This window comes from Pseudomonas sp. JDS08PS003 (assembly GCF_045013505.1).
Taxonomy (GTDB): Bacteria; Pseudomonadota; Gammaproteobacteria; order Pseudomonadales; family Pseudomonadaceae; genus Aquipseudomonas; species Aquipseudomonas protegens_B.
Window position 1 is genome coordinate 2,224,558 of record NZ_CP120724.1, and the last position, 57,072, is coordinate 2,281,629.

Sequence of the window (57,072 nt, forward strand, 5' to 3'; positions counted from 1 at the left end):
CATCTTCATCAACAGGCCCTTGGCCAGCTCGATGCGCTTGCGTTCGGCCAGTTGCTGGTCCCGGGCCTGGAGTTGCGCGCGCAGGGCCTGGTCGCTTTCAAAACGTGCCATGGCCACGTCGAGAATCGGTTGCAGGCGCTGGACCTGGATGCCCTCGACGATGTAGGCGCTGACCCCGGACTTGATCGCCTGGCGCATCACCCCCGGATCGTGTTCATCGGTGAACATCACGATGGGTCGTGGTTGATCGCGGCTGACCAGCACCACTTGCTCCATGACATCGCGGCTGGGTGACTCGGTATCGATCAGGATCACGTCCGGACGCACCGTTTCGACGCGGCCCGGCAGGTCGATGGTCAGGCCGGATTCGTCAATCACCTCGAAACCGGCTTCGCTGAGGGCGGCCTTGAGCCTTCCGACTTTTTTCGCGGTGTCGTTGATCAGCAGGATACGCAGCATGTTCGCGGGCTCCGGTCAGCGCTGGGCAACAAGGGGAGGGGTGTCGTTCAGCGCATGCAGGCGGAAGCTGCGGGCATAGGCGGCAGGCTGAGAACCGTCCCACACCTTGCCATCGATCAACTGGCTGCTGCGCATGTCCTGGCCCCAGGCGGCGATGCCCAGCGCGGTGGCGGCTTCGCGGTACAGCTCAAGCTGCTGCACCTGGCGAGCGACGCCCAGGTAATCCGGGTCCTCACGCAGCAGGCCCCAGCGCCGGAACTGGGTCATGAACCACATGCCGTCGGACAGGTAGGGCAGGTTGACGGCGCCATGGTGGTGAAAGCGCAGGGCGTGGGGGTCCTGCCAGCGATTGCCCAGGCCGTCGGCGTAATCCCCCAGCAGCCGCGGCTCGATGCAGTCCAGCGGTGCATTCAGGTAATCGGCGGCGCTCAGCAACTGGGCAGTGCTGCGGCGGTTTTCCGGGCTTTGCTCGATAAAGCGGCTGGCTTCGAGAATCGCCATCACCAGGACCCGGGCGGTGTTGGGGTATTGCTCGACGAAGGCACGGGTGCAGCCAAGGACTTTTTCCGGGTGATCCGGCCAAATCGCCTGGCTGGTGGCCAGGGTGAAGCCCTGATCCTGCTGCACTGCACTGGCGCTCCAGGGTTCGCCGACGCAGAACCCGTCGATGCGCCCGGCCTGCAGATGAGCCACCATCTGCGGCGGCGGCACCACCACGCTGTCGACATCCTGCAGCGGGTGGATACCCTGGCTGGCCAGCCAGTAGTACAGCCACATGGCGTGGGTACCGGTGGGGAAGGTCTGGGCGAAGGTCAGTCGTGCCCGGCTTTGGTGCACATGGCGGTCCAATGCATCAGGGCTGGTCACCTTGAGGGCCTGCAGTTCCCGGGACAGGTTGATGCTCTGGCCGTTCTGGTTCAGGCCCATGAGCACGGCCATGTCGCAGGCATGGGTCCCGCCGATGCCCAGGTGCACGGCGTAGATCAGGCCGTACAGACTGTGGGCTGCGTCCAGTTCGCCGCTCACCAGCTTGTCCCGCAGCCCGGCCCAGGAGCTCTGGCGCTTGAGGTTCAGGGTCAGCCCGTAGGGCTGGGCAAAGCCCTGGGTGGCGGCGACCACCACTGAGGCGCAATCGGTCAGGGCCATGAAGCCCAGGTTGATGGCGGACTTTTCCGGGGCGTCGCTGCCGTTGACCCAGGCCAGCGCGGAGTTGGGGTGTTCAGTCATGGCTTGGCACCTTGCATAAAAAAGCGTCGTACCCACTGGTCAGGCAAAGCCCGTGCGGGTGACGACGCCGTTGTCCTTGAACCTGGACCGCCATTGGCGCAGGTCTGATGAAGCAAGTGGGTGCAAGGCATATGCCATTGCCGGGGATTTCATTCTGCGCCTCGCCTGCAAGCCCCGGGCGCGGCTATAATCGGCGCCTTATTCGCCGCCAACCGAGTTCATCCCGCCCATGTATACCCTGGCCCGCCAGCTGTTGTTCAAACTCTCCCCGGAAACCTCCCACGATCTGTCCCTGGACCTGATCGGTGCGGGCGGGCGTTTGGGCCTTAACGGTCTGTTGTGCAAGGCGCCGGCGCAGTTGCCGGTGCAGGTCATGGGCCTGGAGTTTCCGAATCCGGTGGGTCTGGCTGCCGGTCTGGACAAGAACGGCGCCGCCATCGACGGCTTCGCTCAACTGGGCTTTGGCTTCGTCGAAATCGGCACCGTCACCCCGCGTCCGCAGCCGGGCAACCCCAAGCCGCGGATCTTCCGTCTGCCTCAGGCCGAAGCCATCATCAACCGCATGGGCTTCAACAATCTTGGGGTCGATAATCTGCTGGCGCGGGTCGCTGCCTCCCAATACAAGGGCGTGCTGGGGATCAATATCGGCAAGAACTTCGACACGCCGGTAGAGCGAGCGGTGGATGACTACCTGATCTGCCTGGACAAGGTCTATGCCCATGCCAGCTATGTCACGGTCAATGTCAGCTCGCCCAACACCCCGGGCTTGCGCAGCCTGCAGTTCGGCGAGTCCCTCAAGCAGCTGCTGGCGGCTTTGAGCCAGCGCCAGCAGGAGTTGGCCGCAATCCACGGCAAGCGTGTGCCGCTGGCCATCAAGATTGCCCCGGACATGAGCGACGAGGAAACCTTGGAAGTGGCCCGCGCCCTGCTGGAAACCGGCATGGACGCAGTGATCGCCACCAACACTACCCTGAGCCGTGAAGGCGTCGAAGGCATGGAGTATGGCGACGAGGCGGGCGGTCTATCCGGCGCGCCGATGCGAGACAAGAGCACCCATACGGTCAAGGTACTGGCGACTGAGCTGGCCGGCCGTTTACCGATCATTGCCGTGGGCGGCATCACTGAAGGCAAGCACGCGGCTGAGAAGATCGCCGCGGGCGCCAGCCTGGTGCAGCTGTATTCGGGCTTCATCTATAAGGGGCCGGCGTTGATTCGCGAGTCGGTGGATGCTATCGCGGCCATGGGCCGATAAGAACGGGCGCAAGCGCGGGCATAAAAAAGGGCTCCTCGAAGGAGCCCCTGGGCCGAAGCCCGCCGCCCGGATGGGGCGTGCGTGGTTAAGTCGTCATCTATTCAAGTTTTAGGTGTCGGAATGTGCCCTGATCAGCCGACAGCGCGAAGTTCGTTGAGTCTGTGGATGCCCGCAGTGCCTGTCATACCGTCCCAGTTGTCGCCGCGTCCTTCTCGCCAGCCGTTAATCCAGGCTTGGCGTACCGACGGTAGAGTAAATGGGCAAAGCTCACGGGACTTGCCATTAACGCCATACTGATATCCGCGTAAAAATGCTCTTTCCAACGGATCACGCTTTAGTCTTCTCATAGGGTGTTTCCCTCACTTGTTGACTGTCTTATGTCCCGTCGACCTTCTTCTGAGGTCGGGCAGATTGTCTCTGCCGTTGGTGCTCGCTGCCGGCGTCGCGAGCCTTGATGTTGACGCCATTGCGGCGCCAACCTGTGTTGAGTTCTAACCAATAGGTCACAGCAAGTGAATGATCGTTTTGTCATAAGGACGTAACGAAAATGCTGTCCAGGCCATAAGCCGGGGCGGGTTTTTTAGCCTGTTTGTCAGGCAAAGCCCGCTGTAATCAGCCTCTCACTAGATGATGAGGTTAATGCTTTAGTGAGAATGTCGAACGGTTGCACTCAACTACTATTCGACGAAGGGTCGACTTATGTCATTTTGTTGCCCTGACTTTTTATCTGTCCCGGCCTCTAAGCTCTTTTGCCCTGCAAGAAAGCCTGCCTGCCGGGGTGGGACGGCACAGTTTCGTGCCACACGAGCGCTCTTGAAGAAAAGCGCTTGATTGAAAACCGAACGGGCGATGCGTTGTCCGTTCACTTATTGCTAAAGGCCCTGGTACTCCCATGTCGGATCGTTACGAACTCTTCCTCACCTGTCCCAAAGGCCTTGAAGGCCTGCTGATCGAGGAAGCCGTCGGGCTTGGCCTTGAGCAAGCGCGTGAGCACACTTCTGCCGTGCGCGGCATGGCTGACATGGAGACGGCCTATCGGTTGTGTCTGTGGTCGCGCCTGGCCAACCGGGTGCTGCTGGTCCTCAAGCGCTTTCCAATGAAGGACGCCGAGGACCTCTACCACGGTGTGCTGGATGTCGACTGGCAAGACCATATGCTGGCCGATGGCACCCTGGCGGTGGAGTTCAGCGGTCACGGTTCAGGCATCGACAACACCCACTTCGGCGCCCTTAAGGTCAAGGACGCCATTGTCGACAAGCTGCGCACACCTACGGGTGAGCGTCCTTCGGTGGACAAGCTCAATCCGGACTTGCGCATCCACCTGCGCTTGGATCGCGGTGAAGCCATCCTGTCCCTGGATCTTTCCGGCCACAGCCTGCACCAGCGCGGCTACCGCCTGCAGCAAGGCGCCGCGCCGCTCAAGGAAAACCTGGCGGCGGCGATCCTGATCCGCTCCGGCTGGCCACGTATCGCCGCGCAAGGCGGAGCACTGGCTGACCCGATGTGCGGTGTCGGCACCTTCCTGGTGGAAGCGGCGATGATTGCCGCGGACATTGCCCCCAACCTCAAGCGCGAGCAGTGGGGCTTTACCGCCTGGCTCGGCCATGTGCCGGCGCTGTGGCGCAAACTGCACGATGAAGCACTGGCTCGGGCCCAGGCCGGCTTGGCCAAGCCACCGCTGTGGATTCGCGGCTACGAGGCCGATCCACGATTGATCCAGCCGGGTCGCAACAACGTCGAGCGCGCCGGTCTCAGCGACTGGATCAAGATCTACCAGGGCGAAGTGGGCACGTTCGAGCCGCGCCCGGACCAGAACCAGAAAGGCCTGGTGATCTGCAACCCGCCCTACGGCGAGCGCCTGGGTGATGAAGCCAGCCTGCTTTACCTCTACCAGAACCTCGGCGAGCGCCTGCGTCAGGCCTGCCTGAACTGGGAAGCGGCGGTGTTCACCGGCGCCCCGGACCTGGGCAAGCGCATGGGCATTCGCAGCCACAAGCAGTACTCGTTCTGGAACGGCGCCTTGCCGTGCAAGCTGCTGCTGATCAAGGTGCTGCCGGATCAGTTCGTCACCGGCGAGCGTCGCACTGCCGAGCAGCGTCAGGTGGAACGCGAGCAGGCCCAGGCCGCTGCTGACGAAGCGCCAGTGCGCCAGTACAACAAGAACGGCAACCCGATCAAGCCGGCTCCGACCCCGGCTCCGGTGGTCGAGCAGGCCCGCCTGAGCGAGGGCGGGCAGATGTTTGCCAACCGTCTGCAAAAGAACCTCAAGCTGCTGGGCAAGTGGGCCAAGCGCGAAGGTGTCGAGTGCTACCGGGTCTATGACGCCGACATGCCGGAATACTCCCTGGCCATCGACCTGTATCAGGACTGGGTGCACGTTCAGGAGTACGCGGCGCCCAAGTCGGTGGACCCGGAGAAGGCCCAGGCGCGTCTGTTCGATGCCCTGGCGGCGATTCCCCAGGCATTGAACGTGGACAAGAGCCGGGTGGTGATCAAGCGTCGCGAGCGTCAGAGCGGCACCAAGCAATACGAGCGCCAGAGCGCCCAGGGCCAGTTCACCGAAGTCCGCGAAGGCGGGGTCAAGCTGCTGGTGAACCTGACCGACTACCTGGATACCGGGCTGTTCCTCGATCATCGGCCGATGCGCATGCGCATTCAGAAAGAGGCTGCCGGCAAGCGTTTCCTCAACCTGTTCTGCTACACCGCCACCGCCAGTGTGCACGCGGCCAAGGGCGGAGCCCGCAGCACCACCAGTGTCGACCTGTCGAAAACCTACCTGGACTGGGCGCGACGCAACTTCTCCCTCAACGGCTTCTCCGACAAGAACCGTCTGGAGCAGGGCGATGTGATGGCCTGGCTGGACAGCTGCCGTGACGAGTTCGACCTGATCTTCATCGATCCGCCGACCTTCTCCAACTCCAAGCGCATGGAAGGGGTGTTCGACGTCCAGCGTGACCAGGTGCAGTTGCTGGACCTGGCCATGGCCCGCCTGGCCCCGGGTGGCGTGCTGTACTTCTCCAACAACTTCCGCAAGTTCCAGTTGGATGAGAACCTCGCCGCGCGCTATCAGGTCGAGGAGATCACGGCGAAAACCATCGACCCGGATTTTGCCCGTAACAGCAAAATTCACCGCGCCTGGAAAATCAGCGCCCGCTGATGGCCGGATAAGTCCCCAAAGCCCGTTTTTTCGGGCTTTGGGGGCTGTTTAACGCTGGTCAAATTAATGGCTAATAGCTATAACTCACACCAAGTCCGGATGACACCCAAACTCGCTGGCGTGATGAGTTCTACTTATGCCGTTGCATGTGGTACGCCCGAAAATCCTGGGTTTCATTAGTGAAGAAGTATCTGCCTGGCTAGTGGCCGTGCTGGTGTTGCTTGCGGGCAGCATTCTCACCGGGCTGCTGGCCTGGTCCACTTACAACCTGAACAAACAGCAGCTGCGCCAACGCTTTCAATTGCTGGCCAGCGAACGCTACAGCCGTATCGAAGAGCGCTTTCAAGACCAGGAGCAACGCCTGGACGGTTTGCGGCGTTTCTTTGTTAATTCCGATCTGGTAACCCGCCAGGACTTCGATGGTTACGCCAAGCCCTTGCTGCGGCGCACCCAGGCCTATGCCTGGGCGCCTCTGGTGAGTCGTGCCCAGCGGCCGGCGTTCGAACAGGCGGTGCGGGATCAGGGCGTTCCGGGGTTTACCATTCTGCAATTGAACGCCAGCGGCCAGATGGAGCCGGCGGGTGAGCAGGAAGACTTTGCCCCGGTTCTGTATAGCCAGACCCAAAGCCCTCTGGGCTCGCCTCTGGGGTATGACTTGCTGGCCCAGCCTCAGCGCCGGGCTACTCTGGAGCGGGCCAGGGAGCTCAACGGCCTGGCGGTTTCGCCGCCTTTGCATCTGGTTGCCGTGGACCCTGCCTATGCCCGGGGTGTGCTGCTGGCGGCGCCGGTCAGGCGACCCCAGGACAGCCCCTTGCCCCAGGCCAGGCCCTACGGTTATGTGCTGGCGGTGATCAGCCTGCGGCAACTGGTGGCGGACGGCTTGCCGGTGCCGGCCAGCGACAACCTGTCGGTGCGGATTCTCGATCTGTCCACCGAGGGTCAGCACGAGGTGCTCTATGAATCGAACAATCCACCGATCACCAGTCACCTGACGGCCAGCCGCCTGCTACGCCTGGCGGACCGGGATTATCAGGTAGATATTCGCCCCAGCGCGGCGTTCCTGCATGCCAACCACTCTTCCCTGAGCAGTCTGGTGATTCTCGGTGGCATGCTCAGTCTGCTGCTCAGCGCCTTGCTCTATGTGCTGGTGAGCCAGCGGCAACGGGCTTTGGCCCTGGTGGAGCAACGCACTGGGGAGCTGCGCAGTCGCGAACAGGAATTGCGCGGCACTCACAGTCAGTTGCGTTGCGTCCTCAATGCCGCTACCCAGGTGGCGATCATCGCCACGGACCTGCGTGGGGTCATCAGTACCTTCAATGCCGGGGCCGAGCAGATGCTCGGCTACAGCAGCAGTGAAGCGGTGGGCCACCTGACCCTGGAAAGCCTGCACCTGCCCCAGGAGCTGGAAAGCTGGGCCCAGAGTCTTACCCAGCGCTATGGCAAGGCGATTCCGGTGTCCCAGGCCATGCTGGTGGAAGAAGGCCTGGCCGGTGGCCATGAGGCGCGGGAGTGGACGCTGGTCAGGCGTGACGGCAGCCACCTGCAAGTGAATATGCTGGCGACTCCGGTGCTGGATGACCAGGGGCTGTGGATCGGTCACCTGGCCATCTGCATTGACATCACCGAGCGCAAGCGGGTGCACGAAGCCCTGGCGGCAAGGGATCGCCTGTTGAAAAGGCTCAGTGCCCATGTTCCCGGAGGGATCTACCAGTTCAAGCTGGATGCCGCCGGACACGCGAGCTTCACCTATGCCAGCGATGGCATTCGCGAAATCTACGAGATCGAGCCGCAGTTGCTGCAGGAGAATGCCGAGGCGGTGTTCGAGCGTATCCATCCCGAGGATGTGCAGCGGGTACGCAAGTCGATCCAGGTTTCCGCTCAGCAGCTCAGTCCGTGGCGCGAGGAGTACCGGGTCTGCCTGCCGCAACGGGGGCTGCGCTGGATGCGTGGCGCGGCGACCCCGGAAAGCCTGAAGGGCGGCGGGGTGCTCTGGCACGGCTATATCTCGGACATTTCAGACCTCAAGCGGGTCGAGGAGGAGTTGCGCGCGTTGTCGGTGACCGACTCCCTGACGGGCATTCACAACCGGCGCTATTTCCAGGAACAGTTGCAGAATGAAATGCAGCGTCTGGAACGTGTCGGAGGCGATATGGCGGTGATCATGCTGGACATCGATCATTTCAAGCGGATCAACGACCAGTACGGGCACGGGGTGGGGGATCAAGTGTTGCGGGGGTTGTGTGCTCGCATTGGCGGGCGTCTGCGGCGTACCGATGTGTTCTGCCGCCTCGGCGGTGAGGAGTTCATGGTGCTGTGTCCGGGCACCAGTGCCCAGCAGGCGCTGATCCTGGCTCAGGAACTGTGGCAGGGACTGCGCAGCTCGCCGATCGAGCCGGTGGGCAGTGTCACCGCCAGCTTTGGCATTGCCAGCTGGCGCGAAGGCGAGGGGGCGGATGGCTTGCTGTTGCGGGCCGACTCCGGGGTCTATGCCGCCAAGCAGGCCGGACGCGATCGAGTCCAGCCAGAGCTGCCCTGATCGCTGACAGTGGCGGAGCGGGGCCGCCACTGTCGGAACAGCGAGTTACAGAACTGATGCGCTGGTGGCCAGTTTTGGCTGGCGATACAGATCCAGCAGCACCTGATCCAGCACCGAAGAGGCGCCGAAGGGGCGTGGATCGTTGAGGATCGCCACCACCGCCCAGGTGTTGCCGTTGTCGTCGCGGCTATAGCCGGCGATGGCGCGCACGGTGTTCAGGGTGCCGGTCTTGATGTGGGCCTCACCGGACATGGCGGTACGCTTCAGGCGCTTGCGCATGGTGCCGTCCATGCCGGCAATGGGCATGGAGCTGATGAACTCGGCGGCGTAGGGGCTCTTCCATGCCGCTTGCAGCAGGCCGGCCATTTCTCGGGCGCTGACCCGTTCGGCACGAGACAGGCCGGAGCCGTTCTCCATCACCAGATGCGGCGCGGTGATGCCTTTTTTCGCCAGCCACTGGCGCACCACGCGCTGGGCCGCCTTGGCGTCATCGCCGTCGGCTTCGTTGCGGTACTTGGCCCCCAGGCTCAGGAACAGCTGCTGGGCCATGGTGTTGTTACTGTATTTGTTGATGTCGCGGATGATCTCCGCGAGGTCCGGAGAGAAGGCACGGGCCAGGACCTTGGCATCCTTGGGGACTACCGCGAGGCGGTCCTTGCCCTGGATGCTGCCGCCCAGCTCGCTCCAGATCGCCCGCACCGCGCCGGCGGTATAGGTGGCATGGTCCAGCAGCGACAGGTAGGTCTGGGAGCTGCAGCCATCACCGAGCTGGCCGCCAACGGTGACGATCACGCTGCCATCGGCCTGGGTCACCGGGTTGTAGCGAACATCGCCAGTGCACTGCTTGGTGTTGACGGCCTTGACCTGGTTGTCGATGCGGATCTTGGCGATCGGCGGCTCCACCGACACCAGCACCCGGCCGGAATCATTGCGGGCGACGAAGCGCAGGGCCTTGAGGTTGACCATCAGCGCGTCGGGCTTGACCAGGAACGGCTTGTTCTCGTCGTTGCCGTCGTCATTGAACTCCGGCAATTGCGGTTGCACGAAGTAGTTGCGGTCCAGCACCAGGTCGCCGGTGACTTGCTGCACGCCATTGGCCCGCAGGTCACGCATCAGCAGCCAGAGCTTCTCCATGTTCAGCTTGGGATCGCCGCCGCCCTTGAGATAGAGATTACCGTTGAGAATCCCACCGCTGAGGGTGCCGTCGGTGTAGAACTCGGTCTTCCACTGATGGGTCGGGCCGAGCATTTCCAGGGCCGCGTAGGTGGTCACCAGCTTCATGGTGGAGGCCGGGTTGACCGAGACATCGGCGTTGAAAATCGTCGGCGTGCCAGGGCCGTTAAGGGGAATCATCACCAGCGACAGGGCGTTGTCCGGGAGTTTGCTGGCTTTGAGGGCTTGTTGGACCTTGGGGGTCAGGGTGGTGTTGACCGGAGCCGCGGAGACAGGGAATGCCAGGGGAAGAAAAACACTGGCAAGCAACAGAGGACGCAACGATTTGATCATATGAAGTGGAACCCTGCAGTCGAGGGGAAAAAAGGCGAGGGCATGCAGATAAAATCCCTCAGTGGTCATGAAAGTGTCGGCATTATGCCCCAAGGTATAGCGGCTTGTGCCGTGCCACGGGCCGCCAGGGCGGTATTTTTTTTACCAATGGCGGTCCTGCATCCTCATAGAGTCAGGCAATCGCCCGCCTAAACTGGTAAAGTGCCGCCCGTTATTACTTATGAGGATTGTTCCATGGCCACTAACCGTTCCCGCCGTCTGCGCAAAAAACTCTGCGTAGATGAATTTCAGGAGCTGGGTTTTGAGCTGAACCTGGATTTCAAAGAAGATCTGGCTGAAGAAGCTATTGACGCTTTCCTCGACGCGTTCCTCAAAGAAGCGATGGAAGCCAACGGTCTGGGCTATGTCGGCGGCGATGACTTCGGTCTGGTTTGCCTGAGCAAGCGCGGTTCCGTCAGCGAAGCACAGCGTGCAGCTGTTGAAGCCTGGCTCAAAGGCCGTACCGAGCTGACCAGCGTTGAAGTCAGCCCGCTGCTGGACGTCTGGTACCCGGACAACGTGATCAACCCAGTCGCGTGATGTCATGCATGAGCGGCCCGTCCGGGTCGCTCATGCGTTGTTGCCCCAGGGCAACCTGTCGATTTTCCCCTTTGTATCCTTGCCTCTGCCACGGGCCAGCCCCGGGTTTTGTCGTGGGCGCTATTCGCCGGCAGGCCGGCTCCTGCAGCGGGCGCCGGTCTGTGTAGGAGCTGGCTTGCCAGCGAAGCCCATCAGGCGCTGCGCCAATTCAGAATCATCAAGGTCACCACCCCCGCGACAATTCCCCAGAATGCCGAGCCAATGGAAAACAGCGTCAACCCCGAGGCCGTCACCATAAAGGTGATCAGCGCCGCTTCTCGCTCCTTCACTTCACTCATGGCGATGCTCAAGCCGTTGATGATCGAGCCGAACAGCGCCAGGGCGGCGATGGACAGCACCAGTTCCTTGGGCAAGGCCGCGAACAGTGCGGCCAGGGTGGCGCCGAAGACCCCGGCGATGCCATAGAAAATTCCGCACCACACTGCGGCGGTGTAACGCTTGCTGTGATCTTCATGGGCGTGGGGGCCGGTGCAGATCGCAGCGCTGATGGCCGCCAGGTTGATGCCGTGGGAACCGAACGGCGCCAGCAGCAACGAAGCCAGGCCGGTGGCGGTGATCAGTGGCGAGGCCGGGACGTTGTAGCCGTCGGCGCGCAGCACCGCGATCCCGGGCATGTTTTGCGAGGTCATGGCTACCACGAACAGCGGAATACCGATGCTGATGGTGGCCGCCAGGGAGAAGTGCGGCGTGGTCCAGACCGGGGTCGCCACTTCCAGGTGGAAGCCACTGAAGTCCAGCAAGCCCATCAGCCCGGAAAGTGCAGTGCCGATCAGCAGGGCCGCGAGAACGGCATAACGTGGCGACAGGCGCTTGACCACCAGGTAGGTGAAGAACATGCCCAGTACCAGACCAGTGCGGTGCTGGGCCGCCACAAAGATTTCACTGCCGATCTTGAACAGGATTCCGGCCAGCAGGGCGGCGGCCAGGGACGCGGGGATCTTTTTCACCAGGCGCTCGAAGCTGCCGGTGAGTCCGCAAATGGTCACCAGGACCGCGCAAGTGATGTAGGCGCCAATGGCTTCGCCGTAAGTCACCCCCGACAGGCTGGTGATCAGCAGGGCGGCGCCGGGTGTGGACCAGGCGATGGTGATGGGGGTGCGATAGCGCAGGGACAGGCCGATGCTGCACACCGCCATGCCAATGGAGATGGCCCAGATCCAGGAGGAGATCTGACCACTGGTCAGGCCGGCGGCTTGCCCAGCCTGGAACATCAGCACCAGGGAGCTGGTGTAGCCGGTCATCATGGCGATGAAACCGGCGACTATGGCGGAGGGCGAAGTGTCCGCTAGGGGGCGTAATTGCGCGTGGGTGGCATCGGACATTACTGCTATTCCTTGTTCTTGAAAGACGCAAACCCCACACCCAGCTAACGCTGCTTGCAGCCTGCGCAAGCAACGAGCCGGTAATAGGGTTCAAGGTTCAAGCCTAAACTTAAAAGCAACTTTGCATTGCAATACAGCCGTGACTACAAATAGCCGTACAGTCGTTGAATAAGTGGTGGGGCCGGTAACACTTTTTGCTAATGATCCCCAGCGGTTGTGTACAATGTGCCCCTGTTTTAACGCGATACTTGCCAGCGACCCACCGTGGCGTATTAAAGTCACGCCGAAATCGCCGCAGTCCTCCCGACCCGAGTGCCCATGAACGAACAGTTGCAACCTCTCAAGAAACAACCGCGAGCAGGCAAAGCCGGTCGCAGCGGAACCCAGGACGATATTGTCTACGCGCACATCTTTGAGGCCATCCTCGAGCAGCGCCTGGCGCCCGGCACCAAGTTGAGTGAAGAGGCGCTTGGGGAAATATTCGGAGTCAGTCGGACTATCATCCGCCGTGCATTGTCGCGGCTGGCCCATGAAGGCGTGGTCCTGTTGCGGCCCAATCGGGGGGCGGTGGTTGCCAGCCCGAGCGTCGAGGAAGCCCGTCAGGTATTTCTCGCCCGGCGTCTGGTGGAGCGAGCCATTACCGAGCTGGCGGTCCAGCACGCCACCGCCGAGCAGTTGCTGGAGTTGCGGCAGATGGTCAACGAGGAGCGCGACAGCTTTTCCCGAGGTGATCGTGGTGCCGGTATCCGCCTGTCCGGGGAGTTCCACCTGAAGCTGGCGGAAGCGGCGAAGAATGCGCCGCTGATCAGCTTTCAGCGCAGCCTGGTGTCCCAGACGTCGCTGATCATCGCTCAGTACGAAAGCGGCAACCGCTCCCACTGCTCCTACGATGAGCACACTCAGCTGATCGACGCCATCGAGGCCCGAGACGGCGAGCTGGCGGTGAACTTGATGATGCATCACATGGATCACATCGACAGCAAGCTCAACCTGGACGAGGAAAGCGCCTCGGACGACCTGCATGCCGTGTTCTCGCACCTGCTGCAAACCAAGAAGCCGGGGCGGCCGACCGCCAAGCTGTAAGCCTCGATCAGACTGAAAATCCCTCGCTGCGTAACCCTATGCAGCGGGGGATTTTTGTTTGGCGGCGGGTCTGCATGCTGAGCAGGAAGATTGTTTTATATTCTTGTGAGGATTGTATACAGTGCCTGCTTCGAGGCTCACGGCCGGCAATCGGTGCGCCTCTGGTCCTGCGAAAGGAGCCGCGGCATGATCGGTAGAACGCTACGCATTCATTCTTCCGCCATCCATTACTTCGATATGGTTCGCCGCTGTCACTCGATCCGCGAGGCCGCTCGGCGCCTGAATGTCGCGTCTTCGGCGGTAAACCGGCAGATCCTGAAGATCGAGGATGAAATTGGCGCGCCACTGTTCGAACGCCTGCCGGGCGGCTTGCGCCTGACACTGGCGGGAGAGGTCATGAGCCGTCATGTCAATCTGGTGCTGCAGGACCTGGAGCGGGTGCGCCTGGAGTTCGATGCCTTGCGTGGCCTCAAGAGCGGGCATGTGGAGATCGCCGCTGTGGAAGGCGCGACGGTGGACCTGCTGCCCTCGGTGCTCAAGCGCATGCGCGATCTCTATCCACAGGTGACCATCGGCGTCACGGTACAGGGCTCGCAATCCATTCCCCAGGCGTTGATCAACAGTCGTGCGGACCTGGGCCTGGCGTTCGCTTTGCCCAGGGCGCCGGAGATCCGCCCGTTGAGCGTCGGTCATTTTCGCCTGGGGGCCCTGGTCAGCCCCGATCATCCCCTGGCCGAGCGGGGCAGCGTCAATTTCGCCACTTGCGCCGAGCACGGGCTGATCCTGGCCAAGAGCGAGCTGTCGATCCATCACTTGCTGGCGCCGTTGCACAAGCGCCTGGGCCTGTTGGACAAGCCGCCCTTGCAGAGCAACTCCATGGAGCTGGCGCGGCAGATGGCCCGGCACAACATGGGGGTGGCCTTCCAGACCCGGGTCGGGGTCGAGGGCGACTTGAGCAAGGGAGAGCTGGTGCATATCCCGCTGAGCGACCAGGGTGGTATCTACAGCGACCTGGGGCTCTATGCCCGCAGCGGTCGGGATCTGCCCAGCGCGGTGGAGGCGCTGGCGCATCTGCTCGGCGAGGAGATCGCCATTCGCGAGCGGGCCGAGCGCGCCTTCGGCCAGCCAGTGCTCTGAGTCCATGGCTGTGGGCGGCTGTTGCCGTTTTGGCAGCGCGCTGATCGATATTCTGTTCTTTGGGCCCTGTGGTGCTTGTGCCGATACTGCGTGCGGACGGCAGCCAGCGAAGCTGCCTTACGCCACACCGCCACAGGACATAATAAAAATGAAAAAGGCATTACAAGGCGCAACCCTGCTGATGACATTGATCGGAGCAGGGGAAGCAGCCGCCCTGGAGTGGATGAACAACAGCGTCGGCTTTCGGTACGGCAAGGAGTTCACCAACCCGAACAATCCGCACTACATCAGCAAGCGCATCTACAGTTTCACCCACGCCAGTGGCTACCAGTACGGCAGCAACTACCTGCACCTGGACGTACTGCTCTCCGACAACGACGATCCGCGCAAGGGCACCAACAAGGGCAGTAGCGAAGTCTACGGCGTCTATCGTCACCAGCTCTTCGCGTCCCGGATGTTCGATACGCCCCTGGGCACTGGCCTCGTCAAGGACTACGCGCTGACCCTGGGCTTCGATGCCAGCCGCAACAACAACCTGGGCTCGGCCAAGAAACGCGCCCTGGTCTTCGGTCCGACCCTGAAGTTCAATACCGTCGGCGTGCTGGACCTGAGCTTGCTGTACTACAAGGAAAACAACCATTCCGGCATCCCCGGGGCCAAGGACCCGGATCACACCTTCGACGATACCTACCTGCTCAACCTGGCCTGGATGCGCCCCTTCGAAGTTGGCAGTCACGCCGCCAAGTTCCAGGGCTTCGTCAACTACATCGGGGAAAAGGGCCACGACTACAACTACCGAGACACTGCGCCGGAAACCCTGGTGCGGACGTCGCTGATGTTTGCGGTGCTGCCGGGCAAGAACGTCAAGCCCAACCTGTACCTGGGCGTCGGCTACGAGTACTGGCACAACAAGTTCGGGGTGGACGGTGGACGGGGTACGCGGACCACGGCGCCGACCTTGAACATGGAAGTGACGTTCTAGTCTTCACCTGATCGCCTGGGACTCAGGCATGAAAAATCCCCCGTTCGATGTTCGGCGAGCGGGGGATTTTTCGTTTGCGGGGTTAGCGCTGGTGGACTGGCCGGCCGGCGGCGTAGGTTTGCAGCACGGTGCGATCATCTCCCAGGGTCATCAGCACAAACAGGGTTTCAGCGATGCTGTTGGCCTGCTTCAGGCGATAGCTGAGCAAGGGCGTGGCGTGGTAGTCGAGGACCACGAAGTCGGCGTCGGTACCAGGGTGCAGGGTGCCGATCCGCTCTTCCAGGCGCAGGGCGCGGGCGCCGCCCAGGGTTGCCAGGTACAGGGACTTGAACGGGCTCAGGCGTGCGCCTTGCAACTGCATGACTTTGTAGGCTTCGTTCAGGGTCTGCAGCAGCGAGAAGCTGGTGCCGCCACCGACGTCGGTGCCCAGGCCGACATTGAGTTTGTGTTTTTCCGCCATGGGCAGGTTGAACAGGCCGCTGCCGAGGAAGAAGTTCGAGGTTGGGCAGAAGGCCACGGCCGAACCGGTTTCTGCCAGACGCACGCATTCGTCGTCGCACAGGTGCACGCCGTGGGCGAATACCGAGCGCTCCCCCAGCAGTTGGTAGTGGTCGTATACGTCCAGGTAACCCTTGCGCTCCGGGAACAGTTCCTTGACCCATTCGATCTCCTGCAGGTTTTCACTGATGTGAGTCTGCATGTAGAGATCGGGGTACTCGGTCAGCAGTTTGCCGGCCAGGGTCAGTTGTTCCGGGGTGCTGGTCGGGGCGAAACGCGGGGTCACCGCGTAGTGCAGGCGGCCCTTGCCGTGCCAGCGCTCGATCAGTGCCTTGCTTTCCAGGTAGCCGGACTCTGCGGTGTCGGTCAGGTAGTCCGGGGCGTTGCGGTCCATCATCACCTTGCCGGCGATCATCCGCAGGTCGAGTTTCTCGGCGGCGGCGAAGAAGGCATTGACCGACTGTGGGTGCACGCTGCCGAACACCAGCGCGGTGGTGGTGCCGTTGCGCAGCAGTTCCTTGATGAAGATGTCCGCCACTTCATCGGCGTGGGCCTGATCGGCGAACTGGCTCTCACAGGGGAAGGTGTAGGTGTTCAGCCAGTCCAGCAACTGTTCACCATAGGCACCGACCATGCCGGTCTGGGGCAGATGGATGTGGGTGTCGATGAAGCCCGGGGTGATCAGGGCGTCGGGGTAATGATTGATCTGCACATCGGCGGGCAGGCCGGCAAGCAGTTCACTGGCGTGGCCGAGGGCACTGATCCGGCCGTCCTCGACCACCAGCAGGCCGTCTTCGAAATACTCATAGGAGGCTTCGATTCCGACTTCGGCCGGGTCGGCGATGCTGTGCAGGATGGCGGCACGGTAGGCTTTGCGAGTCAAAGGCATGGTCGTTCTCAGTGTGTGGCTTGTCAGTTCGAAGTCTGGCTGCGGCGCGAGACCGGCAGCAGTTTGGCAATGGGTTCGGCGCTGGCGCTGGACTGGCCGAAATGGGCGTTGTAGGTAGCAATGATCTCACCGGCAATGGAGATGGCGATTTCCACGGGCAACTTGCCTTTGACTTCAGCGAGCCCCATCGGGCAACGCATGCGCTGCAAGGTGGCCGCGTCGAAACCGCGATCGCGCAAGCGGTGCTCGAACTTCACCCGCTTGGTCTTCGAGCCGATCAGGCCGAAATAGGCGAAATCGTTGCGCTTGAGCAGGGCGGCGGTCAGCTCCAGGTCCAGTTGGTGATTATGGGTCATGACGATGCAATAGCTGCCAGGCGGCAGGTTATCGATTTCCTCCACCGGCTCGTCGCTGACGATCTTGCGCACGCCCTGGGGAATCTGTTCGGGGAATTCCTGTTCCCGGGAATCGATCCAGCGTACCCGGCACGGCAGGCTGGCCAGGAGCGGCACCAGGGCGCGGCCGACATGGCCGGCACCGAATACGGCGATCTGCGCTTGCACCTGGCCCATGGGTTCGAACAGCAGCACCGTGGCGCCGCCGCAGCACTGGCCAAGGCTGGCGCCGAGGCTGAAGCGCTCCAGATGGGTGGCCTGCTGGCCGCTGGCGAGCATGTCTCGGGCGATCTGCATGGCCTTGTATTCCAGGTGCCCGCCGCCGATGGTGTCGAAGGCCTGGGTGGCGCTGACGACCATTTTCGAACCGGCGTTACGCGGCGTCGAGCCGAGCTCCTCGATGATGGTCACCAGCACACAGGGTTCACCCTGGGTCTGCAGGTCGGCGAGGGCGCTGATCCAGTTGTACATGTTTACCTCGACATCTTGGTGGTCTGTTCAGGCTTCTGCGCCGGCAAGCCGGCTCCTACGGGCGTGAGGCAGGAGCGGGTTTGCCGGCGAAGGCCGTTACAGCGGCGCCAGCTCGACTTGCTGATCCGCGGCCCTGGTCACCTGCAAGCGACGCATCTGCTCGCAGCCCCACAACACTCGCTCCGGTGTCGCCGGGGCATCGATCTGCGGTTGATGGCGGTAGTCGCCAAGGCTGGCCACTGCGTCCTTGATCGCGCACCAGGCGGCGATGCCAAGCATGAACGGCGGCTCGCCCACGGCCTTGGAGTGGAACACTGTGTCTTCCGGGTTCTTGCGGTTCTCCACCAGCTTGACCCGCAGGTCCAGGGGCATGTCGGCCACCGCCGGGATCTTGTAGCTGGCGGGACCATTGGTCACCAGTTTGCCCTTGGCGTTCCACACCAGTTCTTCGGTGGTCAGCCAGCCCATGCCCTGGATGTAACCGCCTTCTACCTGGCCGATGTCGATGGCCGGGTTCAACGAGGCACCGACGTCGTGCAGGATGTCGGTACGCAGCATCTTGTACTCGCCGGTCAGGGTATCGACTATCACCTCGGCGCAGGCTGCGCCAAAGGCGAAGTAGTAGAACGGCCGACCCCGAGCCTGGGCGCGATCGTAGTAGATCTTCGGGGTCTTGTAGAAACCGGTGCTGGACAGCGACACCTGGGCGAAATACGCCTGCTGGATCAGTTCCTCGAAGGTCAGGATATGCTCGCGGACACGCACGTGGCCGTTGTGGAATTCCACATCTTCTTCGCTGACCTGGTACTTGCGCGCGGCAAACTCCACCAGGCGCGACTTGATGGTCTGCGCTGCGTTCTGCGCGGCCTTGCCGTTGAGGTCGGCGCCACTGGATGCAGCGGTCGGTGAGGTGTTGGGTACTTTGTCGGTGTTGGTGGCAGTGATCTGTACCCGCTCGATATCCACCTGGAACACTTCGGCCACTACCTGGGCCACCTTGACGTTCAGGCCCTGGCCCATTTCGGTGCCGCCGTGGTTCAGGTGGATGCTGCCGTCGGTGTAGATGTGGATCAGCGCGCCGGCTTGGTTGAGGAAACTGGCGGTGAAGGAGATGCCGAACTTCACCGGGGTCAGTGCCAGGCCCTTTTTCAGGATCGGGCTGTTGGCGTTGTACAGCCGTATGGCTTCGCGGCGCTCGGCATACTGGCTGCTGGCTTCCAATTCGGCAGTCATCTCTTCGAGCATGTTGTGCTCGACGGTCTGGTAGTAGTGGGTGACGTTGCGCTCGGTCTTACCGTAGTAGTTGGCCTTGCGTACCGCCAGCGGGTCCAGGTGCAGGTGGCGGGCAATGGCGTCCATCACCTCCTCGATGGCAACCATGCCTTGCGGGCCGCCGAAGCCGCGATAGGCAGTGTTCGACGCGGTGTTGGTCTTGCAGCGATGGCCGTTGATGGTGGCATCGCCCAGGTAGTACGAGTTGTCGGAGTGAAACATGGCGCGGTCGACGATGGACGCCGAGAGGTCCGGTGAGCAGCCGCAGTTGCCTGCCAGTTCCAGCTGGATGCCGTGCAGGCGTCCGGTACTGTCGAAGCCCACGTCGTATTCGACGTAGAAGGGGTGGCGCTTGCCGGTCATCAGCATGTCTTCGACCCGTGGCAGGCGCATCTTGGTCGGCTGGCCGGTGAGGCGGGCGATCACGGCGCATAGGCAGGCGGGACTGGCAGCCTGGGTTTCCTTGCCGCCGAAACCGCCGCCCATGCGCCGCATGTCGACCACTATCTTGTTCATCGACACGTCGAGCACTTCCGCCACCAGTTTCTGCACTTCGGTGGGGTTCTGGGTCGAGCAGTAGACAATCATGCCGCCGTCCTCGGTGGGCATTACCGAGGAAATCTGGGTTTCCAGGTAGAAGTGTTCCTGGCCGCCGATGTGCAGCGTGCCCTGAATGCGGTGTTCGGCACTGGCCAGCGCGCCGGCCGAGTCGCCGCGCTGGTGGGTGTGGCTGTCCAGCACAAAGTGACGCTTGCGCAGGGCTTCCACTACGTCCAGCACCGGCTCCAGGTCTTCATACTCGATGATCGCGGCCATGGCCGCCTTGCGCGCTGTTTCCAGATCGTGGGCCGCCACCGCCAGCACCGGTTGGCCGACGAACTGTACGGTGTCGATGGCCAGCAGCGGATCGCCGGGCATCAGCGGGCCAATGTCCTTCAGGCCGGGAATGTCCTCGTGGGTGATGGCGATGCGCACACCCTCGAAGGCATAGCAGGGCGCGGTATCGATGCTGATGACCTTGGCGTGGGCTCGGTCCGACAGTCGCGCGTAGACGTGCAACTGGTTGGGGAATTCCAGGCGGTCGTCGATGTACTGCGCCTCACCGGACACGTGTTTGTCGGCGCTATCGTGCTTGACGCTGCGGCCGACGCCCGTGGTCAGGTCCTGGTGAAACAGGGCCGTCAGTTCGGCTTGAGTCTTCTCGACTTTGTGATGATTAGACATAAGCGGTCACCCGGGTCTCGATGTGCGGTGTTTGCAGTTCGATGAAGTACTTGCGTAGCAGGTTCTGTGCACTCAGCAGGCGGTATTCCTTGCTCGCACGAAAATCCGAAAGCGGGGTGAAATCCTCTGCCAGGGCGGCGCAGGCGCGCTCCACCGTGGACAGGTTCCAGGGCGCGCCAATCAGTGCGGTTTCACAACTCTTGGCTCGTTTCGGGATCGCCGCCATGCCGCCGAAGGCAATGCGGGCGTCGCTGACCACGCCGTTTTCAATCTGCAGGTTGAAGGCCGCGCAGACCGCGGAGATATCGTCGTCCAGGCGCTTGGAGACCTTGTAGGCACGGAACAGCCGTTCGGCGCTGGCCCGGGGCACGATGATCTTCTCGATGAACTCGCTGTCCTGACGGGCCGTGACCCGGTAATCGATGAAATAGTCTTCCAGGGCCAGGGTGCGGCGTACTTCGCCCTTGCACAGTACGATTTGCGCGCCCAGGGCGATCAGCAGGGGCGGTGAGTCGCCGATGGGTGAGGCATTGCCGATATTGCCCCCCAGAGTGCCCTGGTTGCGGATCTGCAACGAGGCGAAGCGCTGGAGCAATTCGCCGAAATCCGGGTACTCGGCGTGCAGTGCGTCGTAGCAGTCGGTGAGGGCTGTGGCCGCGCCAATCTCCAGGCGATCGTCAAAGCGCTCGATGCGCTTCATTTCGGCAATGTTACCGACGTAGATCATCACCGGCAGGGTGCGGTGGAACTGGGTGACTTCCAGGGCCAGGTCCGTGCCGCCGGCCAGCAGCCGTGCCTGGGGGTAGGCGTCGTAGAGGTCGGCCAGGTCGGCCACGGTCAGCGGCACCAGGCAGCGCTTGTCGCCGCTGTTGAGTTCACCGGTGTCCTTGGGTGCGATGGCCTTGAGGCGACTGATGGTCTCGGTCTGGCGGGTGTCGAACTGATCGCTCTGCTGGCCGCAGCAGGCCTGCTCGGCGGCAGCGAGGATCGGCCGGTAGCCGGTGCAACGGCACAGGTTGCCGGCCAGGGCTTCATGGGCTTTGTGGGCGTTCGGCTCGCTGCTGTTCTTTTGCAGGGCGAACAGCGACATGACGAACCCGGGGGTGCAGAAGCCGCATTGTGAACCGTGGCACTCGACCATGGCCTGCTGCACGCTGTGCAGTTGGCCCTGGTGCTTGAGGCCTTCGACGCTGATCAGCTGTTTGCCGTGCAAGGAGGAGACGAAGGTCAGGCACGAATTGAGGCTGCGATAGCGAATGGATTCGCCGCCCTGGGCATCCATCTGCAACTCGCCGACCACCACGGTGCAGGCGCCGCAGTCACCGCTGGCGCAGCCCTCCTTGGTACCGGGTTTTCCCAGATGCTCGCGCAGATAGTTGAGCACGGTCAGGTTTGGGTCCAGGGCGTGCTCGCTACGGAGTTCCTGGTTGAGTAAAAACTGGATCACGGAAGGCCTCGCAGACTCTTTATTGTTGTTAAGCGAACTGAGCCGAATTTAGTCATGTCTGACTTTTCGGTCAATGATTTTCTGACTTTTAGGTCAGGAATTTTCCATGCTCAACATTTCAAGTATGAACGGCATTTGAGAAACCCTTGAATCAACATCAATCTGCTTGTTTCATGCCAAATTCCCCTGTCGGGGCACTCCGCGATGATGTAGCAATTGCGCTACACTGCGCCGCTTGTGCCGATTAAAGATTTTGAAGGAAAACCATGACGTTCAAGGCGCCGGACAGCCTCGCCGAGCAGATTGCTCACCACCTCGCCGAACGTATCATTCGCGGGGATCTCAAGCCTGGAGAGCGCATCCAGGAACAGAAGGTCACCTTGGCCCTCAATGTCAGCCGTGGTTCGGTCCGCGAGGCCTTGCTGATTCTTGAGCGCCGCCATCTGATTGCCATCCTGCCGCGCCGTGGTGCTCATGTGACCGAGCTCACCGAGCACAAGGTCCGCAGTCTCTGCACCCTGATGAGCGAGCTGTACATCCTGCTGGGCAATTCGGTGGCCAGCGGCTGGGCGCAGCAGAGCGACATGACGCCGTTCCTGCAGATTCAGCAGCGCCTGGAGGGCGCCTACGAGCGCCAGGACATCCGCGCCTTCGTCGAGGACAGCTTCAGCGTGATGCGCGCGGCCTATCCTTTCGCCAACAACCCTTATCTGCAGGAAACCGTCGAGAACCTGCAGCCGGCCATGAGCCGTGCCTATTACCTGGCACTGGATCAGCGCAAGGCGTCGATGAGCGAGTACCTGGCGTTGTTCGAGCAGTTGCTGGCCGCGGTGCTGGCCCGTGATCTGGAGCAGATCCGCCAGGTGTTGACGGCCTACGCCCAGCGCAGCAGCGATCTGGTGGTGTCTGCGTTGGCGGATGCTTAAGCGTGCGACTCAAGTGCATCAAGCTGGCGGGGTTCAAGTCCTTCGTCGATCCGACCACGGTGAACTTCCCCAGTAACATGGCGGCAGTGGTGGGCCCCAATGGCTGCGGCAAGTCGAACATCATCGACGCCGTGCGCTGGGTGATGGGCGAAAGCTCGGCGAAAAACCTGCGCGGCGAGTCGATGACCGACGTCATCTTCAATGGCTCCACCAGTCGCAAGCCGGTGAGCCAGGCCAGTATCGAACTGGTGTTCGACAACTCCGACGGCACCCTGGTGGGCGAGTACGCCGCCTATGCGGAAATCTCCATCCGCCGCAAGGTGACCCGCGACAGCCAGAACAGCTATTTCCTCAACGGCGCCAAGTGCCGCCGTCGGGATATCACCGACATCTTCCTCGGCACTGGCCTGGGGCCGCGCAGCTACTCGATCATCGAGCAGGGCATGATCTCCAAGCTGATCGAGGCCAAGCCGGAGGATCTGCGCAATTTCATCGAAGAAGCCGCGGGCATCTCCAAGTACAAGGAGCGCCGGCGCGAGACGGAAAACCGCATCCGCCGCACCCACGAGAACCTCGCCCGCCTGACCGACCTGCGCGAAGAGCTGGAGCGTCAGCTGGAGCGTCTGCATCGCCAGGCCCAGGCCGCCGAGAAGTATCAGGAATACAAGGCCGAGGAGCGCCAGCTCAAGGCGCAACTGTCGGCTCTGCGCTGGCAGGCATTGAATGAGCAGGTTGGCCAGCGCGAGTCGGTGATCGGTAGCCAGGAAGTCAGTTTCGAGGCCCTGGTGGCCGAGCAGCGCAATGCCGATGCTGCTATCGAACGCTTTCGTGACGGTCACCATGAATTGTCCGAGCGCTTCAATCTGGTGCAGGGGCGCTTCTACTCGGTGGGTGGCGACATTGCTCGGGTCGAGCAAAGCATCCAGCACGGCCAGCAGCGCCTGCGGCAGTTGCAGGACGATCTCAAGGAAGCCGAGCGTGCGCGCCTGGAGACCGAGTCGCACCTGGGGCACGACCGCACCTTGCTGGCAACCCTGGGGGAAGAGCTGGCCATGCTCGAGCCCGAGCAGGAGGTCACGGCGGCCGCCGCGGAGGAAGCTGCCGCGACCCTGGAAGAAGCCGAAACCACCATGCATGGCTGGCAGGAGCAGTGGGACGCCTTCAACCTGAGCTCCGCCGAGCCGCGGCGCCAGGCGGAAGTGCAGCAGTCGCGGATCCAGCAGCTCGAAGGCAGCATGGAGCGTTTGTCCGAGCGCCAGCGGCGCCTGGGGGAGGAGCGCGAGTTGCTCTCGGCCGACCCGGAAGACGCGGCGATCCTCGAGCTCAACGAGCAACTGGCTGCCAGCGAAGCAACTCTGGAAGACCTGCAAGCCAGCGAGGAATCCCAGGTCGAGCGCCTGGAACAACTGCGCCAGCAATTACAGCAGGCGACCCAGGCACAGCAGCAGGCCCAGGGTGAATTGCAGCGCCTCAATGGCCGGCTGGCGTCCCTGGAAGCCTTGCAGCAGGCTGCGCTGGACCCTGGCACCGGCACTGCAGAATGGTTGCGTGAGCAGCAGTTGGCCGAGCGTCCGCGCCTGGCCGATGGCATGCACGTGGAGGCGGGTTGGGAGCTGGCAGTGGAAACCGTGCTGGGTGCCGACCTGCAAGCGGTGTTGGTGGACGATTTTTCCGGCATCGATCTGGCCGGTTTCCAGCAAGGCGATCTGCGTCTGCTGAGCCTGCAGGGCGATGCCTTGCGCATCCCCGGCAGCCTGCTGGACAAGGTGGAATCCACAGTGGATCTGTCGCCCTGGCTGGGTCAGGTCAAACCGGTGGAAAATCTCGAACAGGCCCTGGCCCTGCGTGGGCAACTGGCAGCCGGGCAGAGTCTGATCAGCCGCGACGGCTATTGGGTCGGTCGGCATTTCCTGCGGGTGCGACGGGCCAGTGAAGCGGAGAGTGGCGTGCTGGCACGGGGCCAGGAAATCCAGCAATTGACGCTGGAGCGCGATGAACGCGAAGCCAGTGTTGAAGCCCTGGAGAGCCAATTGCTCAACTTGCGGGCCCAGCAACGTCAGCAGGAGAACGGTCGCGAACACTTGCGTCGCCTGCTGCAGGACGAGGCTCGCCAGCAGGGTGAATTGAAAGCCAAGCTGTCCGCCGGCAAGGCGAAGGCCGAGCAGTTGAATCTGCGTCGTACTCGCCTCGATGAAGAATTGGTAGAGCTTGGCGAACAGCGTGAGCTGGAGCATGAACAGGTGGGCGAGGCGCGCCTGCAGTTGCAGGAAGCCCTCGACAGCATGGCCCTGGATACCGAGCAGCGTGAGTTGCTGTTGGCTCAGCGCGACAGCTTGCGCGAGCGCCTTGATCGGGTGCGCCAGGAGGCACGCCAGCACAAGGATCATGCTCATCAATTGGCGGTGCGCATGGGCTCCCTCAAGGCCCAGCATGATTCCACGCGTCAGGCCCTGGAGCGCCTGGAGCTGCAGTCCGAGCGTCTGACCGAGAAGCGCGAACAGCTCAGCCTCAACCTGGAGGAGGGCGAGGCGCCACTGGAAGAACTGCGCCTCAAGCTCGAAGAGCTGCTGGAAAAGCGCATGACCGTGGATGTCGAGCTCAAGACCGCGCAGATCGCCCTGGAAGATGCCGATCGCGAACTGCGCGATGCCGAGAAGCGCCGTAACCAGGCCGAGCAGCAATCCCAGCTGATCCGCGGCCAGCTCGAACAGCAGCGCATGGAATGGCAAGCCCTGACCGTGCGTCGCAAGACCTTGCAGGAGCAGTTGCTGGCCGATGGCTACGACCTGGACGGCGTGCTGGCGACCCTGACCGGGGAGGCCAGCGAGCAGGCCGCCGAAGAAGAGCTGGAACGCATTGCGGCAAGAATTCAACGTTTGGGCGCGATCAACCTAGCGGCCATCGACGAGTATCAGCAGCAGTCCGAGCGCAAGCGCTATCTGGATGCCCAGGACGCCGATCTGGTGGAAGCCCTGGAAACCCTGGAAAACGTGATTCGCAAGATCGACAAGGAAACCCGCAATCGATTCAAGGATACCTTTGATCAGATCAACGGCGGTTTGCAGGCACTCTTTCCAAAAGTTTTCGGTGGCGGCAGCGCTTATTTGGAACTGACGGGCGAAGATCTACTCGATACAGGGGTAACGATCATGGCGCGTCCTCCCGGGAAGAAGAACAGCACCATTCATTTGCTCTCGGGTGGCGAAAAGGCATTGACTGCATTGGCTCTGGTATTCGCTATCTTCAAGTTGAATCCGGCGCCGTTCTGCATGCTCGATGAAGTTGACGCGCCGCTGGATGACGCTAACGTTGGACGCTATGCAAGATTGGTTAAAGAGATGTCGCAGACTGTGCAGTTCATCTATATCACCCACAACAAGATCGCCATGGAAATGGCCGATCAGTTGATGGGGGTGACGATGCACGAACCCGGTTGTTCGCGGCTGGTAGCCGTGGATGTCGAGGAGGCGATGGCGATGGTGGACGCTTGAGTCCGTGCGACTAAGGCGACTGTTGGAGGGCAATTCAGGGGATTTTTCCCATTACCAAGCTGGCCAATCGACATATTGGCCGTAACCGTTGCGACAGACGGTGTAAAGTTGCCTTTGGTCGTGCTAGTTTAATGTCAATTTTTCCTATGCGTGGGCAAAACGCCATTCAGAACATAGAGTTGGCGCCACGTTTTAAAGCGGTTTACAGATTGTAAACCCCTTATTTTTCAGCATTTTTTATAGAGGCACGGGATTACATGGAAATCGGTCTGCGCGAGTGGCTGATCGTCATCGGCATTATTGTTATCGCCGGTATTCTTTTTGATGGCTGGCGGCGTATGCGCGGCGGCAAGGGGAAGTTGAAGTTCCGTCTTGATCGAAGTCTTTCCAATCTGCCGGATGATGAAGGCAGTGCCGAACTTCTGGGTCCGCCTCGGGTGCTGGATACTCATAAAGAACCGCAACTGGACGAGCACGATCTGCCGTCAGTCAGCATGCCTGCCCGCGAGCCCCGGGAAAGTTCTTCATCCAAGCGCGGCAAGCGCGGTGGCGAGCCTCATCAGGGCGACCTCAATCTGGACCTGGATCTGGATAGCGGCCCAAGCTTCAGTAGCCGCGACGATGACTTCCCGGCGGATGAAGGCAAGGCCGCCGGTCACAGTGACAAGGAACAGCCGCAAGCCGAAGAAGTCCTGGTGATCAGTGTGATCTGCCGCGACAGCGCCGGTTTCAAAGGCCCGGCACTGTTGCAGAACATCCTTGAAAGCGGCCTGCGTTTTGGCGAGATGGATATCTTCCACCGCCACGAAAGCATGGCAGGCAATGGCGAAGTGCTTTTCTCCATGGCCAATGCGGTCAAACCCGGTGTGTTCGATCTGGATGATATCGATCACTTCAGCACTCCGGCGGTGAGCTTCTTCCTCGGCTTGCCTGGCCCGCGTCACCCGAAGCAAGCCTTCGACGTGATGGTGGCGGCGGCGCGCAAGCTGTCCCAGGAGCTCAACGGCGAACTCAAGGACGACCAGCGCAGCGTGCTGACTGCCCAGACCATCGAGCACTACCGTCAGCGTATCGTCGAATTCGAACGCCGTGCTCTGACCCAAAAGCGCTAAGCTTCCACAGTCAGCTCCTCTCGCAGGAGCTGGCTTGCCAGCGAAGCCCTTGCCCCCATCTTCAGATCGAGCAGCCTAGGCTGCTCTTTTGCTTTATGAGAGAACCCCATGACCGCCGCTGAAACCCGCATTCTTGAGCTGCGCGCTGAGCTGGACCAACACAACTACCGTTACCACGTACTGGACGAGCCGAGCATTCCGGACGTCGAGTACGACCGCTTGTACCACGAGCTCAAGGCCCTGGAGGCCGAGCACCCGGAGTTGGTCACCAGCGATTCGCCTACCCAGCGTGTGGGCAGCGCGGCGCTCTCGGCCTTCACTCAGGTGCGCCATGAAATCCCTATGCTCAGCCTGGGCAACGCCTTCGAAGAAGTCGACATGCGCGAGTTTGATCGTCGAGTCAACGAAGGCCTGGACCTGCCGGCGGGCGATCTGTTCGGTGGTGGCGCGGCGGTGGAGTACAGCTGCGAGCCCAAGCTCGACGGCCTGGCGGTCAGCCTGCTGTATCAGGACGGCGTATTGGTCCGGGGCGCCACCCGTGGCGATGGCACCACCGGCGAAGACATCAGTGTCAACGTGCGTACCGTGCGCAATATTCCGCTCAAGCTGCAAGGCAGCGGCTGGCCGGCGACCCTGGAAGTGCGCGGCGAAGTCTTCATGTCCAAGGCTGGTTTCGAGCGCCTGAACGCGGCGCAACTCGAGGCGGGCGGCAAGACCTTTGCCAACCCGCGCAACGCTGCGGCGGGTAGCCTGCGCCAGCTGGACTCGAAGATCACTGCCAGCCGGCCGCTGGAGTTCTGCTGCTACGGCCTGGGCCAGGTCACTGCCGACATTGCCGACACCCATATCGGCAACCTGGAGCAACTCAAGCAGTGGGGCATGCCCATCAGTCGAGAGCTACGCCTGGCCAAAGGGGTTGACGAATGCCTGGACTATTACCGTGAGATCGGCGAGCGACGCAACGCGCTGCCCTATGAGATCGACGGTGTGGTGTTCAAGGTCAACAGCATCGCCTCTCAGCGTGAACTGGGCTTCCGTGCCCGGGAGCCGCGTTGGGCCATTGCCCATAAATTCCCGGCCATGGAAGAACTCACCGAGTTGCTGGATGTGGAATTCCAGGTTGGCCGCACCGGCGCCGTGACGCCTGTGGCACGCCTGAAGCCAGTCAAGGTGGCGGGAGTCACTGTGTCCAACGCCACCTTGCATAACATGGATGAGGTGGCGCGCCTGGGGCTGATGATCGGCGACACCGTGATCATCCGCCGCGCCGGTGACGTGATTCCGCAAGTGGTGCAAGTGGTGGTTGAGCGCCGCCCCGAAAACGCTCGGCCGGTGCAGATTCCGCAAAGCTGCCCGGTCTGTGGCTCTCATGTCGAGCGCACGCAACTGGTCAAGCGCAGCAAGGGCCGGGAAACCGTCAGCGAAGGCGCGGTGTATCGCTGCGTCGGTCGTCTGGCCTGCGGTGCCCAGCTCAAGCAGGCGATCATCCACTTCGTTTCCCGTCGCGCCATGGACATCGAAGGCCTGGGGGACAAGACCATCGAGCAACTGGTGGACGAAAAGCTCATCGCTTCGCCCGCGGATCTCTATCAGCTCAAGTACGAGCAGATCATCGACCTGGAAGGTTTTGCCGAGGTTTCCAGCAACAAGCTGCTCAAGGCTATCGAAGACAGCAAGCGTCCAGCTTTGGCTCGCTTCATCTATGCCTTGGGTATTCCTGACGTAGGCGAGGAAACCGCCAAGGTCCTGGCCCGTTCCCTGGGAACCCTGGAGCGGGTCCAGCAGGCTTTGCCCCAGGTGCTGACCTACCTGCCGGATGTGGGGTTGGAAGTGGCTCATGAGATTCACAGTTTCTTCGAAGACAGCCATAACCAGGATGTGATTGGTGCCTTGCTGGCCGCGGATCAATGCGGCCTGGTGTTGCAGGATCAGGGCGAGCTGGGGGCGGAGTTCGCCGCCAGTACCACGCTGGGCGGCATGCTCGACAAGCTCAATATCCCCTCGGTGGGGCCGGGTGCGGCGCAGAAACTGGCGGACAAGTTCGGCTCCCTGCAGGGCGTGATTGCGGCAGACTGGCTGGATATGCGCCAGGCCCTGCCGGAGAAGCAGGCCAAGTCGGTGCGGGAGTTCTTCGACATCCCGGCCAATGCTCGGTTGGCCCAGGCCATCGAGGAGCAGCTCAAGGCCTTTGGCATGCATTGGCAGAGCGAGAAGAAGGTGGTCGAAGGCCTACCCCTGGCTGGCAAGACCTGGGTGCTCACCGGCTCCCTGGAGTTGATGAGTCGCGATGTGGCCAAGGAAAAGCTGGAGAGCCTGGGCGCCAAGGTAGCGGGGTCCGTTTCGGCGAAAACCCACTGCGTCGTCGCGGGCCCCGGAGCCGGTTCCAAGCTGGCCAAGGCCAATGAGTTGGGGCTCAAGGTCCTGGATGAAGCGGCCTTTGTTGCCTTCCTCGGCGACCACGGCATCCCCGTCCCCGCGTGATCCTTGGAGCCGGCTGGGCAGTGATGGTTTCGCCAGCAAGCCGGCTCCTGACTGGCCGAGGGAACGATGAGGCAGCCAGGATGATCTAGTCTTGGCAAGCCCCAGGGAGGATGCGCCATGTACCGTTTCTTCGAGCAGCTCAGTTCCCGGATCGCCGCGCCCTTCGTCGGTGACCGCTCACGCAACAGCAAACTCTGGTCATGCCGCTGTGGGCAGTCGCTGTTCTTTCGCAACAGCCAGTGCCTGGCGTGCTCGGCCTTGCTCGGTTACGCGCCGCAACTGGGCTGTCTGTCGTCCCTGCAGCCGGGACCCGCTGTTGGGACCTGGGTGTTGGATGCCGAGCCTGAGGCGGGTGCCTTCAAGCGCTGCGCCAACCTCGATACTCCCGCGGCTTGTAACTGGCTGCTGCCGGCCCACCTGACCGACACCCTGTGCGTAGCCTGCAACCTTAACCGCACCATCCCCGACTTGTCCGTCCCGGAGAATCCGGAGCGCTGGCGCAAAGTGGAAATTGCCAAGCGCCGCCTGGTAGCACAGCTGATTGCCCTCGGCCTGCAAGTGATCCCCAAGAGCGACGACGAAGAACGGGGCCTGGCTTTCGACTTCATTGGTGTCGATCTTGAGGGCAGGGCGCCGATTACCGGACACGCCAATGGCCTGGTCACCCTGGACATCAAGGAAGCCGATGACGCCCATCGCGAGCGGGTACGGGCACAGATGCATGAGCCTTACCGCACCCTGCTTGGGCACTTCCGTCATGAGGTAGGGCATTACTACTGGGATCGGCTGATTGCCAATAGCCCCTGGCTGGAGTCGTTTCGCAGCCTGTTCGGCGACGAGCGCTATAGCTACGCTGAGGCTCTGGAGCGGCACTATCAGAAGGGCGCACCAAACGGCTGGCAACACAGCCACGTCAGCGCCTACGCCACCATGCACCCCTGGGAGGATTGGGCGGAAACCTGGGCTCACTACCTGCACATGATGGACGCGGTGGACACCGCCCTGGGCTTTGGCATGAGTGCCCGCGACGTCGATCTCGACTACCAGCCGTTTCCCCTGAGCAGCCTGTACGACCCGCAGCACCCTGGCGGCCCGGCGTTCCTGGCCTTCGTCAACGCCTGGATCGAACTGGCGGGGATGCTCAACGAACTGTCCCGCAGCATGGGCCAGCCGGATTTCTATCCCTTCATCCTGCCGCCGGCGGTGATTGCCAAGCTGCATTTCATCCACTTGGTGATCCAGCAAGAAGGTGGCCGCGCCGACGAAGTGCTGTCCCTGGACTGAGCCTCTCCGTACGGTCGGCGGACCACATCCAAGTGCTTGAAGCTCATCGGATTTTTTAATCTGCAACGAGCGGTTGTAAGTTCAACTCAGATAGGTACAATGGCGCGGCTCGCCGTCAGGTGAGCGTCGTTATGGTGACCCCATCGGTCCCCCCGCAACGATTACCCGTGAACCTGGTCAGAGCCGGAAGGCAGCAGCCACAGCGGGAACATTGTGTGCCGGGGTGTGGCTGGTGGGGTTGCCTCCATAACGCCTCTCGTTGGTCCTCAACGAGATTGATCAAAACTCTTAAAGCACTTGAAAATTTTCGAACTCGCGCAGTATTTCTGTTGGCGTGTTTTTTGTCGTGCGCCCGGTTTCTGGCTCGCGAATCCCTTGTCCAGTCAGCCCGTGCGGTTCGTTCCTGGAATATCCAACGCCTTTGCATCAAGGAGTGGTCATGGCGCTTACCAGTAAGATTTCCCTCTATGACGATCAGTGGCCTGCGGCATTCAGAGCTGAGAAGGAGCGCATAGCCAAAGGTTTCAGTTGCGAACTGATGGATGTACATCACGTGGGCAGCACTGCTGTTCCCGGGTTGGCGGCCAAGCCGGAAATCGATCTGCTGGTCGTGGTTGCAGAACACCGAGATGAACTGGCGCGCAATGCCTTCATGGTCACTTTGGGTTATGTCCGAGGCAGTAACCTTAGCCAGGGACATCATTTTTATCGTCGTGATGTCGATGGCGTGCGCACCCACAAAGTGCATGTCTGTCTCTCGGGTCATGAGCAGATCGAGCGCATGCTGCATTTTCGCGACCTGCTGCGCCAGGACGGCGATCTGCGCCAGCAATACCAAAACCTGAAGCTTGAGCTTGAAGTTCGCAATCGCGAGGGCATTGGCGAGTATCTCGCGCAAAAGGCTCCCTTCATCGATGCGGTGATGGATGGCCTGTCGCGGTGAGGCGCGCTGGCTAGATCGCTGCCCGCAGTGCTCGGGGCGAAAGCCCGTAATGCTTGCGAAAGCGCACCGCAAAGCGTGAAGCCGAGGCGTAGCCGCTGGCTGCGGCGATTTCACCGATGGGACGTGGCGTGGTTTGCAGCCACTGCAGGGCCAGGCCCAGCCTGACGTTCTCGAGGATGTTGCTGAAGCTGTTGTCCTCGTGCGCCAGCTGGCGGCGCAATGTGGAAGCCCCGAGGTTCAAGCGCTCGGCAACGCAGGCTACCGTCCAGTCCCGCGCCGGGTTGCTCATGAGTATCTGTTGCACCCGTTCGCACAGTGGGTCGTGACGATCCAGCAACAACGGACCAATCCAGCCGCCAAGGGCCAGGGCTAGCAGCACCGCCTCGCCGTAGTGGCTGCGCAGGGCATCCGGTGCATTGCTGGCAATGCATTCCAGCAGGTTGTCCCAGGCCAGGGCGGTGTGCCGCTCCAGGGGGACGCAGAGGTCCGCGCCGCTGCGCCCGGGACGGGTAATGATCTGCTGGTGGTAGCGCAGGCTGAACGCCCGCAAGGCCGCGGCAGGAAAGGTCACGACATCGGCGATGTAGTGACCTTGCGCGCCCGGATAGTTGCTGATGCCCACTTCGCGTCCCGCCGGTAGCAGGATCAGGTGCTGGCCGCCCACGCGCATTTCGCGGTCGTCCCAGTCCATGCGTTTCTCGCCTTGGCGCACTCGGCACAGAGCGCTGACGAAAATCGGTACCCGTTGCAGGGCATGGGCTTGCCGGGCGCGGATGATGCAGGTGTCGATACGGCTTTCATGATGCTGCAGGCCGGCAGGGGCGTTCATCGTTACTAGCGTCCGTAAGTAGCGGTCAGTGTGGTCTTGGCCAGGGCGTTGGCGTTGAGCATGTAGCCCACCAATGCGCCGCTGGCCTGGGCATCGACGGGCAGTTTATCCACCTTCAATGCCCAGACGGTGAACTGATAACGATGCGGTTTATCGCCCGTTGGCGGGCAGGCGCCGCCAAAGCCGGGTTGGCCGTAATCGGTACGACCCTGGATGGCGCCGGGCGGCAGTTGCTCGCCTTTGGCACTGCCGGCGCCCCTGGGCAATTGCTGAGTGGAAGTCGGGAGGTTGACCAGGGTCCAGTGCCACCAGCCGCTGCCGGTGGGGGCGTCCGGATCATAAACCGTGATGGCAAAGCTTTTGGTGCCCGGTGGGGCATTTTTCCAGGACAGTTCGGGAGAGGTGTTGCCGCCTTCGCAGCCAAAGCCCTGGAACACTTCACCAGGGCTCAAGGGTTGGCCGTCGCTGATGTCTTGACTGCTAATGCTGAACTCGGCGGCGTGAGCGCCAAGGCTCAGACCCAAGGAAAGCGCGCTGAGTAAAAGTCGGTTTTTCATGAGGGGCTCGTCTGGGTGTTGGTGATGAAAGACGAGTTTATTGGCAGGCAGAATCCGCTGTTGTGCCGGGGCGCTCGTGCATTGTGCCGAAACGCTCGCTGGCTTGCCGAGGAGGGGCGTCGTCATGCCCCCAACTGTTCCCGTAACAGCTGGGCAAACGCATCCCGCGCACTGTGTCGCTGCACGTCCTGGTGCCAGACAAAGCGGTTGTCCACTGGCAGCAGGTCGCTGAAACGCTGCACGTTCAGGGTCGCCGACTGTGAATAGCGCTCCAGCACGCCTTCCGGTATTAGCGAGACGCCGGCACCCACACTGACGCAGCCGATAATGGTGCCCCAACTGGCATACCCGGTAATGGGCAGGTTCAGGCCGTGCCTGGCCAGCCAGTTTTCCAGGGCGCGGCGATAAGGGCAGCCCGGTGGCCACATGAACAGATTTTGCCCCTGCAAATCGCTTGCGTTGCGGATGGGGGCGGTGCCTGCACTGGAAATCAGTACCAGCGGCTCGTGGTAGAGCACGGTTTGCTGCAGCTTTGTCGGCAAGGTGTCGATGGCCACCAGGGCGCCGTCGATACGCTGGTGTTGCAGTTCTTCAAAGAGTTGCGACCAGGTGCCGGTCACCAGTTCCACGTTCACTTGGGGATAGCGTCGGTGGTATTGCGCCAGCAGCGGTGGCAAACGGCCGCCGGCGCAGGATTCGATCGAGCCCAGGCGCAGCAACCCGCTGGGCTCCGCCTGGCTGTCCACGGCGCGTTTGGCTTCGTCGACCAGGGCCAGGATGCGCTCACTGTAGCCGAGGAATATGTCCCCGGCCGGGCTGATCTTCAGGCCGCGTCCGACCCGGGTGAACAGCGGGGTACCGAGCTCGTTCTCCAGCTGCTTGAGGCGGTTGGTGATGTTGGAGGGCACGCAATGCAATTGCTCGGCCGCCCGGGCAATGCTGCCGGTGCGAGCCACGGCTTTCACCATCTTCAGTTGGGTCAGTTCCATTGCTCATTTCCAGTGAGGAATGGCCTCAGTATCGGTTAGTTGTGGTGAGTTGTGGAGGGCGAGAGACTGGGTTTCTTCTCTCTGTCTGGATGCCTGTGTCGTGAAGCGCTTACCTGGGTTCAAGCTATTGCTGGCTACCGCTGCGGTCATTCTGTGCTGGGCCTATTCGCCGGTGGGCATCCATATTGGCCTTGAGGGCTACAGTCCTGGGCATCTGGCGCTGTTGCGTTTCCTGATCGCTTCGCTGTTCATGGCGGCAATGGCAGTGGTGTTGAAAATATCCCTGCCGCGTAGGCGTGATCTGCCCTGGCTGCTGGTGCTGGGGTTCTTTGCCATCGCCCTGCATCACGTCAGCCTCAACTATGGTCAGCAGGGCTTGAGTGCCGGAGCGTCCAGCGTGCTGGCGCAGTCGGCGCCGATCTTCAGCACGCTGATCGCCTTCTTCTGGCTCAAGGAGCCGGTCAGTGGTTGGCGCTGGGGCTGCGTGCTGGCGGGTTTGCTTGGGGCGGTGCTGGTGGTTGCCGCCGACAAGGGGCTGGGATCGATCGAACCGCGTGGATTGCTGGTGTTGTTGGCGGCGTTTTCCTGGGGCTTGTACTTCGTTTTGCAGCGGCGCTTTTCCGGGCGCTACGGAGTGTTGACCACGGTGTGCTACATGGTTTGGGGCGGCACGTTGCTGTTGTCGGTGTATGCCCCCGGGTTACCCGAGGCGGTGGCACAGGCGTCGTGGCGGGTGAATCTGGCGGTGTTGTTGCTGGGGCTGTTTCCCAGTGCTCTGGCGTATCTGGCCTGGGCTTACGTGTTGGCGCGGGTGGAGGTCAGCCGGGCATCGATCGCGATGTATCTGATTCCGCCGGTGGCGATGCTGCTGGCTGCGATGGTCCTTGCAGAGAGGGTGCAATCTTCTGTGGTGCTGGGGGCGGCCGTGGTGCTGGGCAGTGTGATGGCCATGCAATTGGAAGGACGTTGGCGGCTGCGGACATCGCCTGAGAAAGAGTGTGATGTGCAGGTGAAACAGGGTGGTTGATGAGCTGCAACGCCCCGTCATGCAGGGGCGTTGCAGCTTGCAGTCAGCCTTTCTTCTTGAACAGCCGGCCGGCGAACGCGGCAAGGGCGAGCACGCCTATGACAATGAACTTCTTGCCGGCCAGGAGCAGTACCCCCAGCTTGGCGAACAAGCCAGCCTTGCTGGCCAGGCCTCCGGCCACCAGAGCGGCCAGGCCATAGGACGCCAGTTTGTCGGTGCTGGGGTTGTAGTCGGCGTAGCGGTTGCCGTCGGTGAAGTTGGTGAAGGCCAGGACCTTGGGAATCTCGCGTTTGATAGTTGCCAGGTCGTCCATGGAAGCGACTGCGTTGAGTTCCAGCACGCCTTCGCGTCCCAGCACGCGGATGCTGTAGTTCAAGGTGTTGCTCTGGGCGCCTTCGGCCTTGAGTTCACGGGCCCAGTACATCTTGTGGGATTGCGCGTCATAGCTTGGCTGTTCGGCCCAGCCCAGCAGGTGGATGGCGCCGTAGCCCTGTTCCTTGCGTTGCTTATTGTCTTCCTCGTCCGCTTCCTGCATTTGCTTGAGCAGGTCCTGGTAATCGATTTTCGCCGCGTCGTCGTCGGAAATGTGGCCGTCATTCTTGTAGCTGATGATTACGCCCCAGCCTTCGGCGGACAGCGGGCTGACTGCGCTGGGCACGATCATGCCCAAGGTGGTGAAGCCGGGCGGGTTGCCCCAGCCTTCGGTCAGCAGCTTCTCGGTGTCCTTGGGATTGAGGTAGTAGAACTCCTGGCTCAGGTCGAGGCTGGCGATATCCCCGGGTAGCTTGACGTTACCGTGGCGTGGGGAGAGCGAGGCGAGAAACTGTTCGGCGGTCTGGGATTCGGCGTCTTTGCTCTCGTTCGGCGTGGCGGCAAAGGCAAGGAGTGGCGTGGCGCAGAGGACGGCCATCGCCATGAGGAGGCGCAGGTACTTCATCGTATTCCCTTACAAATTGTGACAAGTCGGTGGGGAGGATAACGATGAGTGTCGGGGCGCTCAATGAGACGTTTCTATTAATTTTCCGTCTGGGGCGAGGAAGGCGCCGGTATCGGCGCCTCTGCTGGGTCATGGGCTCAGTCGACAGTGAGATAGAGCACGCGCAAGCGATGCCCGTCCGGATCAAGGGCGAGCAGGGTGTAGCCGAAATCCATCTGGGTGGGGGGCTGGGCGATGGTCATGTCCAGGGCCTGCCAGTGGTGATGCAGTTCGTCCACGGCTTCTCGACTGTCCACGGCCCAGCCCAGTTCGCCGCCACCACCGGTTGCCTGGGCGCTCGGTTCAACCGTGTGGCGGGACCAGAGGCCGAGCTTGATCCCCGAATCGAGGATGAACAGGGCAAAGGTCGGCGATGACTCCACCGGTGGCTTGTCCAGCAGGCGACTGTAGAACTCCGCGCTGGCGGTCGGGCTGTCCACATAAAGCAGGAAGTAGGTGTTAGTGATCATGACGACTCCAGGGTCCTTTGGGCTGTGTTGTGGGCACAAGCTTATGGGCTGGGTCTGTCAGTTCCTGTCAGGAGTCGTGGATTAAAAAAGAGGCCAACTTATCAGGGTTGATAAGCGTGCCTCTTCTCGTTGATTTGTTGCGGGGCTCAAGGCTTGGACAAGGCCTGGTCTACCGCTGCTATCAGCTTTCCCAGATCCTTCGGGGTGGCTTTGTGAATGACACCGAACAAATAAGCCCGCTGTTCCTCTTCGTCGCCCAGATCGGCGAAGAAGGCTTTCAGCTTCACTCCCAGTACTTCGGCTAGCAGAAATAGAGCTTCAACGCTGGGGGTGTAGGTGCCGGTTTCGAAGCGGCTGATGGTTTTTGGGTCAAAACCGGTTTTTTCACCTAGTTCAGCCTGAGTAAGCCCCGCTACCTTTCGATAACGCTTGATGGCTGCACCCAAACTTGAAATTTGCATCGCTCAATTCCCATTTAGAATCAAGAACTTAACGATAAATATTGGCATTAGACAACACCATGGTTCATCACCTTGCTTTGCAAAATGTGATGCATTTCGTAGAATCGGCGCTTCGGACAGGTATTTGGTGATCTAGTTTCAGAAGGCAGGTTTATGAAACAAGAAATCATTGCATTTCCCTTGTTCACCTAAACCGAGGACTTGGCAGAGGCTCGACCGTCTCGTAAATCCCGCCAACGTTCCGTCCGCCGTCCCCACCTGACGCCTTATCTGATCCTAGTTGATCTTCGTCGAATCGATGGTCAACTGCCGCGCAAACCGCTGTACGGCTGCAATCAGGGCGAACCTTTCGATTGAGTCGTGCCGCCAGGAAAGTACGTCGCGAATCAAGCTGTTGCCGGCCTCCCGGTACTGTTGATCGCAGGCTGTCTATGGAGTTCTAAAGTGCGTCTCAATTTGCCGGTCACCTCTGTTGAGCAGACCTTTCCCGACCAGCAGCGGCTCATATCCGCCACCGATACCAACAGCCACATCACCTACTGCAATGCCGAGTTTGCCGCGATGAGTGGTTTCAGCCAGGCCGAGCTGATCGGCAGCACCCATAATCTGGTGCGCCACCCGGACATGCCGGCAGCGGTGTTCGAGTCGATGTGGGGGTATCTCAAGGCGGGACAGAGCTGGATGGGCGTGGTGAAGAACCGCTGCAAAAACGGCAATTTCTACTGGGTCAGCGCCTATGTCACGCCCATCCTCGAAGAGGGGCGACTGGTGGGTTATGAGTCGGTGCGGGTGAAGCCAACCCGGGAGCAAGTGAACCGCGCTGAAATCCTCTACGCGCGATTGCGCGCCGACAAGGCACCGGTCTCGGCCTGGCGGCGCCTGGAGGCTGCAGCCAGGCCATTGCTATTGCCGGTGGCGGTGGCGGTGGGTTGCCTGGCGGCATTCACTTGGTTGCCGACGTTGGTGGCCCAGGGACTGACGGTCACGGGATTCGTGGCTGTCGGGCTGCTGGCCCAGCGCCGCTTGGGGCAGCAGCTCAAGCAGATTGTGCGTAGCACTGCGAACACCTTTGCCGATCCGATCTGTGCCCTGGCTTACAGCGACGCACTGGGGCCAGCGGCGCAGTTGCAACTGATTCTGCTCAGTGAAGAGGCGCGGCTGAAAACCGCCTTGACCCGCCTCAGTGACCTGGCCCGACAGATGGCAACGGCGGCCGCCGACTCCAGCCAGCTGTCCAGCCGTACTGAGTCGGCGCTACTGGAGCAGCGAGCGGAGACCGATATGACGGCCGCCGCCATGACCCAGATGGCCGCTTCGATCACCGAGGTTGCCGAACACGTACAGCACACCGCCAGCGAGGCCCACACAGCCAACCTGCTGGCCCAGCAGGGCAGTCAGGTGGCGGGCACTTCCCGTGACGCCATCCAGTTGCTGGCCCGCACTGTTACCCAGATCAACCAGGCGGTGGGCGATCTGGCCGGGCAGACCCAGGACATCATGGTGGCGGCGAGCATGATCCAGGCGATTGCCGACCAGACCAACCTGCTGGCCTTGAACGCAGCCATCGAAGCCGCTCGCGCCGGTGAGCAGGGGCGCGGGTTTGCCGTGGTGGCCGACGAGGTGCGCGCCTTGGCCGGCAAGACCCGTGAGTCCACCCAGCAGATCCAGGGGATCATCCAAAGCCTGCGGGCCGGTGCCGACGAGGCGGTGCAGATCGCCAGCCTCGGCATCGAGGAGGCCGAGCAAGGGGTGCAACAGGTCTTGCAGGCGCAGCAGGCGTTGCAGGGCATAGGCGCGGCGGTGGAGCGCATCACCGACATGAGCCAGCAGATGGCTGCGGCGTCCCAGGAGCAGTCCCATGTAGCGGAATCGGTTTCCGAACAGATCAACAGTGTCGCCGCCACGGTGCAGCGCACTGCCGAGAATGCCAGCGCTGGCGTGGTTCGCGGCGCGGAGCTGGAAAACATCTCTTCCGGGCTACGTGCCTTGGTCGAGCGGTTCAACCGCTAGCGACAGTGAGTTCGACTCATGGATGAGAAATACCGCAGGGCCGTCGATGCTGCCGCCATCTTCTCCGAGACAGATCTCGGCGGTTGCATCACCTATGTCAACGACCTGTTCTGCCAGGTATCGGGCTACAGCCGTGAAGAGTTGATCGGAGCCAACCACCGGATGCTCAGTTCGGGACTACACCCTCCGGAGTTCTTTACCGAGCTGTGGCAGACCATCGTCCAGGGCAGGGTGTGGAAGGGGGAGATCTGCAACCGTGCCAAGGATGGCAGCCTGTACTGGGTCGACAGCACCATGGTGCCCCTGGTGGACCAGCGTTCCGGCAAGGTGATGCGCTACGTGTCGATCCGCTTCGATGTCAGTGAGAAGCGCCAGTTGCTGCACTCGCTGCAATGGCGCGTTGGGCATGACGTGCTCACTGGTCTGCCCAATCGAGCCTTCCTTTCCGATTTGCTGCATCAGGCCCTGGATTTCTCCCGCCAGGAGAATATCCCCCTGGCGGTATGCATGCTCGATCTGGACGGCTTCAAGGCGGTCAATGATGGCTACGGTCACGCCTGTGGCGACCTGCTGCTGGTGGAAGTGGCTGCGCGCCTGCGTTCGATCATCAGGGGCGAGGATGTAGTGGCGCGCCTGGCCGGGGACGAGTTCGTGCTGATCTTGCGTTACGTACGGGACATGCTGGAGCTGCGGGCTGCGCTGCAGCGGGTGTTGGCGAGCATTTCCCAGCCGTATTCGATCCAGGGCAAGGACATCAATGTCTTTGCCAGCATTGGAGTGACTCTGTTTCCCACCGATAACCATGATGCCGATACCTTGTTGCGCCACGCCGACCAGGCGATGTACGTGGCCAAGCAAAGCGGGCGCAACCGCTTCCACCTGTTCGATGTTCTGCGTGATCGCGAAGTGATGGTCACCTACCAGACGGTAGAGCACGTGCGCCAGGCGCTGAACAGCGGCGAGCTGCATCTGTATTTCCAGCCCAAGGTCAACATGCGAAGCGGCGCGGTGGTGGGGTTCGAGGCGATGTTGCGCTGGCAGCACCCGCAGCGCGGGATGTTGGGTTCCCAGGACTTCCTGCCTCAGGTGGAGGAGACCGACCTGATCGTCGACATCGGCGAGTGGGTCATGGATCAGGTGATGAGCCAACTGCAACGCTGGCAGGCGGCGGGCCATGTCTGGCCGGTGAGCCTGAACGTCGCGGCCCGGCATTTCCAGCGCACGGATTTTGTCGAGCGGCTCAAGGGGATGCTCGATCGCTACCCGGATGTGTCACCGGTCTTGCTGGATCTGGAGATCGTCGAGTCGGTGGCCATCGACAATATCCAGCGTGTCAGCGATTGCCTCGATGCCTGTCAGGGCTTTGGTGTGCAGTTCTCCCTGGGGGATTTCGGCACTGGGCATTCGTCCCTCAGCTACCTCAAGCGTCTGCGTACCCAGACCATCAAGATCGATCGATTGTTTGTCCGCGACATGCTTCACGACCAGGATGATCAGGCCCTGATCCAGGCTCTGGTCGGGCTGGCCCGGGCGTTTGGCCGCCAAGTAGTGGCGGAAGGCCTGGAAAGCCTGGCCCATGGGGAGCGATTGATGGCCCTCGGGTGTGAGGTGGCTCAGGGGGATTTCATTGCTGCGCCCATGCCCGCCGACGCCGTGCTGGAGTGGGTCAGCAGTTTCGAGCCGCCGCTGCCGTGGCGGTGCGGCACGCTTCAGGGCGAGGCGGTGTCGGAGGCCTGAGCGCCGGTCTGCGGGTCGACGTAGCGCTGGACGATGGCATCGATCTCGCCGGACATCTTCATCTTCAGCAGGGTCCGCAGAATCCGCTGGGCCGGTACTGCAGGGTCATTGCGCACATAGCAGCCCACGGCTTGTTCCTGCAGCAGCGCGACGCGGTGCAAGGGTTTGCTGGAGGCCTGGGTCTTGTTGAACCAGTCAAGGGTCCACTGGCTGGCGACTGCGTACTGGTAGCGTCCTATCTGAAGCTTTTGCAGGACTTGCTCCTCGTTGCGGGCATCGTCACGAATCAACCGGGCGCTCTCGAACAGGGGTTGCAGCGACGTGTAGGTGTAGCTCAGTACGGTGCCGATGTGCTGAGTGGGCAACTCCTGCGGATTGATCGGCTCATGATGGTAGCGATCGCTGACCAGCAGGTTGCGTTGCACGAACAGCGGCACGCTCCACAGGTAATCCCCGGACAGGTTCGGTAGCCAGGCCTGGGCGGCGAAGCAGCGCACATCGACTTCGCCCTGGGCCATGGCGTTCTGCACCCGGGCGCGGGCCAGGACGTGGAACTCGGCGCGGGTGCCCATATGTCGGGCGAGGCTGTTCATGGTGTCGTAAAGGATGCCGGCGGTGGGCTGCTCGCCATCGACCTCGATGGTCGGCATGGCCCAACTGTCGGCGATGACAAAGCGTAAAGGCGCTTCGGCGGCTTCCAGGCTGGTGCTCAGGAGTAGCAGGGCGCCCCAGGTCAAACGCATACGGTCTCCCACGGTTCAAACGGCCGAGCAATCCTTTGCAAAATGCAGCTTAGACAGATTAGACGAGCGCGCCGGATGCAATTTCGCCCTTGCTCCGCTAGCATTACCGGCTTCCGCTTTCCAGTTGCGACGGTTTTCGATGAGTTATCAGGTTCTTGCACGTAAATGGCGTCCGCGCTCGTTCCGCGAAATGGTCGGCCAGACCCATGTGCTCAAGGCTCTGATCAATGCCTTGGACAGCCAGCGGCTGCACCACGCCTATCTGTTTACCGGCACCCGCGGGGTGGGCAAGACCACCATCGCGCGGATCATTGCCAAATGTCTGAATTGTGAAACAGGCATCACTTCCACACCGTGCGGCACCTGCTCGGTGTGCTGCGAGATCGATGAAGGGCGCTTCGTCGACCTGATCGAGATCGACGCCGCGAGCCGGACCAAGGTCGAGGACACCCGTGAATTGCTGGATAACGTGCAATACGCACCGAGCCGCGGACGCTTTAAGGTCTACCTGATCGACGAAGTGCACATGCTCTCCAGTCACTCGTTCAACGCCTTGCTCAAGACCCTCGAAGAGCCGCCACCCTACGTCAAGTTCATCCTCGCAACCACCGACCCGCAGAAGCTGCCGGCGACCATTTTGTCCCGTTGCCTGCAGTTCTCCCTGAAGAACATGACGCCCGAACGGGTGGTCGAGCACCTGAGTCATGTGCTGGGTGTGGAGAACGTGCCGTTCGAAGACGACGCATTGTGGCTGCTGGGCCGTGCCGCCGACGGATCGATGCGTGACGCCATGAGTCTGACTGACCAGGCCATTGCTTTCGGTGAAGGCAAGGTCATGGCCGCCGATGTGCGAGCGATGCTCGGCACCCTTGATCACGGCCAGGTCTATGACGTTCTCCATGCGTTGATCAATGGTGACGCCAAGGCGTTGCTGGAGGCTGTGCGCCATCTGGCGGAGCAGGGCCCGGACTGGAACGGCGTGCTCTCGGAAATTCTCAACGTGCTGCACCGGGTGGCGATTGCCCAGGCATTGCCCGAAGGGGTCGACAACGGTCATGGCGATCGTGACCGGGTACTGGCCCTGGCCCAGGCGCTGCCGGCCGAAGACGTACAGTTTTATTACCAGATGGGCCTGATCGGCCGTCGCGATCTGCCATTGGCTCCGGACCCGCGGGGGGGCTTCGAAATGGTCTTGCTGCGGATGCTGGCCTTCCGTCCGGCGGACACCGCGGATGCGCCGAGACAGCCGCTAAAGCCAGTGGGGATCAGCCAGGCCACAGTTGATTCCGCCCAAGCCGTGGCGGTACCAGCACCTGCTGTGCCTGTGGCTCCCGTTACTCCGATTGCCAGCGCGCCGGTCGCACCGGCAGCGATTCCCGCTCCGCCGGTTGCGCCTGTACCTGTCGCCCCGCCGGTTGCCGAAGCGGTTGCCGTCGAAGCGGTTGACGTCGAGCCTGGGCCGGTGGCCGCCGAGGAGGTGGTCGACCTGCCTTGGAACGATCCGGTAGCGCCGCAGATCGAGCAGCAACCAGCTGTTGAACCGGTGCTGGAAGTGGTGGCCGAACAGCCCGAGCTGACGCCAATGCCAACTCCAACGCCCGACAGTGTGGTGCCGGATGCGCCGGAGTGGGTCAGTGCGCCGGTGCCTGAGCCGAGTGTCGCCGAGGTCGAGGCTGCCACCCCGGGCATCGATCTGGATGACGAGCCGCCCCTGGACGAGGACTACATCGAGCCGGACATGGACTCGGCCTACAGCTATCTTGACGAGCTGGCCAGTGAGCACGCCGCCGATCCGGCCCCGGAACCCGAGCCGGAACCCGCGGCCAAGCCGGCCACCGGCCTGGCCCTGGAATGGCTGCAGCTGTTCCCGAAACTACCGATCTCCGGCATGACTGGCAGCATCGCCGCCAACTGCACCCTGATGGCCGTAGAGGGCGACAACTGGCTGTTGCACCTGGACCCGGCCCACAGCGCGCTGTTCAACGCCACTCAGCAGCGCCGGCTCAATGACGCGCTGAACCAGTACCACGGACGTACCCTGACCCTGGCCATCGAGCTGATCAAGCCCGAGCAGGAAACCCCGGCCCAGGCGGCTTCACGGCGCCGGGCCGACCGTCAGCGCGAGGCGGAGGAGTCGATTCACGGCGATCCGTTCATCCAGCAGATGGTCCAGGAGTTCGGTGCCGTGGTGCGCCAGGATACTATTGAACCTGTCGAGGCCCTGGCCGCTCAGGGTTGATCACTTAAAGGGCGTCGGGCCATGGGCCGGGCGCTGTTTCAATCCCCGTACTTTGAGGTAATTCCCATGATGAAAGGTGGCATGGCCGGCCTGATGAAGCAGGCACAGCAGATGCAGGAAAAAATGGCCAAGATGCAGGAAGAACTGGCCAACGCCGAAGTCACCGGCAAGGCCGGCGGCGACATGGTCACTGTGGTCATGACCGGTCGTCACGACATCAAGCGTGTGAGCATCGACCCGAGCCTGCTGGAAGGCGTCAGCGAAGATGACCGTGAAGTGCTGGAAGATCTGTTTGCGGCGGCGGTCAATGATGCCGTGCGCAAGATCGAGTCCAACAGCCAGGAAAAAATGTCCGGCATGACTGCCGGCATGCAACTGCCTCCAGGCATGAAACTGCCGTTCTGATTCGCCCGGGCGTTTCGGATGGACGTAAAAAAGCCAGGCCTTGAGCCTGGCTTTTTTTATCCTGTCGATAAGCACTGCGCTGTTCGCATGAGCCGGCTTGCCGGCGAAGGCCGCCCCCCGATCTCTCTGCAGAAACATCGAACGCCACGGCCCTCTCAGGGTCTGCACCCTATACAGTCCTATCCAACCCTCGATACAGGAGTGTCTGTGATGCCGCAAACATTGACCCTCAACCAGCGTGTGGTGCTGGTCTCTCGTCCCCAGGGTGCACCGGTCCCTGAGAACTTCCGCCTGGAGCGGGTCGCCTTGCCGGAACTGGCGGACGGCCAGGTCCTGCTGAAGACCCTCTACCTGTCCCTGGACCCCTACATGCGTGGCCGCATGAGCGACGCACCGTCCTACGCCGCACCGGTGGAAATCAATGAAGTCATGACCGGTGGCGCAGTGAGTCGGGTCGAACGTTCGCTGAATCCGAAGTTCCAGGAAGGCGATCTGGTGGTGGGGGCCACTGGCTGGCAGAGCCACTGCATCAGTGATGGCCGTAACCTGATTCCCGTGCCTTCCGGCCTGCCCAGCCCCTCCATGGCCTTGGGCGTGCTGGGCATGCCCGGGATGACCGCCTACATGGGGCTGATGGACATCGGTCAGCCCAAGGCCGGGGAAACCCTGGTGGTGGCTGCGGCGTCCGGAGCTGTGGGCTCTGTTGTGGGGCAAGTGGCCAAGCTCAAGGGGCTGCGGGTGGTGGGTGTGGCCGGCGGTGCGGACAAGTGCCGTTACGTGGTCGAGGAATTGGGTTTCGACGCCTGCATCGATCACAAGAGCGCCAGTTTTGCCGATGAACTGGCCCAGGCCTGCTTCAAGGGTGTGGATATCTACTTCGAGAACGTCGGTGGCAAGGTGTTCGATGCCGTTCTGCCGTTGCTCAATCCCAAGGCGCGCATTCCTCTGTGCGGGCTGATCGCCCAGTACAACGCCCAAGAGCTGCCGCCGGGTCCGGACCGCCTGCCGCTGTTGCAGCGCACCATGCTGACCAAGCGGGTGCGGATTCAGGGCTTTATCGTTTTTGACGACTATGGCGACCGGCATCCAGAGTTCATCAAGGCCATGGCGCCCTGGGTGCGCGAAGGCAAGGTCAAGTTCAAGGAGGATGTGGTCGAAGGCCTGGAGCAGGCGCCTGAAGCCTTCATCGGCCTGCTGGAAGGGCGCAACTTCGGCAAGCTGGTGGTCAAGGTTGCCGCGCACGCGAGTATTTGACGCTACCCTGAGGCGCGGGTATAAACCGCGTCTCGTTGTTTTGTCGGACCTTTGCTCATGAGCTTCAGCCCCCTGATTCGCCAACTGATCGATGCCCTGCGCACCTTGCCGGGCGTGGGTCAGAAAACCGCCCAGCGCATGGCCTTGCAGCTGCTTGAACGTGATCGCAGTGGCGGTTTGCGCCTGGCCCAGGCCCTGAGCCAGGCCATGGAAGGGGTGGGCCATTGCCGTCAATGCCGGACCCTGACTGAAGACGATCTGTGCCCGCAGTGCGCCGATCCTCGCCGTGACGACAGCTTGTTGTGTGTGGTGGAAGGGCCGATGGATGTCTACGCGGTGGAGCAGACCGGTTACCGCGGTCGCTACTTCGTGCTCAAGGGGCATCTTTCACCTTTGGACGGCCTGGGCCCGGAAGCCATCGGCATCCCTCAGTTACTGACGCGGATTGAAGAGCAGGGCAGCTTTACCGAGGTCATCCTGGCCACCAACCCCACGGTGGAAGGTGAGGCCACGGCCCATTACATTGCCCAGTTGCTGACCAACAAAGGCCTGATCACCTCGCGTATCGCCCACGGCGTGCCCCTGGGTGGCGAGCTGGAGCTGGTGGATGGCGGCACCCTGGCCCATTCTTTCGCCGGCCGCAAACCCATAGCGCTATAACGCGGTAGGAGCCGGCTTGCCGGCGAAAGACGCGTCACACATCTTCTTGAAAACCAAGCAAGCGCTTGGTAAGTTTCCTCGACCCTTCAGAGGAGCTTGCCGATGTCTGCCTGCCAGGAATACTTCGACCCCAGCCACCAGTTGGTCCGTGACAGCGTGCGACGTTTCGTCGAACGGGAAATCCTCCCCGAGATCGATCAGTGGGAGGAGGTTGAAAGCTTCCCCCGCGAGCTGTATCTCAAGGCCGGTGCTGCAGGGATTCTGGGTATCGGTTATCCCGAAGCGCTGGGGGGCAGTCACGAAGGTGACCTGTTCGCCAAGATCGCCGCCAGTGAAGAGCTGATGCGCAGCGGTTCCGGTGGCCTGGTAGCGGGGCTGGGCTCCCTGGATATCGGCCTGCCGCCCATCGTCAAATGGGCCCGTCCCGAGGTGCGGGACCGAGTGGCGCCCCAAGTGCTGTCCGGAGAGAAAATCTGCGCTCTGGCGGTGACCGAGCCCGGGGGCGGCTCGGACGTGGCCAATCTGCAGACACGCGCTGTGCGCGACGGCGATCATTATCGGGTCAGCGGCAGCAAGACCTTTATCACCAGCGGCGTACGCGCCGATTTCTATACCGTTGCGGTGCGTACCGGTGAGTCCGGTTACGGCGGTATCAGCTTGCTGCTGATCGAAAAGGGCGCGCCGGGCTTCACTATCGGTCGACAGCTGAAAAAGATGGGCTGGTGGGCCTCGGACACTGCCGAGTTGTTCTTCGACGATTGCCGGGTGCCGGTGGGCAACCTGATCGGCGCCGAGAACATGGGCTTTGCCTGCATCATGGGCAATTTCCAGAGCGAGCGCCTGGCCCTGGCGCTGATGGCCAACATGACCGCACAGATGGCCCTGGAGGAAAGCCTGAAGTGGGCTCGCGAGCGGGAGGCGTTCGGCAAGCCCATCGCCAAGTTCCAGGTGCTCAAGCATCGTCTGGCAGAGATGGCTACGGCTCTGGAGGTCTCGCGGGAGTTCACCTATCGCCAGGCGGCGAAGATGGCCGCCGGCAAGAGCGTGATCAAGGAGATTTCCATGGCCAAGAACTTTGCCACCGACACCGCTGACCGTATTACCCATGATGCGGTGCAGATACTCGGTGGCATGGGCTACATGCGCGAGAGCCTGGTGGAGCGCCTGTATCGCGACAACCGCATTCTCTCGATCGGTGGCGGCACCCGCGAGGTGATGAACGAAATCATCAGCAAGCAGATGGGCCTGTAGGAACCTGCTTGCCGATGAATACGCGGGTGGACTCTAGCGCTCAGTCAGCGAAAACTGCGTCAGGCAGAAGGTGGGTATGCCCATGTCTTGCAGCTTCTGCGAGCCGCCCAGTTCCGGCAGGTCGATGATGGCAGCGGCCTCGTAGATCTTCGCCCCCATGCGCCGTACCAGATTGGCCGCGGCAATCAGGGTGCCGCCGGTGGCAATCAGGTCATCGAACATCAGTACTGAATCGCCTTCGCACAGACTGTCGGCGTGGACTTCGAGGAAGGCTTCGCCGTATTCGGTCTGATAGCCCTCGGCGAGTACGTCCGCAGGCAGCTTGCCCTGTTTGCGAAACAGGATCAGCGGTTTATTCAGTTGGTAGGCGATGATTGAGCCGATCAGGAAACCCCGGGCGTCCATGGCACCGATGTGGCTGAAGTCTTCTTCGACATAACGCTGGGCGAAACTGTCGGCCACCAGGCGCAGGGCCCGGGGAGACTGGAACAGAGGGGTAATGTCGCGGAAGATCACGCCCGGTTTCGGGAAGTCGATGACGGGGCGGATCAGGGATTTGATGTCGAAGGAATCGAAGGCCATCTTCAGGTGTCCTGGCGGGCAAATAGGCCGCGCCAGTATACCCGCGACCGAGCGGCTTGGCTCAGTCGCAAGCGCTGTGGTTCAGCCTTCTACCGAGCCGCCGGCCAGGGCGCAGAGCTGGATCGGATCGAGGATGTGCACTTCCTTGCCTTCGGCGGCAATCAGTTCGTTCTGCTGGAAACGGGTGAATACCCGGGACACGGTTTCCACTGCCAGGCCCAGGTAGTTGCCAATTTCGTTGCGCGACATGCTCAAGCGGAACTGGTTGGCCGAAAAGCCCCGTGCGCGGAAACGCGCGGAGAGGTTGACCAGGAAGGTGGCGATGCGCTCGTCTGCGGTCTTTTTCGACAGCAGCAGCATCATCTGCTGATCGTCACGGATTTCACGGCTCATGACTCGCATCAATTGGCGGCGCAGTTGCGGCAGTTGCAGAGCCAGTTCGTCGAGGCGTTCGAAGGGGATCTCGCACACCGAGGTGGTTTCCAGGGCTTGTGCCGAAACCGGATGGCTTTCGGTATCCATGCCGGACAGCCCCACCAGCTCGCTGGGGAGGTGGAAGCCGGTGATCTGTTCTTCGCCGCTGTCACTGAGGCTGAAGGTTTTCAGGGCACCTGAACGCACGGCATACACCGAGTCGAAGCCGTCACCCTGACGGAACAGGAATTCGCCTTTTTTCAATGGGCGGCCACGTTTGACGATTTCGTCCAGCGCGTCCATGTCTTCCAAATTCAAGGAAAGTGGCAGGCACAGAGGGGCCAGGCTGCAATCCTTGCAATGGGCCTGGTTATGAGCGCGCAGTTTAACTGGCTCGGACATTCTAGAATCCTTGTGGGAAAACACACATAAGCCGTAAGGGTAACTCACGGGAGGAGGTTCCGGCCAGTCCGTGCCGTATTGACTGTTAGTCGTAAAGCATTCCTTTTATGAGTCGATAACCTGTTAACGAAAGTAACTTGGAGAGCTGCAACTATGTCCTCTGTTGGCGGTATTACTAATGGCAGCAACAACTTGCAGCTACTTTCCGAGACCTCGAAAGGCATTGATGACGATGAACTAAAGGGCTCTCCACTAGTTGCTGAATCTGTGGTCGGAGAGGGCGTCAAAGTGTCGCTGTCGGGTGTTGGACTACAGAAATCCTCCAGTGCTGCGGGCGATGACCGTGACATCGAGGAAAGCGGCCTGCCCGAAAATATTCAACAACTCCTCAAGATGATCAGAAAATTGCAACAACAGATTACTGAGAAGCTTGCCCGGCTTCAGGCGGTCATGGCCGACAAACGCCTGAGCCCGGAAGAGGTCAAGGCCCGGATCGGCAGCCTGCAGTCTGCCCTGGCGGCCCTGAACAGCGGTTTGCTGACGGCCAATGCCTCCCTGGCCAAGGCGATGAAAGAGGCAGGCCTGAGCCCCGAGCAGGTGATGAAAGCCGCTTCCCTGATCATGAAGTCCTAGATGACCCGGGAAAAACGCTGGCGATTCTGTTGGCCCAGATACGCATCGAAGATCATGCACACCGAACGCACCAACAGGCGTCCTGCCGGAAGTACGGTAATGGCCTCGGCGCTGAGTTGAATCAGGCCATCGTCGGCCATCTCCTGCAGGTCCGGCCATAGTTCGTTGAAGTAGCCGCGAAAGTCGATATTGAATGCCTTCTCTATATCTTCGAACTTAAGACTAAAGTTGCAGATCAGTTGTTGAATAACTTCACGGCGCAGACGGTCGTCGGCGTTGCATACCAGACCACGACTAGTGGCCAGTTGTGCGCCCGCCAAGGCATTTTGATACTGGGTCAAGTCACTGCTGTTCTGGCAGTAGAGATCGCCGATCTGGCTGATGGCCGATACTCCCAGCCCAATCAAGTCGCAATGGCCATGAGTGGTGTAACCCTGGAAGTTGCGTTGCAGGGTCGACTCTTCCTGAGCGATCGCCAGCTCGTCGTCGGGCAGGGCAAAGTGGTCCATGCCGATGTAGCGATAACCGGCTGCCGTCAACTGCTCGATGGTGCGTTGCAGCATCTCCAGTTTCTCTGCCGGAGCCGGCAGCTCATTGCCATTGATCCGCCGTTGCGGCATGAAGCGCTCGGGCAGATGGGCATAGTTGAAGACTGAGAGGCGATCCGGTTGCAGGCTGATCACTTCTTCCACGGTGCGGGCGAAGTGCTCTGGGGTCTGCTTGGGCAAGCCGTAGATCAGGTCGATGTTGATGGAGCGGAACTGCAGGGTGCGGGCCGCTTCGATCACGGCCCGGGTTTCCTCCAGGCTCTGCAGGCGATTGACCGCCCGTTGTACCGCCGGGTCCAGATCCTGCAGGCCAATGCTGACCCGATTGAAGCCCAGCTCCCGGAGCAGTCCCATGGTGGACCAGTCGGCTTCCCGGGGGTCGATCTCGATGCCGTAGTCCCCGGAGTCATCGTCCAGCAGGTTGAAGTGCTTGCGCAGCAGCGCCATCAGTTGGCGCAGCTCATCGTGATTGAGAAAGGTCGGGGTGCCGCCGCCGAAGTGCAGTTGCTCGACCCGCTGGTTGGGCGCCAGGTGGCAGGCAATCAGTTGCATCTCCTGTTCCAGGCGTTGCAGGTAGGGCAGGGCGCGGCTGCGATCCTTGGTGATGACCTTGTTGCAGGCGCAGTAGTAGCAGATGTTGGCGCAGAACGGGATGTGCACGTAAAGCGACAACGGACGCTGGGCCTTGCGGCTGTCGCGCAGGGCGTGCAGCAGATCGAAGGCGCCGACCTGGCTGTTGAATTGCACCGCGGTCGGATATGAGGTGTAGCGTGGTCCCGCCAGGTCATAGCGGCGGATCAGATCTGTGTCCCAACGAATGGCGTCGAGCATGCGGGAATTCCCCCGGATAGGCTGGCAGTGTTCGCGAGTCTAGGGGGTTAGGGCTGCGGCCATCTTGATTTGTATCAAGGGTGTTCGGGAGCCGCTGAGGTAGCGCCGACGGGGCGTACAAGCCCTGTAGCCGGGCCCTTTCCAGGGATCAGTGGCCCATCAGCCAGTGCTGATGAGGCCCCGGCAGGGTCCAGATGCCGAACAGCATGACCAACAGTCCTCCGGCCATGCGCACGCTGCGACGGCGCAGCAGGGCGGTAACCCGTTCCGCCGCAAGACCAGTGGCCAACAGCACAGGCCAGGTGCCGAGGCCGAACGCCAGCATCAGCAGAGCGCTATCCAGGGCGTTGCCCTGGCTCGCCGACCACAGCAGGGTGCTGTACACCAAACCGCAAGGCAGCCAGCCCCAGAGCGCACCCAGGAGCAGTGCGCGAGGCAGGCTGGAAACCGGCAGCAGGCGGTTGGCGACTGGCTGGATATGCCGCCACAGGCCCCGTCCAAGGCCTTCGATACGGGTCAGGCCGCTCCACCAGCCGGCCAGGTACAGGCCCATGGCGATCAACAACAAGCCAGCCAGTACCCGCATGAACAGCGCCACCGGACTGCTGGCCACGGCCCAGCCAGCCAGACCCAGCAGCAGGCCGGCCAGGGCATAACTGAGGATGCGTCCGAGGTTGTAGGCCAGTAACAGTCGGAAACGCCGGCTGCGTTGGTCCTGGGGAATGGCCAGGGTCAGAGCGCCCATCAGCCCACCGCACATGCCCAGGCAATGCCCTCCACCCAGCAAGCCAAGGATCACCGCCGAAACCAGTAGGGGAGCCAGCTCAAGCATGGGGTGGTTCCGCTTTCTTGACCGGCTCGGCGTCGTTGTCTGTCTGGCCCTTGGCTTCGTCCACCGCTGCGGTGTGGCTAGGGTCCTGATCGTCGAACAGGATGCTGTGGGCCGGGCCGTCGAGGTCGTCGTACTGACCGCTGTCGACGGCCCAGAAGAAGATGTAGATGGCGATGGCCACGATCAGCAGGGCGGCCGGAATCATCACATAAAGAGCTGGCATCTGGACTCCAGGCCCGGCGGCTCAGGCCGGCAACAGGCGGGTTTCGGGGGCGCCGGCGCTGTCGGCTGACCGCGGCATGCGGGTCAGGCGCAGGGCATTAAGCACCACGGTCAGGGAACTGATGGACATGCCGACCGCAGCCCAGACCGGAGTGATCCAGCCCAGGGCGGCGAACGGCAGCATCAGGCCATTGTACAGCCCGGCCCAGAGCAGGTTCTCGATGATTACCCGGCGGGTCCGACGGGCCAGGCTGAAGGCCTGCACCAGTGCGTCCAGGCGGTTGGACAGGAGCACTGCATCGGCGCTGGTCTTGGCCAGGTCAGTGGCCGAACCCATGGCCACGCTGATGTCGGCGGCGGCTAGTACCGGCACATCGTTGACCCCGTCGCCGAGCATCAGCACTTTGCGGCCCTGTTGATGCAGCTGTTGCAGTACCTGCAGCTTGTCATCCGGGCGCAGGCCGCCACGGGCTTCGTCGATCTGCAGTTCGGCGGCGACGCTGGCCACCATCGGTGAGCTGTCCCCGGAAAGCAGCAAGGTATGCCAGCCGCGAGCCTTGCAGGCGGCCAGGAGGGCTGGGGCGTCGCTGCGCAGCCGGTCATCGAGCACCAGCCAGGCGAGGGCGCCCAGGCTGTCACCCAACAACAACCACTGGCCGGCTTCATCAGGCATCGAGGGCACCGGGCAGCCGCTGAGTTCGCAGACGAATGCCGGCTGGCCGATGCGCAAGCGCTGTGTGCCCACCAGACCTTCCAGGCCCAGTCCCGGGCTGCTGGTGACCTCTTCGGCCGCCACTGGGGCGCGGCCAAAAGCCCGAGCGATAGGGTGCTCGGAGCGGTTCTCCAGGGCCGCCGCCAGGCTCAGGCAGTCATCGCTGGTCACGCAACCCAGGGGGCGAATGGCGCGCAGTGCCAAGCGTCCTTCGGTGAGGGTGCCGGTCTTGTCGAAAATCACCGTGTCGATCTGGTTCAGGCCTTCGAGCACATGGCCGCGGGTCAGCAGCAGGCCGAGCTTGTGCAGGGTGCCGGTGGCGGCGGTCAAGGCCGTTGGAGTGGCCAGGGACAGCGCGCAAGGGCAGGTGGCAACCAGCATGGCCAGGACGATCCAGAAGGCGCGCGAGGCGTCCAGTTGCCACCACAGCAGGCCGATGGCCGCAGCGGCGATCAACGAGAACAGCAGGAACCACTGGGCCGCGCGGTCGGCGACCTCCGCGAGTCGAGGTTTCTCTGCCTGAGCCCGATCCAGCAGGCGCACGATGGCTGACAGCCGGGTGTCCTGGCCCAGGGCCTGGACTTCCACCGTCAATGCACCTTCGACGTTCAGCGTGCCTGCGGTGATCATGTCGCCCTGACTGCGGGGCTGGGGTAGGTACTCGCCAGTGAGCAGGGACTCGTCGATGCTCGATTGGCCGTCAAGGATCTTGCCATCCGCCGGCAGTACCGCGCCGGGATGCACCAGCACCCGGTCCCCCAGGCGCAGCTCAGTGAGCAGGATGCGTTCGCTCTGGCCGTCTTCGCTCAGGCGCAGGCAGGAGGCTGGCAGCAGGTTGACCAGTTGTGCGGTGGCTGCTGCAGTGCGTTCCCGGGCCCGGCGTTCCAGGTAGCGTCCGGCCAGCAGAAACAGGGCGAACATGCCCACGGCGTCAAAATACAGCTCGCCGACGCCGCTGATGGCAGTCCAGATCCCGGCCAGATAGGCTCCGCCGATGGCCAGGGACACCGAAACATCCATGGTCAGGTGACGGGTGCGCAAGTCGCGCATGGCGCCCTTGAAGAAAGGTGCACAGCTGTAGAACACGATGGGGGTGGTGAGGAAAAGCGCAACCCAGCGCAGGATGGCGTGCAGCTCCGGGCTCAGGTCGATATTGAATTCCGGCCAGGTGGCCATGGTTGCCATCATCGCTTGGAACCACAGTAACCCGGCGACCCCCAGCTGGCGCAGCGCCAGGCGGTTCTCGCTGGCCAGTTGTTCAGAGGCGCGGTCCGGTTGATAGGGGTGGGCAGCGTAGCCGATGTGTCGTAGCTCGCTAAGGACTTGGCTCAGCGGGAGCTGGCTATCGGCCCAGCGCACATGCAGGCGGTGGTTGGAAAGGTTGAGGCGGGCCTCGACCACTGCCGGCAGGCTGCGCAGATGCTTTTCGATCAGCCAGCCACAGGCGGCGCAACTGATGCCTTCCATGAGCAGAGTGGTTTCCGCCAGCTCGCCTTCGTGGCGGACAAAGGGTTGTTGCACGTCGGCACGATCGTATAGCGCCAACTCATCCAGCAACTGCACAGGCAAGGCTTCGGGGTTGGCCGAGGCTTCACTGCGGTGGCTGTAGTAATGCTCCAGGCCGCCAGCGACAATGGCCTCGGCGACCGCCTGGCAACCCGGGCAGCAGAACTCCCGGGATTCGCCGAGCACGACGGCGGTGAACCGGCTGCCGGTGGGAACCGGCAGGGCGCAGTGGTAGCAAGGCAGTGGCGTGGTCATCGGCGGTCTTTGTGGTCGGGGAAAAACTCATCGCCGGCAAGTCGCCTGCAACCCGGGTGAGGGCAAAGGCGGCGCGCCGGCGATGGACGACAGGTGTTGATCAGTTCAGGTCTTCCGCCCCTTGCAGCGGCTCATCGCCCAGCAGCAGGTCCTTGTCGTGACTGACTTGTTCCTCTTCGAACATGCGCCAGGTCTTGTCGCCTTCGACTCCCAGCAGTTCGACGAAGCGCCGGCCTTCGACCTGATCGGTCAACTGGCCAATGTAGCGACCTTGTTCGGTTTCGCTGCGGGTGAGGTTGATCTTGCGATCTTTCTCCGGCTGGGTCGGCGAGATCAGGTTCAGCTCCAGGGTCTTGGGCTGGCTGTTACCGCTCAGGCGCAGCTCCACTTCGCCGGTCAGTTCGTCGAGGTGCACGTTGGCGCGCATCTTCAGCGTCTGGGCCAGCAACTCGCGGTCCAGGGAGCGGTTGATGCCCTTGCCGGCCTCGTAGTAGTTGTCGTTCACCAGGTTGTCCGGGTTGTTCACGGCAATGGTCACCATGGACAGGGTCAGGGTCACCGAGCAGGCGAGGATGCCGATGATGATCCAGGGCCAGAGGTGTTTGTACCAGGGGCTGGTGGTGGTAGCTGCGGGCATGATCACTTCTCTTGGCTCTTAACGAATTTGTGGGCCGATGAACCGGCTCTTGGCTTCAACGTGGACGCTGTTATCGTCGGCATCCTTGAGGATGAATTTCACCTCGTTGGTGGTCGATGGCAGTTGCTCTGGAGCGATGGACAGTTCCACTGGCATGCTGACGATATCGCCGGCCACCACATGGATCTCGCGCTTGCCCTGCAGCTTCAGGTCCGGCAGGCCAGCGGCATCGAGCACGTAGGTGTGGTCGCGCTGGTCCTTGTTCATGATCTTCAGGCTATAGACGTTTTCGATCCGGCCTTCTGAGTTTTCGCGGTACAGCACCCGGTCCTTGCTGACATCGAAGCCCACCAGTGAACGCATGAAGAACGCGGTGACCAGCAGGCTGATCATGGCCAGCAACACCAGGGCGTAACCGATCAGGCGCGGACGCAGTTTATGGGTTTTCTGTCCGGAGAGGTTGTGTTCGGTGGTGTAGCTGATGAGCCCGCGGGGGTACTCCATCTTGTCCATGATGCTGTCACAGGCGTCGATACAGGCGGCGCAGCCGATACATTCGATCTGCAGGCCATCACGGATGTCGATGCCGGTGGGGCAGACCTGGACACACATGGTGCAATCGATGCAGTCGCCCAGGCCCTGGGCCTTGTAGTCGGCGCCTTTCTTGCGTGGGCCACGGCTTTCGCCACGGCGTGGGTCATAGGAAACGATCAGGGTGTCCTTGTCGAACATCACGCTCTGGAAGCGCGCATAGGGGCACATGTAGATGCACACTTGCTCGCGCAACCAGCCGGCGTTGCCGTAGGTGGCCAGGGTGAAGAAGCCCACCCAGAAGTACGACCAGCCATCGGCCTGGCCAGTGAAGAAGTCGATGACCAGTTCGCGGATGGGCGAGAAGTAGCCGACGAAGGTCATGCCGGTGACGAAACCGATCAGCAGCCAGAGGCTGTGCTTGCTGAGCTTGCGCAGGAACTTGTTGGCGCTCATGGGCGCCTTGTCCAGCTTGATGCGCTGGTTGCGGTCGCCTTCGGTGACTTTTTCGCACCACATGAAGATCCAGGTCCAGACGCTCTGCGGGCAGGTGTAGCCGCACCAGACACGTCCGGCATAGACGGTGATGAAGAACAGGCCGAAAGCGGCAATGATCAACAGGCCCGAGAGCAGGATGAAGTCTTGGGGCCAGAACGTGGCGCCAAAGATGAAGAATTTACGTTCCGGCAGGTTCCACCAGACAGCCTGGTGGCCACCCCAGTTGAGCCACACGGTGCCGAAGTACAGCAGGAATAATCCGGCGCCGCCCAGCATGCGCAGGTTACGGAACAGGCCAGTGAAGGCGCGGGTGTAGATTTTTTCCCTGGAGGCGTAGAGGTCGACGCTGTTGGTCGCGTTTTTGGCAGGCGGGGTAACGTCTTGTACGGGAATCTGGTTGCTCATCATTGCATCCCACGGCAGTGGAAAAATGCCTCGGCCAGTACATGCCGGCCGGGGTCAAAAGGGGTGTTGCAGTGGCGCAATGATACGCCTGTAGCTCTAGCGCAAGGGTGCGACCTTTGGTCGCGTTGGGGGAAATCAACTGATGGTGTAATGACTTGAATCAATTGACTTGTGGATTATGGACCGTTTTGCACGGCGCGCCGTTCAATTCTTCCAGGGGTTGATCAGGCCTACGCAGCAGGCCTCGAAGTCCTCCATATTGTAGAAACGTTACTGCCGGGTTGCCGCGAAGGGTGATCCACCGTCGAGCTCAGCCGATGTAAGGCGCAAACAAAACGGCCCCGCCAATGCTGATTGGCGGGGCCGCTGAGTGTTGCTTTCAGTTGTCGCTCTTACTCGGCGTCGGCCTGCTTGTCACCGTGGGACAGGCTGTAGACATAAGCCGCCAGCAGGTGAACCTTGTCATTGCCTTGCAGTTGTTCCTGAGCAGGCATCACGCCCTGACGGCCGTGACGAATGGTCTGCTGCAGTTGGGCGAAGCTCGAGCCGTAGATGAACGCTGCCGGGTGAGTCAGGTTCGGGGCGCCCATGGCTGGGGTGCCTTTGCCTTCCGGACCGTGGCAGACCGCGCAGTTGGCGGCGAACAGCTTCTGGCCATTGACCGGGTCGGCCTTGATGCCTTCCGGCAGTTTGCGGCCGTCGAGGTTGGTCAGGACATAAGCG

Annotated in this window: 47 protein-coding genes and 1 other RNA gene (2 of these 48 cut by a window edge); 23 read left to right on the forward strand and 25 right to left on the reverse strand. The window is 61.8% G+C overall.

Features of this window, described 5'->3' with window-relative positions; translation table 11 throughout:
- Both P7C00_RS10205 and P7C00_RS10210 read right to left on the reverse strand, forming a co-directional pair.
- Positions 1-459: the 5' portion of an ANTAR domain-containing response regulator gene (locus tag P7C00_RS10205; RefSeq protein WP_015634757.1), read on the reverse strand. Its footprint begins 117 nt before the window's first position; 459 of the gene's 576 nt are visible here — the first part of the coding sequence; the start codon lies at positions 457-459; the stop codon falls past the left edge of the window.
- Between the two features lie 15 nt (positions 460-474).
- Positions 475-1,686, reverse strand: coding sequence for a CmpA/NrtA family ABC transporter substrate-binding protein (locus P7C00_RS10210; protein WP_346631838.1), 1,212 nt, complete (start codon positions 1,684-1,686; stop codon positions 475-477).
- Between the two features lie 229 nt (positions 1,687-1,915).
- On the opposite strand from P7C00_RS10210, the gene P7C00_RS10215 reads away from it, so the two are divergent.
- Complete coding sequence (locus P7C00_RS10215) at positions 1,916-2,938, forward strand: quinone-dependent dihydroorotate dehydrogenase (protein ID WP_404938826.1); 1,023 nt, start codon at positions 1,916-1,918, stop codon at positions 2,936-2,938.
- 131 nt (positions 2,939-3,069) lie between these two features.
- Here P7C00_RS10215 and rmf read toward each other — a convergent pair whose 3' ends face one another.
- Positions 3,070-3,285: a ribosome modulation factor gene (gene rmf / locus P7C00_RS10220; protein ID WP_016965693.1), complete on the reverse strand. Its 216-nt coding sequence runs from the start codon at positions 3,283-3,285 to the stop codon at positions 3,070-3,072.
- 545 nt (positions 3,286-3,830) lie between these two features.
- Here rmf and rlmKL point away from each other — a divergent pair.
- Both rlmKL and P7C00_RS10230 read left to right on the forward strand, forming a co-directional pair.
- Positions 3,831-6,095: a bifunctional 23S rRNA (guanine(2069)-N(7))-methyltransferase RlmK/23S rRNA (guanine(2445)-N(2))-methyltransferase RlmL gene (rlmKL, locus tag P7C00_RS10225; protein WP_404938828.1), complete on the forward strand. Its 2,265-nt coding sequence runs from the start codon at positions 3,831-3,833 to the stop codon at positions 6,093-6,095.
- 136 nt (positions 6,096-6,231) lie between these two features.
- Positions 6,232-8,631 (forward strand): diguanylate cyclase, encoded by a 2,400-nt coding sequence (locus tag P7C00_RS10230; RefSeq protein WP_404938830.1) that lies wholly within the window; start codon positions 6,232-6,234, stop codon positions 8,629-8,631.
- Positions 8,632-8,676: 45 nt separating this feature from the next.
- Here P7C00_RS10230 and dacB read toward each other — a convergent pair whose 3' ends face one another.
- Positions 8,677-10,137, reverse strand: a complete 1,461-nt coding sequence (gene dacB / locus P7C00_RS10235) for a D-alanyl-D-alanine carboxypeptidase/D-alanyl-D-alanine-endopeptidase (protein WP_346631834.1) — start codon at positions 10,135-10,137, stop codon at positions 8,677-8,679.
- 234 nt (positions 10,138-10,371) lie between these two features.
- On the opposite strand from dacB, the gene P7C00_RS10240 reads away from it, so the two are divergent.
- On the forward strand, positions 10,372-10,716 hold the full coding sequence (locus P7C00_RS10240; RefSeq protein ID WP_404938832.1) for a YggL family protein: 345 nt from the start codon (positions 10,372-10,374) through the stop codon (positions 10,714-10,716).
- Positions 10,717-10,907: 191 nt separating this feature from the next.
- On the opposite strand, the gene P7C00_RS10245 is transcribed toward P7C00_RS10240, so the two are convergent.
- On the reverse strand, positions 10,908-12,098 hold the full coding sequence (locus P7C00_RS10245; protein ID WP_346631833.1) for a benzoate/H(+) symporter BenE family transporter: 1,191 nt from the start codon (positions 12,096-12,098) through the stop codon (positions 10,908-10,910).
- Between the two features lie 318 nt (positions 12,099-12,416).
- Here P7C00_RS10245 and P7C00_RS10250 point away from each other — a divergent pair, with 318 nt between their 5' ends.
- The 3 genes from P7C00_RS10250 (at position 12,417) to P7C00_RS10260 (ending at position 15,300) form a co-directional block, all read left to right on the forward strand.
- On the forward strand, positions 12,417-13,181 hold the full coding sequence (locus P7C00_RS10250) for a GntR family transcriptional regulator (RefSeq protein WP_025128787.1): 765 nt from the start codon (positions 12,417-12,419) through the stop codon (positions 13,179-13,181).
- A 186-nt stretch (positions 13,182-13,367) separates the two neighbouring features.
- The gene (locus P7C00_RS10255) at positions 13,368-14,318 is read left to right on the forward strand and encodes a LysR family transcriptional regulator (RefSeq protein ID WP_404938834.1); all 951 of its coding nucleotides are present in this window, start codon (positions 13,368-13,370) and stop codon (positions 14,316-14,318) included.
- A 148-nt stretch (positions 14,319-14,466) separates the two neighbouring features.
- Complete coding sequence (locus P7C00_RS10260; protein WP_404938836.1) at positions 14,467-15,300, forward strand: nucleoside-binding protein; 834 nt, start codon at positions 14,467-14,469, stop codon at positions 15,298-15,300.
- Positions 15,301-15,382: 82 nt separating this feature from the next.
- Here the strand turns inward: P7C00_RS10260 and guaD are convergent, their stop codons facing one another.
- The 4 genes from guaD to xdhA all read right to left on the reverse strand — a co-directional run bounded on the left by guaD (position 15,383) and on the right by xdhA (position 21,496).
- A complete protein-coding gene (guaD, locus tag P7C00_RS10265) occupies positions 15,383-16,687 on the reverse strand; it encodes a guanine deaminase (RefSeq protein WP_404938838.1) in 1,305 nt (434 codons plus the stop codon).
- A 23-nt stretch (positions 16,688-16,710) separates the two neighbouring features.
- Positions 16,711-17,553 (reverse strand): xanthine dehydrogenase accessory protein XdhC, encoded by an 843-nt coding sequence (gene xdhC, locus P7C00_RS10270; protein ID WP_404938840.1) that lies wholly within the window; start codon positions 17,551-17,553, stop codon positions 16,711-16,713.
- 96 nt (positions 17,554-17,649) lie between these two features.
- On the reverse strand, positions 17,650-20,049 hold the full coding sequence (xdhB, locus tag P7C00_RS10275; protein WP_346631828.1) for a xanthine dehydrogenase molybdopterin binding subunit: 2,400 nt from the start codon (positions 20,047-20,049) through the stop codon (positions 17,650-17,652).
- A complete protein-coding gene (gene xdhA, locus P7C00_RS10280; protein WP_404938842.1) occupies positions 20,042-21,496 on the reverse strand; it encodes a xanthine dehydrogenase small subunit in 1,455 nt (484 codons plus the stop codon). Before xdhA ends, xdhB begins: the two co-directional genes overlap by 8 nt.
- A gap of 266 nt (positions 21,497-21,762) precedes the next feature.
- Between xdhA and P7C00_RS10285 the strand changes: the two genes are divergently transcribed.
- The 7 genes from P7C00_RS10285 to P7C00_RS10315 all read left to right on the forward strand — a co-directional run bounded on the left by P7C00_RS10285 (position 21,763) and on the right by P7C00_RS10315 (position 31,733).
- Entirely contained in the window at positions 21,763-22,422 is a 660-nt protein-coding gene (locus tag P7C00_RS10285; protein ID WP_346631826.1) for a GntR family transcriptional regulator, read from the forward strand.
- Between the two features lie 2 nt (positions 22,423-22,424).
- Positions 22,425-25,913 carry a chromosome segregation protein SMC gene (smc, locus tag P7C00_RS10290; RefSeq protein WP_346631825.1) on the forward strand — a complete coding sequence of 1,163 codons (3,489 nt, stop codon included), beginning with the start codon at positions 22,425-22,427 and terminating at the stop codon, positions 25,911-25,913.
- Positions 25,914-26,170: 257 nt separating this feature from the next.
- Positions 26,171-27,025, forward strand: a complete 855-nt coding sequence (zipA, locus tag P7C00_RS10295) for a cell division protein ZipA (RefSeq protein ID WP_123725813.1) — start codon at positions 26,171-26,173, stop codon at positions 27,023-27,025.
- A 108-nt stretch (positions 27,026-27,133) separates the two neighbouring features.
- Positions 27,134-29,506, forward strand: coding sequence for an NAD-dependent DNA ligase LigA (ligA, locus tag P7C00_RS10300; protein WP_404938844.1), 2,373 nt, complete (start codon positions 27,134-27,136; stop codon positions 29,504-29,506).
- A 117-nt stretch (positions 29,507-29,623) separates the two neighbouring features.
- Positions 29,624-30,790, forward strand: a complete 1,167-nt coding sequence (locus P7C00_RS10305) for a putative zinc-binding metallopeptidase (RefSeq protein WP_404938846.1) — start codon at positions 29,624-29,626, stop codon at positions 30,788-30,790.
- 141 nt (positions 30,791-30,931) lie between these two features.
- Positions 30,932-31,028: signal recognition particle sRNA small type (gene ffs, locus P7C00_RS10310), an RNA gene on the forward strand.
- A 201-nt stretch (positions 31,029-31,229) separates the two neighbouring features.
- On the forward strand, positions 31,230-31,733 hold the full coding sequence (locus P7C00_RS10315) for a GrpB family protein (protein ID WP_404938848.1): 504 nt from the start codon (positions 31,230-31,232) through the stop codon (positions 31,731-31,733).
- A gap of 10 nt (positions 31,734-31,743) precedes the next feature.
- Here P7C00_RS10315 and P7C00_RS10320 read toward each other — a convergent pair whose 3' ends face one another.
- The 3 genes from P7C00_RS10320 to P7C00_RS10330 form a co-directional block, all read right to left on the reverse strand.
- Entirely contained in the window at positions 31,744-32,562 is an 819-nt protein-coding gene (locus P7C00_RS10320; RefSeq protein WP_346631821.1) for a helix-turn-helix transcriptional regulator, read from the reverse strand.
- A 5-nt stretch (positions 32,563-32,567) separates the two neighbouring features.
- Complete coding sequence (locus P7C00_RS10325; RefSeq protein WP_404938850.1) at positions 32,568-33,119, reverse strand: kinase inhibitor; 552 nt, start codon at positions 33,117-33,119, stop codon at positions 32,568-32,570.
- A 122-nt stretch (positions 33,120-33,241) separates the two neighbouring features.
- A complete protein-coding gene (locus P7C00_RS10330) occupies positions 33,242-34,108 on the reverse strand; it encodes a LysR substrate-binding domain-containing protein (RefSeq protein WP_346631819.1) in 867 nt (288 codons plus the stop codon).
- Between the two features lie 100 nt (positions 34,109-34,208).
- Between P7C00_RS10330 and P7C00_RS10335 the strand changes: the two genes are divergently transcribed.
- Positions 34,209-35,135 carry a DMT family transporter gene (locus P7C00_RS10335; RefSeq protein WP_346631818.1) on the forward strand — a complete coding sequence of 309 codons (927 nt, stop codon included), beginning with the start codon at positions 34,209-34,211 and terminating at the stop codon, positions 35,133-35,135.
- Positions 35,136-35,178: 43 nt separating this feature from the next.
- Here P7C00_RS10335 and P7C00_RS10340 read toward each other — a convergent pair whose 3' ends face one another.
- The 3 genes from P7C00_RS10340 to P7C00_RS10350 form a co-directional block, all read right to left on the reverse strand.
- Positions 35,179-36,072 carry a DUF2167 domain-containing protein gene (locus P7C00_RS10340; RefSeq protein ID WP_346631817.1) on the reverse strand — a complete coding sequence of 298 codons (894 nt, stop codon included), beginning with the start codon at positions 36,070-36,072 and terminating at the stop codon, positions 35,179-35,181.
- A 137-nt stretch (positions 36,073-36,209) separates the two neighbouring features.
- On the reverse strand, positions 36,210-36,581 hold the full coding sequence (locus P7C00_RS10345; RefSeq protein WP_404938852.1) for a VOC family protein: 372 nt from the start codon (positions 36,579-36,581) through the stop codon (positions 36,210-36,212).
- A 146-nt stretch (positions 36,582-36,727) separates the two neighbouring features.
- Positions 36,728-37,042, reverse strand: a complete 315-nt coding sequence (locus P7C00_RS10350; protein ID WP_011060220.1) for a helix-turn-helix domain-containing protein — start codon at positions 37,040-37,042, stop codon at positions 36,728-36,730.
- A 444-nt stretch (positions 37,043-37,486) separates the two neighbouring features.
- Between P7C00_RS10350 and P7C00_RS10355 the strand changes: the two genes are divergently transcribed.
- Complete coding sequence (locus P7C00_RS10355; protein ID WP_346631815.1) at positions 37,487-39,052, forward strand: PAS domain-containing methyl-accepting chemotaxis protein; 1,566 nt, start codon at positions 37,487-37,489, stop codon at positions 39,050-39,052.
- An 18-nt stretch (positions 39,053-39,070) separates the two neighbouring features.
- A complete protein-coding gene (locus P7C00_RS10360; RefSeq protein WP_346631814.1) occupies positions 39,071-40,789 on the forward strand; it encodes an EAL domain-containing protein in 1,719 nt (572 codons plus the stop codon).
- Here P7C00_RS10360 and P7C00_RS10365 read toward each other — a convergent pair.
- The gene (locus P7C00_RS10365; protein ID WP_346631813.1) at positions 40,762-41,532 is read right to left on the reverse strand and encodes a transporter substrate-binding domain-containing protein; all 771 of its coding nucleotides are present in this window, start codon (positions 41,530-41,532) and stop codon (positions 40,762-40,764) included. The two genes, P7C00_RS10360 and P7C00_RS10365, sit on opposite strands and share 28 nt — an antisense overlap.
- Positions 41,533-41,671: 139 nt before the next feature.
- On the opposite strand from P7C00_RS10365, the gene dnaX reads away from it, so the two are divergent.
- The 5 genes from dnaX (at position 41,672) to P7C00_RS10390 (ending at position 47,341) form a co-directional block, all read left to right on the forward strand.
- Positions 41,672-43,771 (forward strand): DNA polymerase III subunit gamma/tau, encoded by a 2,100-nt coding sequence (gene dnaX, locus P7C00_RS10370; protein WP_346631812.1) that lies wholly within the window; start codon positions 41,672-41,674, stop codon positions 43,769-43,771.
- 66 nt (positions 43,772-43,837) lie between these two features.
- Positions 43,838-44,176 (forward strand): YbaB/EbfC family nucleoid-associated protein, encoded by a 339-nt coding sequence (locus P7C00_RS10375; RefSeq protein ID WP_015634779.1) that lies wholly within the window; start codon positions 43,838-43,840, stop codon positions 44,174-44,176.
- A 210-nt stretch (positions 44,177-44,386) separates the two neighbouring features.
- Positions 44,387-45,430, forward strand: a complete 1,044-nt coding sequence (locus P7C00_RS10380) for an NADP-dependent oxidoreductase (protein ID WP_404938854.1) — start codon at positions 44,387-44,389, stop codon at positions 45,428-45,430.
- Positions 45,431-45,487: 57 nt separating this feature from the next.
- Entirely contained in the window at positions 45,488-46,090 is a 603-nt protein-coding gene (recR, locus tag P7C00_RS10385; RefSeq protein WP_404938856.1) for a recombination mediator RecR, read from the forward strand.
- Between the two features lie 102 nt (positions 46,091-46,192).
- Entirely contained in the window at positions 46,193-47,341 is a 1,149-nt protein-coding gene (locus P7C00_RS10390; protein WP_346631809.1) for an acyl-CoA dehydrogenase family protein, read from the forward strand.
- Between the two features lie 33 nt (positions 47,342-47,374).
- Here the strand turns inward: P7C00_RS10390 and P7C00_RS10395 are convergent, their stop codons facing one another.
- Together P7C00_RS10395 and fnrA are read right to left on the reverse strand one after the other, a co-directional pair.
- Positions 47,375-47,923, reverse strand: a complete 549-nt coding sequence (locus P7C00_RS10395) for an adenine phosphoribosyltransferase (RefSeq protein ID WP_346631808.1) — start codon at positions 47,921-47,923, stop codon at positions 47,375-47,377.
- Positions 47,924-48,004: 81 nt separating this feature from the next.
- Positions 48,005-48,739, reverse strand: a complete 735-nt coding sequence (gene fnrA / locus P7C00_RS10400; protein WP_011060230.1) for a Crp/Fnr family transcriptional regulator FnrA — start codon at positions 48,737-48,739, stop codon at positions 48,005-48,007.
- 153 nt (positions 48,740-48,892) lie between these two features.
- Between fnrA and P7C00_RS10405 the strand changes: the two genes are divergently transcribed.
- A complete protein-coding gene (locus P7C00_RS10405; RefSeq protein ID WP_404938858.1) occupies positions 48,893-49,372 on the forward strand; it encodes a hypothetical protein in 480 nt (159 codons plus the stop codon).
- On the opposite strand, the gene hemN is transcribed toward P7C00_RS10405, so the two are convergent.
- From hemN to ccoP, 7 genes are all read right to left on the reverse strand, one after another.
- The gene (gene hemN / locus P7C00_RS10410; RefSeq protein ID WP_346631806.1) at positions 49,369-50,751 is read right to left on the reverse strand and encodes an oxygen-independent coproporphyrinogen III oxidase; all 1,383 of its coding nucleotides are present in this window, start codon (positions 50,749-50,751) and stop codon (positions 49,369-49,371) included. The genes P7C00_RS10405 and hemN overlap by 4 nt on opposite strands.
- A gap of 148 nt (positions 50,752-50,899) precedes the next feature.
- Positions 50,900-51,583 carry a sulfite exporter TauE/SafE family protein gene (locus P7C00_RS10415; protein ID WP_123725831.1) on the reverse strand — a complete coding sequence of 228 codons (684 nt, stop codon included), beginning with the start codon at positions 51,581-51,583 and terminating at the stop codon, positions 50,900-50,902.
- On the reverse strand, positions 51,576-51,806 hold the full coding sequence (ccoS, locus tag P7C00_RS10420) for a cbb3-type cytochrome oxidase assembly protein CcoS (protein ID WP_346631805.1): 231 nt from the start codon (positions 51,804-51,806) through the stop codon (positions 51,576-51,578). The genes P7C00_RS10415 and ccoS overlap by 8 nt, the downstream gene beginning before the upstream one ends.
- A 21-nt stretch (positions 51,807-51,827) precedes the next feature.
- Positions 51,828-54,278: a heavy metal translocating P-type ATPase gene (locus P7C00_RS10425; RefSeq protein WP_404938860.1), complete on the reverse strand. Its 2,451-nt coding sequence runs from the start codon at positions 54,276-54,278 to the stop codon at positions 51,828-51,830.
- Between the two features lie 100 nt (positions 54,279-54,378).
- Complete coding sequence (locus P7C00_RS10430; protein WP_346631803.1) at positions 54,379-54,915, reverse strand: FixH family protein; 537 nt, start codon at positions 54,913-54,915, stop codon at positions 54,379-54,381.
- A gap of 18 nt (positions 54,916-54,933) precedes the next feature.
- Positions 54,934-56,349: a cytochrome c oxidase accessory protein CcoG gene (ccoG, locus tag P7C00_RS10435; RefSeq protein ID WP_404938862.1), complete on the reverse strand. Its 1,416-nt coding sequence runs from the start codon at positions 56,347-56,349 to the stop codon at positions 54,934-54,936.
- Positions 56,350-56,741: 392 nt separating this feature from the next.
- On the reverse strand, positions 56,742-57,072 hold the final stretch of the coding sequence (gene ccoP / locus P7C00_RS10440; protein WP_404938864.1) for a cytochrome-c oxidase, cbb3-type subunit III. Its footprint extends 647 nt past the window's final position; 331 of the gene's 978 nt are visible here — the last part of the coding sequence; the start codon falls outside the window, past its right edge; the stop codon is at positions 56,742-56,744.

Coding starts and splice junctions, on each gene's coding strand:
- P7C00_RS10210 (WP_346631838.1), bottom strand. CDS start 1,686: ATGACTGAACACCCCAACTCCGCGCTGGCCTGGGTCAACGGCAGCGAC.
- P7C00_RS10215 (WP_404938826.1), top strand. CDS start 1,916: ATGTATACCCTGGCCCGCCAGCTGTTGTTCAAACTCTCCCCGGAAACC.
- rmf (WP_016965693.1), bottom strand. CDS start 3,285: ATGAGAAGACTAAAGCGTGATCCGTTGGAAAGAGCATTTTTACGCGGA.
- rlmKL (WP_404938828.1), top strand. CDS start 3,831: ATGTCGGATCGTTACGAACTCTTCCTCACCTGTCCCAAAGGCCTTGAA.
- P7C00_RS10230 (WP_404938830.1), top strand. CDS start 6,232: ATGCCGTTGCATGTGGTACGCCCGAAAATCCTGGGTTTCATTAGTGAA.
- dacB (WP_346631834.1), bottom strand. CDS start 10,137: ATGATCAAATCGTTGCGTCCTCTGTTGCTTGCCAGTGTTTTTCTTCCC.
- P7C00_RS10240 (WP_404938832.1), top strand. CDS start 10,372: ATGGCCACTAACCGTTCCCGCCGTCTGCGCAAAAAACTCTGCGTAGAT.
- P7C00_RS10245 (WP_346631833.1), bottom strand. CDS start 12,098: ATGTCCGATGCCACCCACGCGCAATTACGCCCCCTAGCGGACACTTCG.
- P7C00_RS10250 (WP_025128787.1), top strand. CDS start 12,417: ATGAACGAACAGTTGCAACCTCTCAAGAAACAACCGCGAGCAGGCAAA.
- P7C00_RS10255 (WP_404938834.1), top strand. CDS start 13,368: ATGATCGGTAGAACGCTACGCATTCATTCTTCCGCCATCCATTACTTC.
- P7C00_RS10260 (WP_404938836.1), top strand. CDS start 14,467: ATGAAAAAGGCATTACAAGGCGCAACCCTGCTGATGACATTGATCGGA.
- guaD (WP_404938838.1), bottom strand. CDS start 16,687: ATGCCTTTGACTCGCAAAGCCTACCGTGCCGCCATCCTGCACAGCATC.
- xdhC (WP_404938840.1), bottom strand. CDS start 17,553: ATGTACAACTGGATCAGCGCCCTCGCCGACCTGCAGACCCAGGGTGAA.
- xdhB (WP_346631828.1), bottom strand. CDS start 20,049: ATGTCTAATCATCACAAAGTCGAGAAGACTCAAGCCGAACTGACGGCC.
- P7C00_RS10285 (WP_346631826.1), top strand. CDS start 21,763: ATGACGTTCAAGGCGCCGGACAGCCTCGCCGAGCAGATTGCTCACCAC.
- zipA (WP_123725813.1), top strand. CDS start 26,171: ATGGAAATCGGTCTGCGCGAGTGGCTGATCGTCATCGGCATTATTGTT.
- ligA (WP_404938844.1), top strand. CDS start 27,134: ATGACCGCCGCTGAAACCCGCATTCTTGAGCTGCGCGCTGAGCTGGAC.
- P7C00_RS10305 (WP_404938846.1), top strand. CDS start 29,624: ATGTACCGTTTCTTCGAGCAGCTCAGTTCCCGGATCGCCGCGCCCTTC.
- P7C00_RS10315 (WP_404938848.1), top strand. CDS start 31,230: ATGGCGCTTACCAGTAAGATTTCCCTCTATGACGATCAGTGGCCTGCG.
- P7C00_RS10320 (WP_346631821.1), bottom strand. CDS start 32,562: ATGAACGCCCCTGCCGGCCTGCAGCATCATGAAAGCCGTATCGACACC.
- P7C00_RS10325 (WP_404938850.1), bottom strand. CDS start 33,119: ATGAAAAACCGACTTTTACTCAGCGCGCTTTCCTTGGGTCTGAGCCTT.
- P7C00_RS10330 (WP_346631819.1), bottom strand. CDS start 34,108: ATGGAACTGACCCAACTGAAGATGGTGAAAGCCGTGGCTCGCACCGGC.
- P7C00_RS10340 (WP_346631817.1), bottom strand. CDS start 36,072: ATGAAGTACCTGCGCCTCCTCATGGCGATGGCCGTCCTCTGCGCCACG.
- P7C00_RS10345 (WP_404938852.1), bottom strand. CDS start 36,581: ATGATCACTAACACCTACTTCCTGCTTTATGTGGACAGCCCGACCGCC.
- P7C00_RS10350 (WP_011060220.1), bottom strand. CDS start 37,042: ATGCAAATTTCAAGTTTGGGTGCAGCCATCAAGCGTTATCGAAAGGTA.
- P7C00_RS10360 (WP_346631814.1), top strand. CDS start 39,071: ATGGATGAGAAATACCGCAGGGCCGTCGATGCTGCCGCCATCTTCTCC.
- P7C00_RS10365 (WP_346631813.1), bottom strand. CDS start 41,532: ATGCGTTTGACCTGGGGCGCCCTGCTACTCCTGAGCACCAGCCTGGAA.
- dnaX (WP_346631812.1), top strand. CDS start 41,672: ATGAGTTATCAGGTTCTTGCACGTAAATGGCGTCCGCGCTCGTTCCGC.
- P7C00_RS10375 (WP_015634779.1), top strand. CDS start 43,838: ATGATGAAAGGTGGCATGGCCGGCCTGATGAAGCAGGCACAGCAGATG.
- P7C00_RS10380 (WP_404938854.1), top strand. CDS start 44,387: ATGCCGCAAACATTGACCCTCAACCAGCGTGTGGTGCTGGTCTCTCGT.
- recR (WP_404938856.1), top strand. CDS start 45,488: ATGAGCTTCAGCCCCCTGATTCGCCAACTGATCGATGCCCTGCGCACC.
- P7C00_RS10390 (WP_346631809.1), top strand. CDS start 46,193: ATGTCTGCCTGCCAGGAATACTTCGACCCCAGCCACCAGTTGGTCCGT.
- P7C00_RS10395 (WP_346631808.1), bottom strand. CDS start 47,923: ATGGCCTTCGATTCCTTCGACATCAAATCCCTGATCCGCCCCGTCATC.
- fnrA (WP_011060230.1), bottom strand. CDS start 48,739: ATGTCCGAGCCAGTTAAACTGCGCGCTCATAACCAGGCCCATTGCAAG.
- P7C00_RS10405 (WP_404938858.1), top strand. CDS start 48,893: ATGTCCTCTGTTGGCGGTATTACTAATGGCAGCAACAACTTGCAGCTA.
- hemN (WP_346631806.1), bottom strand. CDS start 50,751: ATGCTCGACGCCATTCGTTGGGACACAGATCTGATCCGCCGCTATGAC.
- P7C00_RS10415 (WP_123725831.1), bottom strand. CDS start 51,583: ATGCTTGAGCTGGCTCCCCTACTGGTTTCGGCGGTGATCCTTGGCTTG.
- ccoS (WP_346631805.1), bottom strand. CDS start 51,806: ATGCCAGCTCTTTATGTGATGATTCCGGCCGCCCTGCTGATCGTGGCC.
- P7C00_RS10425 (WP_404938860.1), bottom strand. CDS start 54,278: ATGACCACGCCACTGCCTTGCTACCACTGCGCCCTGCCGGTTCCCACC.
- P7C00_RS10430 (WP_346631803.1), bottom strand. CDS start 54,915: ATGCCCGCAGCTACCACCACCAGCCCCTGGTACAAACACCTCTGGCCC.
- ccoG (WP_404938862.1), bottom strand. CDS start 56,349: ATGAGCAACCAGATTCCCGTACAAGACGTTACCCCGCCTGCCAAAAAC.